The organism is Rhodopseudomonas palustris, from assembly GCF_003031265.1.
Lineage (GTDB): Bacteria > Pseudomonadota > Alphaproteobacteria > Rhizobiales > Xanthobacteraceae > Rhodopseudomonas > Rhodopseudomonas palustris_H.
In genome coordinates this window covers 5,167,843-5,223,386 of sequence record NZ_CP019966.1, presented here as the reverse complement: position 1 = coordinate 5,223,386, position 55,544 = coordinate 5,167,843, and the positions used below count along the sequence as shown (strand labels likewise).

Below are 55,544 nucleotides of genomic sequence, written 5' to 3'. Positions count from 1 at the left end.
CACGAGCGCGGTGGTCAGATAGGCGGCCAGCACCATGTGGGCGAGACGATACGGGAATGACGGATTGAAGATCAGCTTGAACCAGTCGACCGCGACGAACTGCCCGGCCTCGTTGACGCCGTAGCCGGTCGGGGTTTGCATCCAGGAGTTGGCCGACAGAATCCAGAACGCGGAGGTCAGCGTACCGATCGCGACCATCAGCGTGGCGAGGAAGTGCAGCCGCGGCCCTACCAGCTTGAGGCCGAACAGCATGACGCCAAGGAATCCCGCCTCGAGGAAGAAGGCGGTGAGCACCTCATAGGCCATCAGCGGGCCGAGCACCGGGCCGGTCTTGTCGGAGAACACCGCCCAGTTGGTGCCGAACTGGTAGGACATCACGATGCCCGACACCACGCCCATGCCGAACGCAATGGCGAAGATCTTCATCCAGTAATTGAACAGGTTGATGAAGACTTCACGCTTGGTCCACAGCCACAGCGCTTCGAGCACCGCGAGATAGCTCGCAAGGCCGATCGAAAAGGCGGGGAAGATGATGTGAAACGACACCGTGAAGGCGAACTGGAGGCGCGCCAGCACCACCGGATCAAGACTTTCGAACATCCCACCGATCCGTAGACGTGAGCGTAAGATGATGCGCACATCATCGAGCGACTATGTATCGCCGCAGTGTATCGATGCCTAGACGGCAGCGGTTAACAATTCCGCGACGGCGCTGCACTCAATCGAAAATCGTCCGGTTTGTTCCTGATTTGCGTGGCATCGATCGTGCTGCGGCAACACAACGCATCGGCGTACCTTCAACAAGGCAAAACCCGGACGAGGGGGCATCTCGTCCGGGTCCCTTGGAGGCCTACGATGGGGTGTCGGAGGCTTTGAAAATTCGCTGTCGCGCGACCTGCGTTTGGTGGCCGCTGCGTCGATGAAGATCACCCTAGCAGGCTGATCTTTCCGTTCGATGTCGTCGATCGTTTCAATTGTTTCGTTCGACGATCCGGCATCGCTGTGTTGACTATAGTGACCAGCACATCGTGGCACGAGGGCGGCGAACCAGAACCTCTCCAAACTGCCGGCGTGCGACCAAGCGGCGCGGACAGCCTCGCGTGCGACGTCAGGCCGCGAGGCTTTCGACGCCGTGACGCTTCAGCAATTCGGCAAGCTGCTTGCGGGCGTAGAACATCCGGGTCTTCACCGTGCTCTGCGGAATGCCGACGATGCGTCCGACTTCCTCGACCGACTTCTCATGGTAGTAGACGAGATTGATGATCTCGCGATGTGCCGGCGACAGTTTGGCGATGCAGGCGCGCAGGATGTCGCTGGTGCGGCTGCGGTCGAGTGCGGTCTCCGGCGAGTCCGAGCCGTCGGCGATCTCCAGCACGTCGTCCTGGTCGATGTCTTCGTGCTGGCGCTGGCGCAGCGCGGTCAGCGACTTGAACCGAGCGATCGACAGCAGCCAGGTCGAGACCTGAGCGCGGCCTTCGAACTGCCGGGCGGTCCGCCACACGTCGAGGAAGACTTGGCTGACCAGGTCTTCGGCGGTCGCGGCGTCGCGCACTATGCGCAGGATGAAGCGATACACCCGCACATTGTGCCGGGCGTACAGAGTATGCATCGCAGTCCGGTCACCGCCCGCAATGCTGGCGAGCAGCATTTCATCGCTCGTGGCTCTGGCGGCCAGGATGCCCAGGCGGCCGGCGTCGTTGAGCGCAATGACGTTCTGCATGACGAGCTCCCTTCGTGCCGCGCTCCCCCGCGGCGTGTTGGGAGAACTACTAGCCAGCTACCGTTTCAGGAGGTCTGCGCCGGAGGGGAAAATGGTTTCGTGGCGAAATGGAAGTGTTTCGTCGCCGGAGCCGCGACGAAACATTCGGCCGAAAAAGCGAGGGAGATCAGGGGCGGCAGCCAGCGATACCGGCGGTGAGCCGGCTCAGGCGCGGTCGCTGGCGGGCGAGAACAAATAGCCCCCGCCGCGAATTGTCCTGATTACGGCCGGCTTTGTCGGGTCCGGCTCGATCTTGCGGCGGATCCGCATGATGCGGAGATCGACCGCGCGGTCGAACGCTTCGGCGTCGCGCGCATTCGCCAGCTCCAGCAGCCGCTCGCGCGACAGCACCCGTTTCGGATTCGCGGCGAACACTTTCAGCAGGCCGAATTCCGATGCCGTCAGCGGATGCTCGTTGCCGTCATCGTCGCGCAGCGCCTGGGCTTCGAGATCGAGCCATTTGGTGCCGAACCGCACCAGCTGGGCGCTGTCGGCCTTGGCGGCGCTCGCTGGCTCTGCGGCGGCGGGCTTCGGCGGCGCCGCGCGGCGCAGCACCGACCGGATGCGGGCCATCAATTCGCGCAGCTCGCAGGGCTTGGCGATGTAATCGTCGGCGCCGAGTTCGAGGCCGACCACCCGGTCGATCGGGCTTGCGGTCGCGGTCAGCATGATCACCGGAACGTTGGACTTGGCCTTGAGGTCGCGGATGATCGACAGCCCGTCCTCTTCCGGCATGTTGAGGTCCAGCACCACCAGGTCCGGCAGCTTGGTGGCGATCTCGGCACGCAGGCTCTTGCCGCCATCGCACAGCGTGACGGCGAAGCCGTGCATCTTGAGATAGTCGCCGACCATCTCGCGGGCCGGGGCTTCGTCGTCGACGACGATGATGTGCGGGTTCTGGCTCATGACACCGATGCTGCGGGCAGAATGATGGTGAAGGTCGCGCCCTGACCGGGGCCGGGGCTCTCGGCGATGATCTCGCCGCCATGCATGTCGACGATCTTCTTGACGATCGACAGCCCAAGGCCGGTCGAGCTTTCGCCCGCCGTCGGCTTGGCGGACAGCCGCTGGAAACGCCCGAACAGCCGGCTCAGATCTTCCGGCGACAATCCTGCGCCCTCGTCGGTGACGCGGATCATGGTGCTGTCGCCATCACCGTCGACCTGCAGGGCGATGTTGCCGCCGATCGGGCTGTATTTGATGGCGTTGCTGACCAGATTGTCGATCGCCTCGCGCATCCGATCGGAATCGCACATCGTCGCGCAGGCCTCCGGCGTCGACACTGAGATCACCTGCTGCTTGTTCTGCGCCATCGGCCGGTTGGCCTCGGCGACCTCGCCGACCAGTGCGGCGATGTCGACAGCCTCGCGCCGGATCGAGATGTCGAACGCGTCCGCCATCGCGTCGGAGATCAAATGATCGACCATCAGCGTCAGCCGCCGTGTGGCGTCGCGGATATGATCGACCTGGGCGATGACGTGGTCCTTGGAGGATTCGGCGCCGATCAGCTCGGTCAGCATTTCGGTACGGCCGAGGATGACGCCGAGCGGGTTCTTCAGGTCGTGCGCGACGGTGCCGAGGATCTCGTTCTTGAACGCATTGGCGCGCTGCAGCCGCAGCCACTGCGTCGACAGCCGGCGATTGGCCTGGGTCAGCGCCCGGGTGCGCTGGGCCACCCGCTCTTCGAGCTGGGTGTTGGCCTCGTGCAGCTGCCGATACAGGATGACGTTGTCGAACGCGATCGACAGCCGGCTGCCGAAGATCTCGACCAGCGAACGGTCGGTGTCCGACAGTTCGCGCTCGGCCTGCAGCAGCACCACCACTTCGCGGCCGCTGCCGGTGCGGATATAGAGCACGGTGCGATGGTCGGCGAATTCGTGCTTGCGGCGCCGGAACGCCTCCTCGACCATCTGACGCAGGTCGGGGTCGAGCGAATTGCTGTGCCCGGTGGGGCCGATGAAGCGGCTGTAGCAGCCCGAGCCTGCCAGCACCGCCAGTTCGTCGCCGGCGTCGCGTAAGACTAGGATACCGGCGCAATCGACATTGAGCAGCGAGGCGAGCTGGGTCAGCACCCCCTCGGCGAGCCGCTGCATCGACTTGAAGTCGTACAGCGTCGAGGCGGCGTCGATGATGATTTCCAGGCCGCGCCGGGTCTGCACCATCCGCTCGAGCTGCTGATAGCTGCGCAGCGCCGCGGTCAGCGAGGTGAACAGCTTGTCGGCGGTGAGCTCGGTCTTGGCCTTGTAGTCGTTGATGTCGTAGTCGACGATGACGCGGCGCTCCGGCGCCTGACCGGGCTGCCCGGTGCGCAGGATGATGCGGACGGTCTCGTTCTTCAGGTCGTTGCGGATGAACTCCACCAAATCGAGGCCGGCCGCATCGGTCTCCATGATGACGTCGAGCAGCACCGCGGCGATGTCGGGGTTGGCGCGCATCAGCTCGCGGCCTTCGGCGCCCGAATAGGCCGACAGGATCTCGAGCCCCTGGTTGTTGAGGCTGTAGTCGCTCAGCGCAAAGCGGGTGCCGTCGTGAACCGCGGTGTCGTCGTCGATCACCGCGATCTTCCATTTCCGTGCGCCCGATACCTCCGGCGTCGAATCGGCGTCTTCGATCAGCTCGAGGATATCGTCCTGGTCGGCCATTGCAGGTTTCCGTCGATGGGCGGGGCAGCGGATGCCGCTCCGCCAGTGGCGGTTTTCGGCATGATAATGCGAAAAGTCGTGCCTTGTCCTAGTCTTGATTCCAGCATCATCCGGCCGCCGAGCTGCTGGGTCACCAGATTGTAAACGATGTGCAGGCCGAGCCCGGTGCCGCCCTCGTTGCGGCGAGTGGTGAAGAACGGGTCGAAGGCCTGGCGCTGCACGTCCGGTGTCATGCCGGCGCCGTCGTCGGCGAAGATGATCTCGATGTCATCGTTGCCGCGCGGCCGCGCCGTGATGGTGATCGTGCCAGAGCGCCCGTCGGTGAAGGCGTGGTTGGCGGCGTTCAGAAACAGGTTGGTCAGGATCTGCCCGTAGGCACCCGGGTAACCATCGATCACCAGGCTTTCCGGCACGTCGATGTCGAGCCGGATCGGTGCCCGCTTCAGCACCGGCTTCAGACTGGCGACGATCTGATCGGTCGCCTCGTGCAGGTTGAATTGCCGGCGTTCGGCGTGGGACCGGTCGACCGCCACCTGCTTGAACGACTGGATCAGCTCGGCGGCGCGCTGCAGATTGCCGACGAGCTGCTGGGCGGCGTCGCGCGTACTGCGGACGAATTCGTCAAGCTGCGAGCGCCGCAGCGGCGTATCGCCTTTCAGCTCGGCCTCGAAGGTGGTCGCCCGTCGGGTGAAGCTCGACGCCACCGTCAGGCTGATGCCGATCGGATTGTTGACCTCGTGGGCGACGCCGGCCACCAGGCTGCCGAGCGCCGCGAGCCGTTCGGCGTCGATCAAATTCTGCTGCGCGGTTTTCAATTCGAGCAGCGCGCTCTCGGCTTTTTCTTTCGACTCGCGAAGATCGTCCTGAGCCTTGCGTTTGTCGATCGCGTTCTCGCGGAACACCTCGACCGCGCGCGCCATCGCGCCGATCTCGTCCTTGGCCTCGGTGCCGGCAACCCGGCGGTCGTAATTGCCCGAGGTAATGGCGTGCATCGCCGAGAGGATCTGCTGCAGCGGCAGGCGGATGCTGAGTGCGATGATGATGCCGGCTGTCATAATGACACCGAGGAAGATCAGCGCGATCGACAGAACTTTGCGCGAAATGCCGGTGAGGGTGCGGTCGAACGTCTCCTGCGCTTTCTGCTCGCGCTGGCGCATCTTCACCGACAGCGCGTCGATTGCCGCGATGGTGGCGGCCTGACTGGCGTCGATCGAGTTGCGTAAGAGATCGCTGCGCTTGGCGAGCTGGTCGGTCAATTCCTGCAGACCGTCGCGCAGCGCCGCGGTGCGCAGCTTCAGCTTTTCCAGCGCCATCTTCTGCAGATCGTTGTCGGCGAGATTGCTCATCACCGGAATCGTCCGCTCGATGGTCTCGGTGTTCTGCTGGGCCTCTTCGGCAGCCTGCTGCGACAGCGACAGATAGTAGGAGTTGGCCGCCACCAGCATCGCAGTGAAGGCCTCGCGGGCGCGGCCGAGCGGCGGCAGGATCAGCGCGTCGCGCTGACCGGTGGCGCCGCCGATCACCGCAAACAGCGCCGCGATATCGCGGGCCGGCGCCTGCACCTGGTTCTCGTAGGTGGACTTGATGGTGGTCTGCAGCGCCCGCAGGTCGCCGAAGCCGCCGAGGAAGCGTTCGGTGGCGCGCTCCAGCTCTTCGACCGAGCCCGACAGCATCGGATCGGTGGAGGCGCGGTTGGTCAGCGTGCCCAGCACCGCTTCGCGCAGCAGCAGGATCTCGGCGAACAGATCGGGGCTCGGCTGATTGATGTAGCGATGGATCAGGTTCTGCAGCCGCCCGGTCTCGCTTTCCAATAGCGCCAGGATCTTGTCGGACTCCCGCACCTGGCGGACATCGTCCCAGGCGGTGCGCAGCACCCGCGTGCCGCTCCAGATGAGGCTCACCAGCACCAGCACGACGAGCGAGTTCAGCGCGGCGATCGACAGGATGCGCCAGCGGATCGGCACCGCGCGCACCAGGCCGACGAGGCCGGTGCGGCCGCGCCGGTCCGGCCGCGGCTCAGTATCAGCGGGCTGCGGGGCGACCGGATCCAACTCAGTCGACCTCTGCAGCGGCGCGCACAGTGTTGCCGTCAGGGACCTCGGCTCGGCTGGACAGCGGCAAGTTCAATCCCATACAGTTGGTGCCGGTCGCAGGGACCGGAGAAGTCCGACCAAGCTAGCAGATCAGCCTGGGCGATGGCTATCGGGAGTGAGCGCATCAGGCGATGGCCGGAATTTTGGGAAGACTCGCGCAAATCGCCGCCACCTTGCTGGTTTGCGCCACCGCCGGTATCGCCCCCGCCGGCGCCGCTACCGAAATCGCCTGGTGGCATGCAATGTCCGGCGAGCTCGGCCGACAGCTCGAGAAGCTGGCGGCGGATTTCAATGCGTCGCAATCCGATTACCGCGTGGTCCCGACCTACAAGGGCAACTACACCCAGACGGTGACTGCGGCGATCTTCGCGTTCCGCTCCTCCAGCCAGCCGACGATCGTGCAGGTCAACGAGATCGCCACCGCCACCATGATGGCGGCCAAGGGCGCGGTCTATCCGGTGTACGAGCTGATGCGCGACGAGAGCGAAGTGTTCTCGCCGGCCGATTATCTGCCAGCCGTCACCGGGTACTACACCGATCTCGACGGCAACATGCTGTCGTTCCCGTTCAACGCGTCGACGCCGATCCTGTACTACAACAAGACGCTGTTTCGGCGCGCCGGGCTCGACCCCGAGGCGCCGCCGGCCACCTGGCCGGACGTCGGCACGATGGCGAAGCGTCTGATCGACGCCGGCGCGACCTGCGGCTTCACCACCTCGTGGCCGTCCTGGGTGCACATCGAGAATTTCTCCGCCTATCACGACCTGCCGTTGGCGACGCGGTCGAACGGGCTGGGCGGGCTCGATGCCGAATTGGTGTTCAACAATCCGTCGGTGATTCGCCATATCGCGCAGCTTGCCGATTGGCAGAAGACCAAGATCTTCGACTATAGCGGCCGCGCCACCGCGGCCGAACCGCGCTTCCAGCAGGGCGACTGCGGCATCTTCATCGGCTCGTCGGCAACGCGGGCCGACATCCTGGCCAATGCCAAGTTCGACGTCGGTTACGGCCGGCTGCCGTATTGGCCGGACATCGCCGGAGCGCCGCAGAACACCATCATCGGCGGGGCCACGCTATGGGTACTGCGGGGCCGTACGGCGGGCGAATACAAGGGCGCCGCCAAGTTCTTCGCTTACCTGTCGAAGCCGGAAGTTCAGGCGGCCTGGCATCAGCACACCGGCTATTTGCCGATCACCAAGGCGGCCTACGACCTCACCCGTGCGCAGGGCTTCTACGACCGCAATCCCGGCACCGCGATCTCGATCGAGCAGATCACGCTGAAGCCGCCGACCGAGAATTCGCGCGGGTTGCGGCTCGGTTCGTTCGTGCTGGTGCGGGCCGCGATCGAAGACGAGATCGAGCATGCGGTGCGCGGCGAAAAATCTGCGAAGGACGCGATGGATGCGGCGGTCGATCGCGGCAACAAGCTGCTGCGGCAGTTCGAACGCACCAAGCCGTAGCGGCGGTTACGGCGCAGCCTGGCGCAAGCCGAACGCGCCGGCATCGCGGCTCAACACCGGAGACACCATCGCGACCAGCTTCTGCGCTGCGGCTTCGACCGACAGCCCGGCGGTGTCGAGCACGCCGGCGGCGCGGGCGTACAGCGGCTCACGGCTCTGCAGAATGGTGCGCAGCTCCTGCATCGCGGCGCGGTCGTCGGCCATCGGCCGCAGGTCGCCCTGGCCCCGCACCCGCGCCATGTGCTCCTCCGGCTCGGCCTTCAGCCAGATCGTATAGAACGAGGTCAGGATCTGATCGAAGGTGATCGGCTCGGAAACGATGCCGCCGCCGGTCGCCAGCACGATCGGCTCCTGGCGGGCGAGCAGCCGCGACAGCGCGGTCTGCTCCATCCGGCGGAAACCTTCCTGGCCGTACAGGGCGATGATCTCGGATACCGACAGGCCGTTCTGGCGTTCGATCTCGCGGTTCAGTTCGACGAAACTCCAGCCGATGCTGTCGGCCAGCATCTTGCCGAGGGTCGACTTGCCGGCGCCGCGCAGGCCGATCAGCGCGATGCCGTGGAAGGTCGCCTCCCGCTCCAGGCCGCCGAACCGGCCGAGGCCGGACAACACGTCCTTGGCATGCGCGATCTGCACCGGGGTTGCGCGCCGCACCAGATCGCGGATCACCGGCCAGTCTGCCGACGACTCGTTGGACGGCAGCAAATCTTCGAGCGGCGTCGCCAGCGCTTCGGAAATCCGGCGCAGCAGCATGATCGACACGTTGCCTTTGCCGCTTTCGAGCTGGGCGATGTAGCGCTCCGAGATGCCGGAGACCTTGGCCAGCACCTTGCGCGACATGCCGCGCCGCCCGCGCATGGTGCGGACATGGCGGCCGAGGTCGAGCAGAAAGCTCGCGTCGGTATCGTCTGGCTCGGCCATCTCGGTCCGTTCACATCTGTTTGGAGAATGATAATGCCGGCCGAAAACGCCAGCAATCGAACGGATGCCGTTCGATGCATTATAATTCAAGGCAAATTTCGTCAGGTGGGACGCAAAACCGCAGCCCGCGCGCTTTCGGGCGCGGGCGTCGCGGTGGAGTACTTTTGACCGGACAGGTGGGCTCTCGCGCTTCGAGCGGGAGACCGAAGCGCGGTGGCGTTACGCCCAGCCGTCGCCCTTGATGCCCGGGTTGGCGAAGGCGACGCCGCCGTCGACCGTCACGGTCGAGCCGACCACGTAGTCGCCGGCGCGGGAGGCGAGGAACACGGCGGTGCCGGCCATGTCCTCGTCGGTGCCGATCCGGCCCGCCGGGACGCGCTTGGCGACTGCATCGGACTCGTCGCGCGCCGCTTTGTTCATGTCGGAGGCGAACGGACCCGGCGCGATCGCAGTGACAACGATGTGGTCCTTGATCAGCCGCACCGCCAGCCGGCGGGTGAGGTGGATCAGGCCGGCCTTCGACGCCGCGTAGGGATAGGTCTCGAGCGGATTGACGAAGATGCCGTCGATCGAGGCGATGTTGATCACCTTGCCGGGCTGTTCGGCGCTTGCGGCGGCGCGCAGCAGCGGCGCCAGCGCCTTGGTCAGGAAGAACGGCGTCTTGACGTTGAGGTCCATCACCTTGTCCCAGCCGCTCTCCGGGAATTCGTCGAAGTCGGCGGCCCAGGCGGCGCCGGCGTTGTTGACCAGAATGTCGAGCGAGCTCTCGCGGCGCTTGATCTCGGCGGCCAGCATGTCGATGCCCGCCATGGTCGAGATGTCGATCGGCAGAGCAACGCACTCGCCGGGATACATTTCGGTGAGTTCATCGGCGGTGGCCTGACACGCTGCGGCCTTGCGCGCGGTGATGTAAACGCGCGTCGCGCCGTAGGCGAGAAAGCCGGCCGCGATCATCTTGCCGATGCCGCGCGAGCCGCCGGTCACCAGAGCGACGCGGCCTTGCAGCGAAAACAGATCCTTGAACATGACATCTCCCTCGGGGCTTTGGCCGTCTGTTTGAGGCGGCCAGGGAGGTGAGTCAAGAAATCACGCCGCAGCAACGCGGCGGAAGCCGTTCCACACTGCCGTCGCTGCCCCGGAAGTCAGCACCGGCAACAGCCGGTCGTCCTGGTAATGACCGTTGAGCGAGACCCGCGGCAGCGCGGTGAGGTGATCGGCACACTCGGCGAACATCATGCCGGGGCGCGTGGTCACCGCAGTCTTGTAGCCGACCGCCTGCGCGATCGCGAATTCCCGCGGACCGGCAGACGCCCTGTCGCCATACGGATAAGCGAGGTGGTCGACCGCCTGTTGCAGCTCGTCCTGGATGCGGGCGCGGCTGCCGGTGAGTTCGTGCGCGGCGACCAGCTCGGTCTGCCGGCGCAGCATGCAATGGGTGATGCCGTGCGCGCCGATCGTCACCAGCGGGTGCGCGGCGAAGCTGCGCAATTCGTTCCAGGGTAGGCACAGTTGGCGCGCCGCGGCGGTTTCGTCGATCCCGTAACGTAGGCACAGCGCCGTCATCGCGGCATCGAGATCGCCGCCGTTCGGCAGGCTGCGCAACAGATCGTGCAGCCGGTCGAATGCCGCCTGCTTGGCTTCGGGCGTCGCCGTGTCGAGACGCAGCTCCTGGCCGTCGATCGAAACATCGATCCGGCTCTGGGCGGCGATCAGCCGTTCCAGCGTCACCCACCACAGCCGGCCGGAGCCTTCGGCGAAGTCGGAGGTGACGAAAACGGTGAACGGTGCGCCGAATTCTTCGAATACCGGCAAGGCGAAATCGCGGTTGTCGCGATAGCCGTCATCCAGCGTGATGCAGGCGAAGCGACGGCTGAAATCGCGCGCACGCAGCCGTCGGTGCAACTCGTCCATCGGCACCAGATCGATTCCGAGCTCGCGCAGATGGCGCAGCGTGGCGCGGAGGAAGTCCGGCGTGACCTCGAGGTGGCGATTTGGCTGAAACGAATCGTCGCGGGCCGGCCGCACGTTGTGCAGCATGAAAACCGTGCCGATTCCGGAAAAGATCGGGCGCAGCACCCGATGCGCGCCGGTGTAATAAAGGGCTTCGAGCCCGGCGCGGATAATATTGTGGCGAAAGTGCTTCATCGAATAGCGGCCGCTCAATTTCTGCACGATGCTAGGCGCCGACGGTTGAAGAAACGGTTATGGGAAGCGCAACTTTGGTTGCTGGTTCCTTGAATTGCGTTTGACAGCCCTCCAACGGTTTGATTTCTCTCTGCTTCTGATCCACGGGAAGCGGAATGCGCGGACTCTACAGCTCCAGCGGTAAATGGTGGCCCGGCGCCATTCCGTTGGTTATCCTCTGGGCTATCGCCGCTTGGACGACGATGCCGGCCGTGGAAGCCGATCTTGGCGCTCGCGCCACGGCTGCGCTCAAGGACACCGTCCTCGACAAAACGAAGATCACCGCTGCGGGCCGCGACATCACGCTGACCGCCGAGGCGTTCTCCGAAGAAGGGCGCCGCGCCGCGGTGTCCGCGGTTGAGGCAGTGCCGGGCCTCCGTTTGGTGAACGACCGGACCAAGCTGGTACCGGAAGCCTCTCCTTATGTCTGGTCAATTGAGCGCGATGTCGTCCGCGTGACCCTGACCGGCAGCGCGCCGTTGCCGGCGAGCCGTACTCGGCTGGCCGATGGCGCGCGGGCGGCGGTGAACGGCACCGAGGTGGTCGACCGGATGGCTCTGGCGCGCGGCGCCCCGCAACGGTTCGACGCCGCCGCGATGCTGCTGATCGACCAGATCGCCAAGCTGAAGCAGGGCAAGATCACCCTCACCGGCACCCAGGTTGCGCTGAAGGGCATGGCCAAGGATCTCGGCGGCCGTGAATCGATCGCCGCGGCGCTGCGCAGCCTTCCTGACGGCTACACCGTTGGCGAGAACGACATTGAGGCGCCGCCTTACGTGTTCCGGGCCTACAAGGACCCGGTCGCCGGGCAGGTCACGCTGGATGGCTACGTGCCGGACAATAATGTGCATGCGGCGCTGGCCGCCGCCACCGGCCGCAAGTTCTTCAGCGAAAAGGTGGTCGACAACCTCAAGGCGAGCGTCGGCGCCCCGAAGGGCTTCCTCGAAGCCGCAACGCCGGCGCTCGGCGCGCTGTCGCGGCTGTCGACCGGCACCCTGGTACTGTCGGACCGTGAGGTTCATCTGTCCGGCGACGCCCTTTACGAGGTCGCCGCCAATCAGATCCGCGGCGGTCTGAACAAGGAGCTGCCGCAGGGCTGGACCGTGAAGGCCGATCTGTCGGTCAAGCCGGCCGCCGCGCCGGTCGATGCCTCGGTGTGCCAGCAATTGTTCAACGGGCTGCTGGCCAAGGCCACCATCCAGTTCGAATCCGCAAGCGCCAGCATCGACAAGGATTCCGCCGCGCTGCTCGACCGGCTGATCGAAACCGCGATGCGCTGCCCGAATGCCAAGATCGAAATCGCCGGCCACACCGACAGCGACGGCGATCCTGCGTTCAACCAGTCGTTGTCGGAAAAGCGCGCCCGCGAGGTGGTCGACTATATGGTGCGGGCCGGCCTGTCGCCGGAGCGTCTCCAGGCGTTCGGCTACGGCAGCAAGATCCCGGTCGCCGGCAACGACACCGACGCTGGCAAGGCGAAGAATCGCCGGATCGATTTCGTGGTCAGGTGACGCATGGTGGCTTTGGCGGATTTCTTCTGGGGCTGGCTGGTCGGTTCGCTGCTGCTCGGCTTCGCGGTAGGCTGGATCTCGGTGGTGCATCGCGGCCCGAGCTTCTCGCGCAATGCCGGGCTCGGCATCGCCGGCGTCGCAGCGGTGCTGGTCGGGCTGTCGCTCGCCCGTCTGGTTCCCGGCCGGGCCGGCTATTGGCTCGACCTTTTCCTCGCCATGCTGGCCGCCTATCTGATCGGGTGTGCCATCGGTTCATGGCTCCGCTACTGGGTGGTCGCGCGGCAATCGCAGCGGCCCTGACGACAGCTTTCGGCCGTGATCGACCGAGCGCTGCGACGATAGGTCCCGCGCTGCAACGAAGTCCCAAGAATGCGAAGCGCAGCCGGCCGGCTGAAGCGGATTTGAAGCGTCGCGCACCGTCCTGCGGCGTTGACCGAATTCCACTTGGCTGGAAAACACGCTACCAACGATGTGCGGCCGGCCGAAACACGGCGACAGGGCCGGGACACCAGGGGTAGAACGCGGGCGAAGGGGATTCGAGGTCTCGATGCGGATCGCAATACGCAGAACGATCGAAGTTCTGCGCGAGAAGCAAATCCTGCACAAACTCGGTGTTGCGGTCAGCATCGCGGTCATCGCGGCCGCTTGCTACGTTCTGTACCACATCCTGCGCGGCATCGACCACGATCGCGTGCTCGACGCGATGGGCCAGACCGAGCCGACCTTGATCGCGCTCGCTGCATTGTTCGTCGCCGCCGGCTATTTCACCCTGACGTTCTACGATCTGTTCGCCGTTCACGCGATCGGCCGCGACGACGTGCCTTACCGGGTCAACGCGCTCGCCGCCTTCACCAGCTATTCGATCGGCCACAATGTCGGCGCCAGCGCGCTGACCGGCGGCGCGGTGCGCTACCGGATCTACTCGGCCTGGGGGCTCGATGCGATCGACGTCGCCAAGGTGTGTTTCCTTGCCGGCCTGACGTTCTGGCTCGGCAACGCCGCGGTGCTCGGCCTCGGCGTCGCCTATCATCCCGAGGCGGCGTCTGCGGTCGATCTGTTGCCGCCCGCGGTCAACCGCGTGCTGGCGCTGCTGATCCTTGCCGGCTTGATGGTCTATGTCGCGTGGGTGTCATTCAAGCCGCGCTGCGTCGGGCGCGGCAGTTGGACGGTGACCCTGCCGGGCGGCAAGCTGACGCTGCTGCAGATCGCGATCGGCATCGTCGATCTCGGCTTCTGCGCGCTCGCGATGTACGTGCTGACCCCCGATGAGCCCAATGTCGGCTTCGTGGTGGTCGCGGTGATCTTCGTGTCGGCGACGCTGCTCGGTTTCGCCAGCCATTCGCCCGGTGGGCTCGGCGTGTTCGACGCCGCGATGCTGGTCGGGCTGTGGCAGATGGACAAGGAAGAGCTGCTCGCCGGCATGCTGCTGTTCCGCCTGCTGTACTACATCGTGCCGTTCGTGATATCGGTCGTCGTGCTTGCGGTCCGGGAGATCGTGCTCGGTGCGCGGCTGAAGCGGGTTCGTCCGCTGGCCGAAGCGCTGAAGCCGGAACCGGTGCGCGGAGATCCCTCACCAGGTTGAGCCATGACCACCGCACCCGCGCCCGACGAGCAAGCCCGCCCGGTCCGCGAACTCGTACTCGCTCCGCCGACACCGTCTTCCACATCGCTGCTGACGCATTGGTCCGATCGGCTTCGCCACGCCGCGATCATCCTGATCGCCGGCGCGCTCGCGCTCACCGCGCTGGTGCTGTTCGCCCAGCTCGCGATCGGTCCGGCGATCGCGGCGTTCGCCTGCTTGGTCGCCGCCGCGCTGGTGCCATGGCGGTTGCATGACAGTTCCAGCGCGCTCGACGACACGCTCGGCGTCAGCCCGGTGGAAATGCCGGTGGTGCGTGCCATCGTCGCCGGCATGCCCGATCCGGCGGTGCTGCTCGATCGTGCCGGCCGGGTCATCCACCTCAACGCCGCTGCGGCGCAGCTCGCGCCGGCGCTGCGGGTGCGGGAGCTGGCGCAGTTTGCGCTGCGCAGCCCCGAGATCGTCACCGCGCTGCGCGAGGCGATTGCGACCTCGGAGCCGCGCCGCGCCACCTATCTCGATCACGGCTCGATCGAACGCTGGCTCGAACTGATCATCGCGCCGGTGCAGGTGCCGACCGCGTTCGGCGGCACCGATCAATGCATGCTGATGACGTTCCACGACCTGACGCCGCTGCGCCGGGTCGAGGAGATGCGCGCCGATTTCGTCGCCAATGCCAGCCACGAGCTGCGCACGCCGCTCGCGGCCTTGTCCGGCTTCATCGACACGCTGCAGGGGCAGGCGCGCGACGATCCGAAGGCGCGCGAGCGTTTCCTCGGCATCATGCACGCTCAGGCGACCCGGATGGCGCGGCTGATCGACGACCTGCTGTCGCTGTCGCGGGTCGAGCTCAGCGCGCATGTTCGCCCCGATGCGATCATCGACCTGAAGCCGCTGATCAAGCAGGTCACCGACGGCCTTGAGCCGCTGGCCAAAGAACGCCAGGTGGTGATCGAGCTGGAGCTGCCGGAGGACGCCGCGACCATCGCCGGCGATCGCGAAGAGCTGCTGCGGCTGTTCGAAAACCTGATCGAGAACGCGCTGAAGTATGGCGCCTCGGGCGGCCGTGTGGTGGTCTCGGTGGTGGCTGCCGTGTCGGGCGACGGCGTGCCGGAGTATCGCGCGCTGGTGCGCGATTTCGGCCCCGGTATCGCGCCCGAGCATCTGCCGCGGCTGACCGAAAGGTTCTACCGGGTGGACGTTGGCGACAGCCGCTCTCAGGGTGGTACGGGGTTAGGATTATCGCTGGTGAAACATATTGTTAACCGTCACCGCGGCCGTCTGCTGATCGAAAGCGTGCTGAAAAAGGGCGCCACTTTCACCGTCTGTTTCCCTCAGGGAAAGCCCCAGGTCTGAGTCGAATAATCGTTCGATGTCAGGCGCTTAGTGCAGTCACATGACTGTCATCAAACCCTCATAAAAGGTCAACCGACCGCTCGTAGACGGGCGGGGTAAGCGCAGTCGGGCGCGCTGAGCGCTTCGCTTACAGATGGAGACCTTCCCCATGAATTTCATCAAGGCAATCGTCGCGGCCGGTCTGGTTGCGGCGTCGACCTCGGCCTTCGCCGCCGACATCACCGGCGCTGGCGCCACCTTCCCGTACCCCGTCTACTCGAAGTGGGCCGATGCCTATAAGAAGGACACTGGCAACGGTCTGAACTATCAGTCGATCGGTTCGGGCGCCGGCATCAAGCAGATCATCGCCAAGACCGTGACCTTCGGCGCCACCGACGCGCCGCTGAAGCCGGAACAGCTCGACAAGGAAGGCCTGGTGCAATGGCCGATGGTGATGGGCGCCATCGTGCCGGTCGTGAACCTCGAAGGCGTGAAGCCGGGCGAGATGGTGCTCGACGGCGAGACCCTGGCCAACATCTACATCGGCAAGATCACCAAGTGGGACGACCCGGCGATCAAGAAGCTGAACCCGAAGGTCAGCCTGCCGAGCGACGCGATCACCGTGGTTCGCCGCTCCGACGGTTCGGGCACCACCTTCAACTTCACCGACTACCTGTCCAAGGTCAGCGCTGACTGGAAGGCCAAGGTTGGTTCGGGCACCGCGGTCGAGTGGCCGGTCGGCGTCGGCGCCAAGGGCAACGAAGGCGTTGCCGGCAACGTCGGTCAGACCAAGAATTCGATCGGTTACGTCGAATACGCCTACGCCAAGCAGAACAAGCTGACCTACACCGGCCTGGTGAACAGCGCCGGCAAGACCGTGCAGCCGACCATCGCGGCCTTCCAGGCTGCCGCGTCGAACGCCGACTGGGCCAAGGCTCCGGGCTACTACCTGATCCTGACCAACCAGCCGGGCGAAGCCTCGTGGCCGATCACCGCCGCGACCTTCATCCTGATGCACAAGGAGCCGGTCGATAAGGCGGCGTCCGCCGAAGCCGTCAAGTTCTTCAAGTGGGCGTTCGAGAAGGGCGCCAAGGCGGCCGAAGAGCTCGACTACATCCCGATGCCGGAACCGGTCGTCAAGCTTATCGAGAAGACCTGGGCCGCGGACATCAAGAGCTGATAGTCTGAAGTTTAGCTGCGATCCGGATCCGTCCGGGTCGCAGCCCGACGTTCACGCGAACGACGGACCCCGAGGCTCGTACACTCGGGCTCCGGCTTTGCACCGCAGTCGGTGCTGGCGCGACCCTCGATCGCGCATCCGGTTTTCAATTCAGATCTCCAGCCGCGAGGCGCGGTTTCGGCCCTGCAGTAGGCATGAGGAGAGTTAGCGTGGCGGACATGGCGGTTGAGACGACCGGGTTGCAGACGGCTGCCGGACCTTACGATCGGGCCAAGGCCCTGAGTGCCTTCAAGCTCGGCGACAAGACCTTCTATTGGACGACGCGCGCTTGCGCGATCTCGGTGCTGCTGATCCTCGGCGGCATCATCATCTCGCTGATCGTCGGTGCCCTGCCGGCGATCCGCGAATTCGGCTTCTCGTTTCTCACCACCTCGCGCTGGGCGCCGGCCAATGATCCGCCGGTCCTCGGCGCGCTCGGCCCGATCTACGGCACGCTGGTGACGTCGCTGATCGCGATGATGATCGCGATCCCGGTCGGTCTCGGCATCGCGATTTTCCTCACCGAGCTGTGCCCGATGTGGCTGCGCCGCCCGATCGGCCTCGCCATCGAACTGCTCGCCGGCATCCCGTCGATCATCTACGGGATGTGGGGCTTCTTCGTGCTAGGCCCGTTCCTGGCCTATCACTTCCAGCCGGCGATGATCGCGCTGTTCGAGGGCGTGCCGGTGCTCGGCGATATCTTCGCCGGTCCGCCGTCCTATCTCAGCCTGTTCAACGCCTCGCTGATCCTCGCCATTATGGTGCTGCCGTTCATCACCGCGATCTCGGTCGACGTCTTCAAGACCGTGCCGCCGGTGCTGAAAGAGGCCGCCTACGGCGTCGGCTGCACCACCTGGGAAGTCGTCCGCAGCGTCGTGATCCCCTACACCCGGGTCGGCGTGATCGGCGGCGTGATGCTGGCGCTCGGCCGCGCGCTCGGCGAGACCATGGCGGTCACCTTCATCATCGGCAACTCGTTCCGGATCACCGGCTCGATCTTCTCGCCCGGCACCACGATCTCGGCGGCGATCGCCTCCGAATTCGCCGAGAGCGACGGCCTGCATCAGTCCGGCCTAATCCTGCTCGGCCTCCTGCTGTTCATTCTGACCTTCCTGGTGCTGGCGGCCGCCCGGCTGCTGCTGCTGCGGCTCGAACTCAAGGCGGGCAAGTAAGATGTCGCCGATCCATCTCGACAACCCGATCTACAAGCGCCGTCACCGCAACGATCTGGTGATCAAGGTGCTGTGCTCGGCGGCGGCGCTGTTCGGCGTCACCTGGCTGGCGCTGATCCTGTTCACGCTGTTCTGGAACGGCCTCGCCGGTCTCAACTTCGAAATATTCACCCAGAATACCCCGCCGCCGGGCTCGAACGAGGGCGGCCTGCTCAACGCCATCGTCGGCTCGATCATCATGACGATCCTCGGCGTCGGCATCGGCGCGCCGCTCGGATTGTTCGCCGGCACGTACCTCGCCGAGTACGGCAAGTACGACAAGCTGACCTCGGTGATCCGCTTCATCAACGACATCCTGCTCAGCGCGCCCTCGATCATCATCGGTCTGTTCATCTACGGCGCGGTGGTGGTGACGATGGGCCGGTTCTCGGCGCTTGCCGGCGCGCTGGCGCTGGCGGTGATCGTGATCCCGGTGGTGGTGCGCACCACAGAAGACATGCTGCTGCTGGTGCCGAGCTCGCTGCGCGAAGCCGCCTCGGCGCTCGGCCTGCCGCGCTCGCTGGTGATCCGCCGGATCGCCTATCGCGCCGCCCGCGCCGGTCTGATCACCGGCATCCTGCTGGCGACCGCCCGTGTCGCCGGTGAGACCGCGCCGCTGCTGTTCACCGCGCTCAGCAACCAGTTCTTCAGCCTGGATCTGACCAAGACGATGGCCAACCTGCCGGTGACCATCAACAACTTCGTCCAGAGCCCCTACGCTTACTGGAAGCAGCTCGCCTGGACCGGCGCGCTGCTGATCACCCTGACCGTGCTTGCCCTGAACATTGGCGCGCGCATCATCGGCGCCGAGAGGACCACGAAATGACCGAGATCTCGATCGCCACCAGCGTTCCGTCTGCGATGCCGCCGATCGGCGCCCAGCCGGACGGCCCGGCCAAGGTGACCGTGCGTGACCTCAATTTCTACTACGGTCAGAACCACGCGCTGAAGCACATCAACCTGGCGCTCGCCACCAACCGCGTCACCGCGTTCATCGGTCCGTCGGGCTGCGGCAAGTCGACCCTGCTGCGCATCTTCAACCGGATGTACGATCTGTATCCGGGCCAGCGCGCCGAGGGGCAGGTGCTGCTCGACAACACCAACATCCTCGACCCCAAGCTCGACCTCAACCTGCTGCGCGCGCGGGTCGGCATGGTGTTCCAGAAGCCGACGCCGTTCCCGATGACGATCTATGAGAACATCGCGTTCGGCGTCCGCCTGTACGAGAAGATCTCGAAGTCGGAGATGGACGGCCGGGTCGAAAAGGCGCTGCGTGGCGCGGCACTTTGGAATGAAGTGAAGGACAAGCTCGGCGCCTCCGGCCTCAGCCTGTCGGGCGGTCAGCAGCAGCGTCTGTGCATCGCCCGCACCATCGCGGTGCGGCCGGAAGTGATCCTGTTCGACGAGCCGTGCTCGGCGCTCGACCCGATCTCCACCGCCAAGATCGAAGAGCTGATCGACGAGCTGAAGGAACAATACACCATCGCGATCGTGACCCATAACATGCAGCAGGCGGCGCGCGTGTCGGAGTCGACCGCCTTCATGTATCTCGGCGAGCTGATCGAGTTCGGCCCGACCAACAAGATCTTCACCTCGCCGAGCGATCGGCGCACCCAGGATTACATCACCGGCCGGTTCGGCTGACGCGGCGGGCGAGGAGCACGGATATGGGATTCGAACACACCACCAAGGCGTTCGACGGCGATCTGCAGGAGCTGACCCGGCTGGTTGCGGAGATGGGCGGTTTGGCCGAGCGTCAGATCGTCGACTCGGTCGATGCGCTGATCCGGCGCGACGTCGCGCTGGCCTCGCGCGTGGTCGCGGCCGATGCCGAGATCGACCAGATGCAGCGCAATATCGAAGAGCGCGCGGTGCTGACCATCGCGCGGCGCCAGCCGATGGCGATCGATCTGCGTGAAATCGTCGGCGCGATGCGCGTCGCCACCGACCTCGAGCGGATCGGCGATCTGTCGAAGAACATCGCCAAGCGCGTCAATGCGATCGACAGCGACTTCCATCCGCTGAAGCTGATCCGCGGCCTCGAACACATGACCGACCTGGTGCAGTCGCAGGTCAAGGCGGTGCTCGATGCTTATACGGCGCACGATCTGCCGGCCGCGATGGTGGTGTGGAACGGCGACGAGGAAGTCGACGCGATCTGCACCTCGCTGTTCCGCGAGCTGCTCACTTACATGATGGAAGATCCGCGCAACATCTCGTTCTGCATCCACCTGATGTTCTGCGCCAAGAACATCGAGCGGATCGGCGATCACGCGACCAATATCGCCGAGACGGTGTTCTACATGATCGAAGGCCAGCAGATCATGGACAAGCGCCCGAAGGGCGACATGACCACCTTCGCCAACGCGACGCCCGGTAACTGACGCTGCTCTGGCGCCGGCCCGCCGGGCCGGCCGCCATGGGACGGATCGAGACGACACTGAGACGAGGACGACAATGGCTGCGCGCATTCTGGTAGTTGAAGACGAGGAAGCGCTGACGACGCTGCTGCGATACAATCTGGAATCCGAAGGTTACGAGGTCGAGACGGTGGCGCGCGGCGACGACGCCGACACCCGGATGAAGGAGCGGATTCCCGACCTGGTAGTTCTGGACTGGATGCTGCCGGGCCTCTCCGGCATCGAGCTGTGCCGCCGGCTGCGGGCGCGGCCGGAAACCAAGCAACTGCCGATCATCATGCTGACGGCGCGTGGCGAAGAAAGCGAGCGGGTCCGTGGGCTCGCGACCGGCGCCGACGATTACATCGTCAAGCCGTTCTCGGTGCCGGAGCTGCTGGCCCGGGTGAAGGGCCTGCTGCGCCGCGCGGCGCCGGAGCGTCTCGCCACCGTGCTGGCGTACGGTGATCTCGAACTCGACCGCGACAAGCGCCGGGTGGCGCGCTCCGGCCGGCCGATCGATCTCGGTCCGACCGAGTATCGCCTGCTCGAATTCTTCCTGGAGCATCCGGGCCGGGTGTTCAGCCGCGAGCAACTGCTCGACGGCGTCTGGGGCCGTGACATCTATATCGATGAGCGCACCGTCGACGTGCATATCGGCCGCCTGCGCAAGCTGCTCAATATCGGTCGCGAGCAGGACCCGATCCGCACCGTCCGCGGCGCCGGCTACGCCCTCGACGATCGCTTCGCCAAGGTCGAAGGCAGCCCGTCGTAGTTGTTAGAGCATCTCTGCTTTTAACAATCAGGAGGCGCACTTCCTGGCGGTCGCAGCTTGCAGAACCTCATGGTGAGGAGGCGCGAAGCGCCGTCTCGAACCATGCGCCGCAGGCGATGTGGCTCCTCATCCTTCGAGACACCCGGCGAAGCCGGGCTCCTCGGGATGAGGACTGCGGACGCTTGGCAAGGGCCGATCCGCTTCAATCAATCGATGAAGCGCTCTAGCCGCTCTCGCCTGCTAACAAGACTGATGAGTTCACAGCCCGCTCAGCCTTGCTGAGCGGGCTGCTGATTTATGGGCTGCGCAACGCCAGCCATCCTCCGCGACCGCGGAGGATCCAGTCTTGCAGTTTGTTTGGTGGGAGAAAGGTCGGCTCTGGATGCGGTCGCCCGGCGGTCCCGGGCGATCATGCGTTGAGCCAAGCGCAGCGGCTGTGCTGCGCGGGCGGTGATTACCGCGTGGTCTTGGGAGCTGCGCGGCGGCGATCGCCGACCGGCTGATAGGCGATGCGCGAGTGATGCGCGCAGTAGGGCAGGCCCGGCAGCGACTTGCCGCCGCAGAAGAAGAATTCCGGGCTCGACGGATCGCCGACCGGCCAGTGGCAGGTGGCTTCGTTGAGTTCCAGCAGAGACAGCCGCTGGTTCATCGGAACCACGTTGTCGAAGGCGATCGGATCGGGCTCGGCTTCCACTTCGAAAGCGTGCGCCAGCGCGGTGTTGCCGCGCGCCACCGGGCGGGTCACCCTCATCATCTGCTGCACCGGGCGCGCCTTGCGCGGCCGCGGCGCTGCCGACGTGGGGCTCTTGGCCCGGCCCGACAGGCCGAGGCGGTGGACCTTGCCGATCACGGCATTGCGGGTGACGTTGCCAAGCTCGGCGGCAATTTGACTCGCCGACAGCCCGCCCTCCCACAATTTCTTCAACTGCTCGACGCGCTCGTCGGTCCAGGTCAATGCCGTCATAGTTCTATCCCTTCCTGCCGCGGGCGCCGAAGGGCGGCGCGGAACCGCGGCTGTGAGGTCGTCAAAATCTCAGCTGTCAGAATCCCTTAGCGCTCGCCGGACGACCCTTGCCGCCCCGGCGTTACGCCTCATCCGAGAACTCGAAATGGATTACAAACCGCGCACGAGATGTCGTACCCGACAGTCAAAAGGCTACAATATGCCGTGACTCACGCGCAAGAGTCCGACCCGGTGCGTCCACACCTTCTCCTGTGAGTGAGTCCGCGAAGCCACAACAAACAGCGCGAGTGCTGCTTTCTGGCAGCACTTCGTCGAAGCTCCGTGTTGACAGTGAGTTCGACGCTTCTAGAATAATCCCACGTGCCGCCTGGAAAGGCGGCACGTTTCGTTTCCGGGGTACGTTGTCCCAGACTGCGTTCGTGTCATGCGCGTGACGCGGCCGGCCGGCGGCCCGCTATTTTCCGATCGGATCGGCCATGTCTCAGAGCGCTTCAACGTCCCATCTCCTCCCGGTTTTCGCCAGAGCGGATGTCGCGTTCGAGCGCGGCGAAGGTGTCTGGCTGCACGGAACTGATGGCGAGCGCTACCTCGATTTCACCAGCGGCGTCGCCGTCAACGCGCTCGGCCATTGCCATCCGCATCTGGTCGAAGCCTTGCAGCAGCAGGCGACCAAACTGTGGCACATGTCCAACCTGTTCAAGAGCCCGGACGGCGAGAAGCTGGCGGCGCGGCTGTGTGAACAGAGCTTTGCCGACAAGGTGTTCTTCTGCAATTCGGGCGCTGAAGCGGTCGAGTGCGCGCTGAAGATGGCGCGGCACTATCACTTCTCCAAAGGCGAGCCCGAGCGCACCCGGGTGATTACTTTCGAAGGCGCGTTCCACGGCCGCACGCTCGGCACGCTCGCCGCTACCGGCTCGGCAAAGTACCTGGAAGGTTACGGCAAGCCGCTCGACGGTTTCGATCAGTTGCCGCTCGGTGACCTCGATGCGGTCAAGGCCGCGATCGGTCCGAATACCGCCGCGATCCTGATCGAGCCGCTGCAGGGCGAGGGCGGCGTGCGCTCGCCGGAGCTGGCGTTCTTCCGCGGCCTGCGCGAGCTGTGCGACGCGCACGGCCTGCTGCTGATCTTCGACGAAGTCCAGACCGGCATGGGCCGCACCGGCGAACTGTTCGCCTATAAGCGGGTCGGCGTCGCGCCGGATTTGATGTCGCTGGCCAAGGCGCTCGGCGGCGGCTTTCCGATCGGCGCCTGCCTGTCGACCGCCGAGGCGGCGAAGGGCATGGCGCCGGGCGCGCACGGTTCGACCTTCGGCGGTAATCCGCTGGCCGTCGCGGCCGCCAACGCGGTGCTCGACATCATGCTGCAGCCGGGCTTCTTCGACCACGTCAAGAAGATGTCGCTGCTGCTGAAGCAGAAGCTCGCCGGCGTCGTCGATCGGCATCCGCGCGTCGTCAGCGAAATCCGCGGCGAAGGCTTGCTGCTCGGCCTCAAGGCGGTGGTGCCGTCGCCCGAGCTGATCGCGGCGCTGCGGGCCGAGAAGCTGCTCACCGTCGGCGCCGGCGACAACGTCGTGCGTCTGCTGCCGCCGCTGATCGTCAGCGAGGCCGAACTTGACGAGGCGATCGGGCGACTGGAGCGCGCCTGCGTCACGCTTGCCGGGCAGGCGGCGCAGAAGGAGGCGGTGTGATGAGCAGCTCCAGCAACACGCCGCGGCACTTCCTCGATCTGACCGAACTGCCGACCTCCGAGCTCCGCAACATGCTGGCCGCTGCGGTCGCCATGAAGGCGAAGCGCAAGGCGAACGCCGATGCCGACAAGCCGCTCTCCGGCAAGACGCTGGCGATGATCTTCGACAAGCCGTCGACCCGGACGCGGGTGTCGTTCGACGTCGGCATGCGCCAGCTCGGCGGCGAGTCGATCATGCTGACCGGTGCCGAGATGCAGCTCGGCCGCGGCGAGACCATCGCCGACACCGCGCGGGTGCTGTCGCGCTTCGTCGACATCATCATGATCCGCATCCTCAATCACGAGGCGCTGCTGGAGCTCGCCGCCAACGCCACCGTGCCGGTGATCAACGGCCTGACTCGCAAGTCGCATCCGTGCCAGGTGATGGCCGACGTGATGACGTTCGAGGAGCATCGCGGCCCGATCAAGGGGCGCACCATCGCCTGGACCGGCGACGACAACAACGTGTTGGCGTCGTTCGCTCACGCCGCCCAGCGCTTCGACTTCAAGCTCAACATCGCCACCCCGCCGCAGCTGTCGCCCAGCAAGGCGCTGCGCGACTGGATCAAACAGAGCGGCGCGGCGATCACCATCGGCACCGATCCGGAGGAAGCCGTGCGCGGCGCCGACTGCGTCGTCACCGACACCTGGGTGTCGATGGGCGACAAGGACGGCGAGCACCGCCACAATTTGCTCAAGCCCTATCAGGTCAACGCCAAGCTGATGTCGCTCGCCCACAAGGACGCGATCTTCATGCACTGCCTGCCGGCGCATCGCGGCGAAGAGGTCACCGACGAGGTGATCGACGGCCCGCAGTCGGTGGTGTTCGACGAAGCCGAAAACCGCCTGCACGCCCAAAAGGGCATTCTGGCCTGGTGCCTCGGCGCGGTGGCGTAAGGCCCCCACTTGCGGCCCCCTCCCTCTCTCCCCTCGCGGGGGAAGATGGCTTCGCGTAGATGCCGGGTGAGGGGGGTGCGGGCACAGCGCTCCAGTCGCTCCTCATCGGACGCTAACCGCGTCCGCGCTAGCTTCTTCCGCAAGGAAGAAAGGCATAAGCCGCGTCGCAAGGCTGCGGTACAACAGGGCTGCCATTCATCGCTTATGCCCATCGGCCCTTTCGAACTTCGTCCTCTGCCCCCAGATAAGCGCCCATGACCTCACAAGCCCCCGATCCGACCACCCCCGAGATGCCCTCCGTGCGCGCGCCGTCTGCGGTGCCGATCGACGACAGCGTGCTGCCGTTCGAAGTCGGCCCGCTCGATCTGCGCGGCCGGCTGACCAAGCTCGGCCCGGCGCTCGATGAGCTGCTCGCCAAGCACGCCTATCCGGTACCGGTCGCCAAGCTGCTCGGCGAAGCGATCGTGCTCGCGACGCTGCTCGGCTCGTCGCTGAAGTTCGACGGCCGCTTCATCTTGCAGACCCAGACCGACGGCCCGGTGTCGTTCCTGATCGTCGACTTCCAGGCGCCCGACCGGCTGCGGGCCTATGCGCGCTACGATGAGGCCAAGCTTGAGCCCGGCCTCAGCTCCGGTGCACTGCTCGGCAACGGCCATCTGGCGATGACCATCGACCAGGGCCCCGACATGCGGCGCTATCAGGGTCTCGTCGCCTTGAACGGCGGCGGCCTGGAGGAAGCGGCGCACGAGTACTTCCTGCGCTCCGAACAGATCCCGACCAAGGTGCGGCTCGCAGTCGGCGAAGAGTGGCGCGGCGGCGAAGGCGGCCGGCATCACTGGCGCGCCGGCGGCATGCTGCTGCAATTCCTGCCGAAGTCGCCGGAGCGCGCGCGCCAGGCCGATCTGCATCCCGGCGACGCGCCGGAAGGCACGCAGGTTCACACCGTCGATGAGGACGACGCCTGGGTCGAAGGCCAGTCGCTGATCGCGACCGTCGAGGATGTCGAACTGATCGATCCGGATCTGTCCGGCGAACGGCTGCTGTATCGGCTGTTTCACGAACGCGGCGTGCGCGTGTTCTCGTCGCTGCCGATCAAGGCGGAATGCTCGTGCTCGCGCGACGCCGTCTCCCGCATGCTCGCCCGCTTCGCCCCGCAGGACCGCGCCGACATGGTCAAGGACGGCAAGGTCGTGGTGACCTGCGAGTTCTGCTCATCGGTGTATGAGTTTACGCCTGAAGAGGCTGGGGTGGAGTAACCCATTGGAAGAAGGAATTTATTAGGGCCGGCATTCTCCGTCTTCTCTCACCTTTCCGGCCAACGTCACCTTGCTTTGCAACCCGAGCGTTAGCTACGCTCGGCGTGCACGGAATCGCGGGGAGGACGATGGCTGATTTAAGCGGGGTAACGCGTGGTGCAGGTGGCGGACCGCCTGACCCACGCGACGACGCTGCGTTCAAGGAATGGCTCACTCCTCATCCGCACGGGTGGTCAGTGGTGTTAGCTGTGCGCGCCGCGGCACGCGTGCTTCCGCTAGTGCGGTCGAGGAAGCTTTTACCTGTCATTCAGCCGGTATTCCGGGCTGTGGCGATTGCCCACTTTGCCGCGAAATCCTTGCGTCAAGCATCGACGATGGCCGTCGCCGCCTCCTCTGCCGCCTCAGTTGCGGCTTCCGCCGCTGCTTTTGTCGAGGGACCTGCGTCCCGTTCAACTAGGAACGCCGGCCATGCCCGTCTCGCCTCAGTTGCCGTACAAGCTGCCCGCTACGCCTCTGCCGCGCGGGCGGTAAGTGCGGCTTCTGCCGCTGCTTCGGCGATCTCCCCCAATGCCGCTCAAACTTATGCTTCTGTCGCTGCTTCCTGCGCTGCAGACGCGTCCGCTTATGCCGCTGCCTCCGCAGCTGTCGCCATCCAGCGCGATGCGATTGCGTTGTCTTTGGGAAGTCTCACTCCAGAAGAACTTGCCACACGGATGTTGTGGCCAGAACACTCTATTCCGCCTTTCGCTAATCAATGGGCAGAGCTTCGCTCAGAGCTTCTCAAGAAAGGCAAGCATTGGTCGATCTGGATCGATTGGTATGACCGCGTTCTTTTGGGAGGCGAGTCATCAGAAGATGCAGATGCTGCCTTCACCGATATATTTGAAGCTCTGCCGTGGCAGAATTACGCAGCGACTAATCTTGAGATAGCAAGACGTTTGCGGGTGATCGGAGGCCGGGAAGCGGCCGGTTATGTACTTAACTCGCCGGCGAGTGACCCTGACCCTATCGAGGATGCTCCTTGTCCGATTTCCATTGTTCGCCGATTGGATGGTCGGGTTGGAGCCGACGCTGGCGTGTTTTCCGAGCCGGCGCTTCCTCCGTCCATAAAGCCGGCCGACCACGCGAGATTAGTGGAGGCTTGCAGCGCGCGAGCTGGACGATTGTTGAATCAAGCCGCTTCGCCCAGTTTTCAAGGGCGAGCGGACTATGCCGATGCACTATCACAGTATCTCGAGTGGCTGCCTTCCAACTCTGGGGCGGGGAATGTTTTACTCGCTGATGGAGAAGCAAGGGTTCTGAGCAAGCTGTTTGTTGCCGAGCAGGGCATTTTGCCGACCGCTTTTGCTAGTAGTCTGTCGACGTTGCTTGAAGACCATTACGGACTTCGCGCCTACTATCCAGAGCTTGAGCGGCACTATCACTCAATACGTACTGGACATCTTGCTACGCCGCTTCCGCATGACGCTGTTGAGGGCGTTCGCAGGATAATTCATGCGCATTCGCCAGCAGTGTTTGACGAGACTGTTGCGCCCGTCATGGATGAGACGGCAAGGCCTGTGCCTGCGGTGAGGCCACCGCTCGCAGAGGACGCGCCACCGCCGGATCCCAATCGTCCCAAGCCGCCGAGAGACCCGATTGCCGACATCGATCCGGCCGCGTCACGCAACTACATATTCGCGAGTGCTGCGAATCTCATCTACAAAGTCTTGAAGGCTGGGAAAGATGTCGGCTCTGTCGCTAAGGGTTGGAACGACGCCTATGAGGCGCTTAGGCCATATGTCGGGCCGCTGCTGGATTGGCTAAGAAGTTGGCTAGGCGGTGGGGGAGATGGTGGGGCGCCTACTATTTCGGCTTAGGCGCCTCTATCAATTCAGCGTCCGCTTGCCCTCCGGGCTGTCCAGCGAAAACGGCGGGACGTCGATCTCGAACTTCTCGCCCGCTTCGGTTTCCATCTGATAGCGGCCGGCCATGAAGCCGGAGGCGGTCGGGAGGGGGACGCCGCTGGTATATTCGAACCGCTCACCCGGCGCGAGCACCGGCTGTTCGCCGACCACGCCTTCGCCGCGTACTTCCTGGGTTCGGCCGGAGGCGTCGGTGATCACCCAATGCCGGGTGCGCAGCTTGACGGTTTCCTCGCCCGAATTGGTGATCACCACGGTGTAGGACCAAAAATACTGCCGGTTCTCCGCCGAGGAACGCTCCGGCAGATAATTGGGCTCAACGGTCACTTCGATCCGGCGGGTGACGGCGCGGTACATGGCTCAATTTCCAGCTCTTGGCCCAAATATAGCGAAAATCAGCGTTGAAACCAGTCGTTCGGAACGACTTTCAGGTTGTGGTCGCGCGCCTCCGCGGTTTCAACATAGTTCCGCGCTAGCCAGCGGCCGCGCCGGAGCAGCGCCCTTCATGGCTGCGTCAGGGTGTCCGCCGAATGCCGTCAGACCTTCGCCGCCGGCAGCTCGGCTGCTATAGCAACGACAGGCGCATTGCGCGCCGCAATGGAGCCGCATGACTCCTCCCGTCACCACCGTTGCCGAGCCGATCACCGGCGCGCCGCCCGCAGGCGGTCCGCCGACCGAGCCGGCTGCGCCGCCATCGCGGCCGGCGACCCCGCCGCCGCGCAAGCCGGCGCCGAAACGGGAATTGCGGCTGGATCTGTTTCGTGGCTTGGCGCTGTGGCTGATCTTCATCGATCACCTGCCGGCCAACGTGCTGACCTGGTTCACGCTGCGGAATTACGGCTTCTCCGACGCCACCGAGATCTTCATCTTCATCTCCGGCTACACCGCCGCCTTCGTGTACGGCAAGGCGATGACCGAGCTCGGCTTCGTGGTCGCGGCGGCGCGCATCCTGAAGCGGGTCTGGCAGATCTACGTCGCGCACGTCTTCCTGTTCACGATCTTCCTGGCCGAGATCTCCTACGTCGCCACCAGCTTCCAGAACCCGCTGTATTCCGAGGAAATGGGCATCCTCGACTTCCTCAAGCAGCCCGACGTCACCATCGTGCAGGCGCTGCTGCTGCGGTTTCGCCCCGTCAATATGGACGTGCTGCCGCTGTACATCGTGCTGATGTTCTTCCTGCCGCCGATCCTTTGGCTGATGCGGCGATGGCCCGACATCACGCTGGGGCTGGCGACGCTGCTTTATGCCGCGACCTGGCAGTTCGACCTGCATCTGACCGCATATCCGAGCGGTGCCTGGGTGTTCAATCCGTACGCCTGGCAGCTGCTGTTCGTGTTCGGCGCCTGGTGCGCGATGGGCGGCGCCAAGCGGCTGTCGCGGGTGCTGGCGTCGAAAGTGACGCTGTGGCTGGCGGCCGCCTATCTGGTGGCGGCGTTCTACGTTACGCTGACCTGGTACACGCCGCAACTGTTCCACACCCTGCCGAAATGGCTCGAGCAGTGGATGTACCCGATCGACAAGCCGAACCTCGACGTGTTGCGTTTCGCGCACTTCCTGGCGCTGGCGGCCCTGACGGTGCGGTTCATTCCGCGCGACTGGCCGGCCTTAAGCTCGCCCTGGTTGCGGCCCTTGATCCTGTGTGGCCAGCACTCGCTCGAGATCTTCTGCATTGGCATCTTTCTCGCTTTCGCCGGCTATTTCATCCTGGCGGAAGTCTCCGGCGGCGCGGTGCTGCATTTCTTCGTCAGTGTGACAGGGATTTGCATCATGTCTGCCGCTGCGTGGCTGTTCTCGTGGTACAAGAATGTGGCGAGCAAGGCCGGGTCGCGGACCCCACCGGACGCCGACCTCGCGGGAGGCGATGCAGCATGAAGGCCGTGGCGATGGCCGGCTTGAAGTGGATGGTGGCCGTGGCGCTGCTCACGGCGGTCGGCTTGTCGCCCCGCGCAGCCGTCGCCGAGGATGCCCCCACCTGTGTTCCGCCAGCCTATCTGCTGGCCAGCGAAGCCAAGCTGAAGGGCGTCGCCGCGGCGCTGAAGACCACTCACAAGCTCGACATCCTGGTGGTCGGCAGCCGCTCCTCCACCATCCTGTCGGCCGAAAACAGCTCCTATCCCGGCCGGTTGCAGACCCTGCTGCGCGACCGTTTCCCGGGCGTGACCATCAACGTGATGGTCGAGATGCGGCCGAAGCGCACCGCCGCCGACATCGCCACCGGGCTGGCGGCGCTGGTCGCCGAACGTAAGCCTGTGCTGGTGATCTGGCAGACCGGCACGTTCGACGCGATCCGCTCGATCGACCCGGACGATTTCCGCACCGCGTTGGGGCAGGGCATCGATGCGGTGAAGCAGGCCGGCTCTGACATCATCTTGATGAATTTGCAGTATAGTCCCCGCACCGAGACCATGATCAATCCGGCGCCGTATCTCGACGCGATGCGGGTGGTGGCGCAGGAACACGACGTTCCGCTGTTCGACCGCTTCTCTCTGATGCGCCACTGGAACGAGACGGGCGAATTCGATCTGTTCAGCCCGGCGCCGGGGATTGATCTGGCGCTGCGCGTGCACAACTGCCTGGCGCGCGCGCTGATGGCATTCGTCATCGAGGCTGCGCAGACCGATCCGGCGGAGGCAAGGACCCAGCGTTAATGAGAGTTTCCGGCCCTTTGAGATCGGCCGCCGTCGCGGCGTTTTTGGCGACGGCGTCCCTCCTGATCGCTCCTCCGCAAAGCTTCGCGCAGACCCCATCGGAGCCAGCCCCGCCAGCCGCCGAGGCGGCGCCGATCGTGGCGCCCGGCGAGGGCGAGGTCGATGTTTCTACGCTCGAGCGCAAGAAAACCGTCGCGGGCGCCGCGCTCGACAAGATTAAAGATGTCGCCAAGCAGGCCGGCGACATCCTCGGTCGCGTGCCCTGCCTGCCGCCGAAGGGCGGCGCCAAGTCGATCGGCGCCTTGCCGCGGGTGGCACGCAAGCTGGCCGATCACCGCCCGGTGGTGATCGTGGCATTCGGCTCGTCCTCCACCCAGGGCTACGGTTCGACGTCGCCGGCCTTCAATTATCCGAACCGGCTGGCCGCGCAGCTCCGCCGCCATTACCCGGCCTCCGACATCACCGTGGTCAACAGCGGCAAGGGCGGCGAAGACGCGCCCGAAATGATGCGGCGGCTGAAGTCGACGGTGCTGGATGCGAAGCCGGATCTGGTGATCTGGCAGGTCGGCACCAACGCGATCCTGCGCAATCTCGATCCGGCCGACACCGGCAAGCTGGTCGACGACGGCATCAAGGCGATCCAGTCCGCCGGCGCCGATATCGTGCTGGTCGATCCGCAATACGTGCCGCGCGTCAACGAGCGCGGCGAGAACGCCGGCAAGATGATCAAGGCGCTCGGCCGGCTCGCCGAGCTGCGCCGTGTCGGCATCTTTCCGCGGTTCGAAGTGATGAAGGAATGGCACGAGCAGCAGGCCATCCCGTTCGACAAGTTCGTGATCGCCGACGGGCTGCACATGAACGACTGGGGCTACGCCTGCTTCGCGCAGCTGCTCGGCGACGGCATCATTCGCTCGGTCGATCAGGTCCGTCTCGGCACCGCCGGTCCGAGTGACGTCACGGCATTTCGGCCGATGTAACGAATGCGGCGATGACTGCGGTCATCGCGCGCGCAATCACCTGATCGGTCTCACGTAACCGCTGGTCACGACGTTACCGAAACAGTCCCGGACGACGCTGTGCGTCGCCCGATACTTTGCGTCACTGCCGATACAGCGGCTCGCTCACACCTTGTCGAGCGCGGCGAGCAGATCCTCGATCAGATCGTCTTTGTGTTCGAGGCCGGCCGACAACCGGATGAAGCCTTCGCTGATGCCGAGTTCGGCGCGCGCTTCAGGCTTGAGGCGCTGATGCGTCGTCGTGGCCGGGTGGGTGACGAGGCTCTTGGCGTCGCCGAGATTGTTGCTGATCTTCACCAGCTTCAGCGCGTTGAGGAAGCGGAAGGCTTCGGCCTTGCCGCCCTTTACTTCGAAGCCGACCAGGGTCGAGCCGGCGCCCATCTGCTTCTTAACCGTGGCGGCCTGGGGGTGATCATCGCGGCCCGGATACACCAGGCGCGGCACCTTCGGGTGGCCGGCCAGCGCATCGGCGATCGCGGCCGCATTGGAGGTCTGCTTCTCGACCCGGACCGCCAGCGTTTCCAGGCCCTTCAGCAGCACCCAGGCGTTGAACGGCGACAGCGACGGGCCGGTCTGGCGCAGATACATTTGGATGTGTTCTTCGATGAACGCCTGCGACGACAGCACCACGCCGCCGAGACAGCGGCCCTGGCCGTCGATGTGCTTGGTGGCGGAGTAAACCACGACGTCGGCACCGAGCTGCAGCGGGCTCTGCCAGATCGGCGTCGCGAACACGTTGTCGACCACGAGCCGTGCCCCGGCCGCATGCGCGATCTCGGCGATCGCGCCGATGTCGAGCACGTCGAGGGTCGGGTTGGTCGGGCTCTCCAGGAAGAACGTCTTGGTGTTCGGCCGAACCGCGCGCTGCCACTGGTCGAGATCGAGGCCGTCGACCAGCGTCGACTCGATGCCGTAGCGCGGCAGCAGGTCTTCGACGACATAGCGGCACGAGCCGAACATCGCCTTGGAAGCGACGACGTGATCGCCCGCGCGCAGCGGCGCCAGCATCGCGGCGGTCACCGCAGCCATACCGGTGGCGGTCGAGCGCGCCGCTTCGGCGCCCTCGAACTCCGCCATCCGCTGCTCGAAGCTGAACACGGTCGGGTTCGAGAACCGCGAATATTGGAAGCCGGCGTCATCGCCGGTGAAGCGCGCTTCGCACTGCTCGGCGCTGTCGTAGACGAAGCCCTGGGTCAGGAACAACGCCTCGGACGTCTCCCCGAATTGCGAGCGCAAGCTGCCGGAATGCACCAGGCGGGTCTCGCGGCGGAAATGGGCCGTGGCGGGAACGGGAATGGTCGGTTTGGACTCGGACATGTGGTCTCCAGCGTGCCCACATCGGACGATGCGGGCACAAAAAAACCGGCCTGGGGCTCAACCCTCGGGCCGGGACCACAACGTCCCCGGCCTGTTTAGCGACTTGTTTAACGTGGCTGCAAGCCGGCCGGCTCAAATCACCACGGGATAAGTCGGGCTCTTAATCCTCCGTACTCTTCCCGTCAAGCCGGGCTTCGGCTAGCGGTTGAGGCTCGTATCTGAGTTTCCCGGAGGGCATGGCTTGCGCTCCGAAGGACCGACACCGTGCCGTTCACCCTGCCGCCCGACGCCAACGGAATTCTGCCCGACCGCATGATCGCGGCGATGACGGAGTCGGGCCTGATCCTGCCGGACTATCCGTTCGTCGAGAGCCAGATCCAGCCGGCCAGCCTCGACCTGCGACTCGGGCCGATTGCCTACCGGGTCCGCGCCAGCTTCCTGCCGGGGCCGGACTGCACCGTGGCGGAGCGGATCGACGAGCTGAAGCTGCACGAGATCGACCTGTCGGACGGCGCCGTGCTGGAAACCAACTGCGTCTATATCGTGCCGCTGCTCGAAAGTCTGGCGATGCCGCGCCACATCGTGGCGGCCGCCAATCCGAAAAGCTCGACCGGCCGGCTCGACGTGTTCACCCGGGTGATCGCCGACGGCACCCGCCGCTTCGACATGATCGGCGCCGGCTATCACGGTCCCCTCTACGCCGAGATCAGCCCGAAGACTTTCCCGGTGCTGCTGCGCGAAGGCTCGCGGCTGTCGCAGGTCCGCTTCCGCGTCGGCCAGGCCACGCTGGAGCAGGACGAACTCGACGCGCTGCATGATGCCGAGCGGCTGGTCGATGCCGACGATGCGGATCTCACCGGCGGCGTCGCGCTCAGCGTCGACCTCTCGGGCGAAAATTCCGACGGTTTCGTCGGCTATCGCGCCAAGCGCCACACCGGCGTCGTCGATATCGACCGCCGCGGCGGCTATGCGGTCGGCGAATTCTGGGAGCCGATCGCGGCTCGCCCCGACGGCACGCTGATCCTCGATCCCGGCGAATTCTACATCCTGGCTTCGAAGGAAGCCGTGCAGGTGCCGCCGGACTACGCGGCCGAGATGGTGCCGTTCGATCCCTTGGTCGGCGAATTCCGCGTGCACTATGCGGGCTTCTTCGATCCCGGCTTCGGTTACGAAGGCGCCGGCGGCTCGGGTGCCCGCGCGGTGCTGGAAGTTCGCTCGCGCGAAGTGCCGTTCATTCTCGAGCACGGCCAGATCGTCGGTCGCCTGATCTACGAAAAGATGCTGTCGCGCCCCGACGCGATGTACGGCCAGCGCATCGGCTCCAACTACCAAGCCCAGGGCCTGAAGCTGAGCAAGCACTTCAAGGCGTGAGTTCGATCACGGCTGCTGACGGCCGAGGTCTCCACGCACGAGGGCGATAGCCGTTTCGGTCTGCTCCAGCTTTGCCGCTATTTCTTCTGCCGTCAGGTGCGCTTCCGTGGCGGGGTCGTCGGAAGGATAGCGAAACGCGGTCGCCCAGGGTGTGATCGACGAGAGCTCTTCGAACAGCGGTCGGGCCGTGTCTCCGGCCGGTACCAGATTGGTCAACGCAACTAGATCGTGCCCTCGGCCGCCGTGCCGCGGAAAAGCGATGCGAAGAGCAATCAGCCGTGCCTTGATCGCCTTCTCGGCGGCTTGTTGAGCCAGATAGGCGGCTTGCGGCAATGAAGCTGGAGGAGTGAGCAAGCGGCGTGCCGCAGTTGCGTCGCTCGTAGCCAGATCAAGCCAGAGCCCGGGATCGCTCGAGCTCATGGCGCCAATGAAAGCGCGGTCTTGTCGAAGACGACGCGGCCGTCTCGCTCGATCTGATGACTGATGCTGCTGGAGTCGGTCCGCGCCGCTTCGAAGCGGCTTCGACGCATAGGTACGATTTGGATCGGAATGCCCAGATCCGAAACCTGCTGCCACAGAGAGACCGGCGTGAACGCTCCCGGCGCGACGTCGTCGCTCAAGATCACGCACAGGTCGTAATCACTATCGGGCGTGTGGTCTCCGCGTGCTCGGCTTCCGAACAGGATGATCGTCTCGACCGGCCCGACCGTGGCTAACCGGTTGACGGCCTCGCGCAAACGAAGCGGTTCGTCGATGTCGAAAGCGACGCTCATGCGCAACTTATAGCATGAACGGCCCCAAAAATCAGCACCACCGATCCAGTTGTCGGAATGCTGCGTGGGTGAGGTGCGCTCAATTGGATGCCGACTGATTACCCGCCGGGGTCACCCGCCAGATCGCGTTGCCGACGTCGTCGGCGACCAGCAGCGCGCCGCGCTGGTCCAGCGCGACACCGACCGGGCGGCCCTGCGCCTGTTCGTCGGCGTTGAGGAAGCCGGCCAGAACGTCGCGCGGCGGCCCGGACGGTTTGCCGCCTTTAAATGGGATGAAGATCACCTTGTAGCCGGAGTGCGGCTTGCGATTCCACGAGCCGTGCTGGCCGACGAAGGCACCGCCCTTCATCGCGTCGGGAAACAGATCGCTGGTGTTGAAGGCGAGCCCGAGCGAGGCCGTGTGGTTGCCCAGCGCGTAGTCCGGCACGATCGCTTTTTCGACCAGATCCGGCCGCGGCGGCTTGACGCGGTCATCGACGTGCTGGCCGAAGTAGCTGTACGGCCAGCCGTAGAATCCGCCGTCCTTCACCGAAGTCATGTAATCGGGCACGAGGTCGCTGCCGATCTCGTCGCGCTCGTTGACGACGACCCACAATTCGCCGGTCTCGGGATGGAAAGCCGGACCGTTCGGGTTGCGCAGGCCGGACGCGAACAGCCGCGTCGCGCCGCTCTCCCGGTCGACCTCGATCACGGCGGCGCGGTTTTCCTCGACCGCCATGCCGTGTTCGGCGGCGTTGCTGTTGGAGCCGGAGGTCGCGTACAGCTTGCGGCCGTCCGGGCTGGCGACGAGATCCTTGGTCCAGTGATGATTGAGCGGGCCGGCCGGCAGATCGGCCAGCTTTTCGCCCGCTGCGGTGATCCGGGTGTCGCCCGGATTGTAGGGGAAACGCACGATCGCATCGGTGTTGGCGACGTAGAAGTCGTTACCGACCAGCGCCATGCCGAACGGCGAATTGAGGCCCTGGAGGAACGTCTCGCGGATCTCGGCGACGCCGTCGCCGTCGGCATCGCGCAGCAGGGTGATGCGGTTGGCGCTTGGCGTCCGGGCGCCGGCCTGCCCCATGACGTACTCGGCGACCCGGCGCTTGAGGCCCTTGCCCTCTTCGGGGCGTTCCGGCGCGTTGGTTTCGGCCACCAGCACGTCGCCGTTCGGCAGCACGTGGATCGTGCGCGGGTGATCGAGCCCCCTCGCGAACGCCGTCACCGCAAATCCCTCGGCCGGTTTCGGCGTGGCGCCCTCTGACCAGCCCACCGCCTTTGCGATATTGACCGTCGGCAACAGCGTGTTCGCCGGCTCCGGCAGCGTCGGCGAGGGGCCGAAATCCTCGCCCTGTGCCAGATTGGACTGATCGCCGCAGGCCGCGAGCGGCAGCACCAGGGCGAGGCACAGGGCGAGCCGGCTGGTCGGAAGCGATCGGCGCATCGACAAATCTCCACGGGAGGAACTGAACAATGGCAATGTCGGAAGCGGGGTTGTGTTCAATTCCCACCCGTGAAAATCAGTGAGACGGCTGGTCGCAGGGCGGCCGCGGCAGAAACCACGAACAAGAACGACAACGGGAAGAGAGCCGATGGGAGAAACGTCCGAGACCGCGCAAGCGGCGCGGTCGCGCGGATGGCGCGGCGTCGCCGATCTGTATCATGCGGTGTTCACCGGCTTGGTCCTGTCTCTGGTCAGCCGCCGCGGCACGGCGGATGCCGCCGAATTCGTATTCCGGGTGTTTCGCCGTCAGCAGCAGGAGCGGTTCGTCTCCGGCCTCGCCAAGCTCGGGCTCAGCGATCTGCCGCCGGCGGTCGCGGCGGCGCAGTATCACTATCTGTCGAACTGGATCGGCGGCGTGCATGTCGAGTACATGTACGAAACCGATCGCAAGGCGTGGATCCGCTATCCGCCGCCGCGCTGGATCTGGCGCGGCACCGCGATCTGCGGCGTGCCGGGCGAGGTGTCGAAGGCGATGTTGCGCGGCTGGCACGCCAACAATGGCGTCGCGCTCGGCAATCTCAAGCTCGGCTTCGTCTGCACCAAGCAGAGCGTCGACGGCCAGGACGGCTTGGAAGGCTATTACTATGAAGCCGACCATGCCCTCGAGCCGGATCAGCGGCTGCAATTCGCCCGCCATCTCGAAGCGCCGCTGTTCGATCCGGCCGCGGCGCCGGCGCTTCCGGTCGAGAGCTGGCCGAAGCCGCGGCTGGAGAAGGCCTATCGCAACTACGCGATGGAATATGTTCGCACGGCGGCGCCGACGCTGGTGCAGCTGTTCGGCCCGCTCGACGGCGGCTATCTGCTGCATCTCACCGGCAAGCTGATCGGGATGCAGAGTTACGACGAACTGGCGCCGGCGCTCGGGGGCACCGGCCGCGATGCGGCGGGCTTCGCCGCCATGCTGCGGGCGCTGCTCGACGCGCAGGGCGATGAGGTCGAGTTGCGCGAAGTCGGTGGCGGCTTCGAATTGCGGCAGGGCGGCTGGAAATTGATGGACGGCGTTGCCGACGCCGATCCGGCCTGCCTGCGGGTGCTTGAAGGGCTGGCCGAGGGGCTGGCTGCGGCGTGCGGCCGGGGCATCGCTGTCAGCCTCGCCAGTGATCACCGCACCGCCTCGCTGGTTTGGACGGTGCGCTGAGCCGTTCCGACCTATCTGCGGGTGGCCATGCGCGGCGCGACCATCGCGCCGGCCCGGAACGGTGATAGGAAGACTGACGCCCGGCTGAAGATCGGGCTCGGGGGAAACGCATGTCCGATATTGCCGTGGCGGAGCTGCCACCGGTCGCGCAAGCCGCGCCGGCTCCGCCTGCGCCGTCGCCTCCGCCCCCCAAGAATCCGCTGCTCGACGACGGCATCCTGCGCACGCTGCTGCGGCTGTCGTGGCCGAACGTCGTGGCACTGACCGCCGGCACCTGCGTGGCGATCGCCGAGACTTCGTATATCGGCCGGCTCGGCACCGAGGCACTGGCCGCGATGGCGCTGGTGTTTCCGTTCGTGATCCTGACCATGACGATGTCCGGCGGCGCGATGGGCGGCGGCGTCGCGTCGGCGATCGCGCGGGCGCTCGGCTCCGGCGACGACGACCGCGCCGCGGCGCTGGCGATGCACGCACTGCTGATCGGGCTGTGCTTCGGTCTGGTGTTCACGGTCGGGATGCTGACGTTCGGCGAGCGGGCGCTGGCGCTTCTCGGCGGCCGCGGCGCGGTACTGAGCCAGGCGGCCGGCTACGTGCACATCTTCTTCGCCGGCGCGGTGGTGCCGTGGCTGATGAACACCTTCGCGGCGATCCTGCGCGGCACCGGCAACATGAAGCTGCCGTCGCTGATGATCCTGAGTTCGGCGATGCTGCAGATCGTGCTCGGCGGCGCGCTCGGCCTCGGTTTCGGCCCGATCCCGCGGTTCGGCATGCCCGGCGTTGCGGCCGGCACGCTGACGGCGTTCTCGATCGGCGCTGCGGTGATGGCCTGGGTGATCTTCTCCGGCCGCGCCGGGGTGAAGCCGCGGCTCGCCGGCCTGCGGATCGAGCGCGGCATGTTCTTCGACATCCTGAAGGTCGGGGCGGTGTCGTGCTTCTCGCCGCTGCAGTCGGTGCTGACGATCACGATCTTCACCCACATGCTGGCGCATTTCGGCACGGCCGTGCTGGCCGGCTACGGCATCGGCGGCCGGCTCGAATTCATGCTGACGTCGATCGCGTTCGCGGTCGGCATCGCGTCGGTGCCGATGATCGGCATGGCAATCGGGGCCGGCCGGGTGAAACGGGCGCGGCAGATCGCCTGGACGGCGGGGCTGGTGTCGTTCCTGTTCGTCGGTGTGGTCGGCACCGGGATCGCGATCTTCCCGCACCTCTGGATCGACCTGTTCACCGAAGACGCAGCGGTGCGGCTCGCCGGCGAGCAGTATCTGCGCGCGGCCGCGCCGATGTACGCATTCATCGGGCTGGCGATCTCGATGTATTTTTCCGCGCAGGGCGCCGCCAGGGTGCTGGGACCAGTGCTGGCGCAGACCGGGCGGCTGCTGTTCGTCGTGGTCGGCGGCTGGCTGCTGATCAAACACCACGGCAGCACCGGCAGCTTCTATCTGCTTGCCGCCGGATCGATGGTGCTGCTCGGGCTGACGTCGGCGCTGAGCGTGCTGGTGACGCGCTGGGGCCCAAAGCCGGCGGCCGTGCCGATCGTCCGCTAGCGGTCGGCCTGCCGCGGGGCAAACGGCAGCAGCACGTCGAACAGGCTTGGGCCGCTGGTGGCGAGCGCGCCTTCGAGCGACAGCAGGCGCCGCCGGATGATGGCGCCGCCATTGGCGCAGATGCCGCTGGTGTCCCCTGCGGCTGCGAGAGCGCGGTGGCACGGCACGATCAGGGCGAACGGGTTGCGCCGGATCGCCTGGCCGACCGCATGCACGGCGCCGGAGGCGCGGAGCTGCTTGGCGATCTCCGCAAAGGTCAACGTCTCGCCGCGCGGGATTGCGCGGACCGCCGCATAGACGCGGCAATCGAACGCCGGAATCCCGCCGAGATCGAGCGCAACGTCGGAAAAGTCCCACGGCTCGCCGCGCAACGCCGCCGCAATGCCCTCGATCACCGGTTCGATCCAGGCCTCGGCACGGCTCTCGCGGGCATCCGGGCAGAGCCGCAGCAGCCGGCGGCGGGTGTCGATCTCACGGCTTTCGGCCAGCTGCACAGCGAGCACGCCGCCGCGATCCCATGCGATCGCGCATCGGCCCATCATGGTGTCGAAGATCGTGTAGGCAGCCCCCGCCATAGTCAGAACCGTACCAGCGAAAAGCGGGGACGCATCTAGAAAGTGAACAAATTATTAACAACTTTAACGAGTCGGCATTGCGGTGCGGGAGGGGCTGCGGCGTCGCGGCGCCGGCCCCGCTCAATGATCGCCCCTTGGCGGCGCGCCCGGTCTCGGCTAGATCAGAGTCCGTCGCCGCGTCAGCGCGGCGCCCGGCGCGGGCGTAGTTCAATGGTAGAACGGCAGCTTCCCAAGCTGCATACGAGGGTTCGATTCCCTTCGCCCGCTCCAACCACCCCAACCCTTCCCCTGATCTCGATCGGCTGTTGTTGCGGGTTACCGCGAAGGGGTTGCGGCTTCCGTCAAACCTGCGCTGCTCGGTACGCTATCGCGCGCCAATCCCGGAGTTGGAGCCGTTGTGGCCGCTTGCTCTGCGCTGCGCGCACGGCAGCCTGCATCCGGAGTGTGCTCCGGTTGATCGGCGTCAACGCCGCCGCCGCCGATCAGCAGGAAGCTTAGTTACTGCTTCATTGCAGGGGGTACGGCGATGACGACCACCATGATGACTTTCGACATCTTGCTGTTGGCTGCGGCCGCGGTGTCGACGGTGCTGATTTTGTTCGGCGTAGTAATCGCGAGCGGTCATGAAGGCGAGCATCAGCACGCCAACGCGCGCGTGATGTCCCGGCACGACTGATCGTCACACGGCCTTTCGCGGTGGGTGTCAGGGCTTGCCGACCGCGTTGTTCAGGTCGTGCTTGATCGTCTCCAGCAGCGAATTCAGCACATCATTGTGCGCAGGTGCTTCGCTGCGCGCAGGTGCCGGGATCGGCCTGCTGGGCGAGCGATGCTGAGCAGAAGGTGTGACCGGCGGAAGTGGTGCCGGTAACAGCGGCTGCGCCATGGTAACTCGATTTCCGGCAGGCTGAGACGGGATGGTTGGGGCCGGTGGTGCCGGGCGCTGCGGCACAGCGGATGTCCGAGACGGTGGACGAACGCCAGTTTGAACCGGTGGGACTGCGGCACGCGCCGCCGCTGGCCGATGAGGCGTAGCTTCCCGGGCATGATTGGTCGCAGGCAAGGTCGGTTGCTGCCGCAGAGGAGTCGGTTCTGCTGACGTAAGTGTCGCAGCACCTTCCGGGCTGACGAAATCGCCGTACAGCACGTCGTCGTGACGACCCATCCACCACAGCGCGGTGCCATATGCCGCCGCTAGCCCTATAATCCCCAGAAGGCTGAGCTCCAGCATCAGCGGCCCCTCGCTGCCGCGACACGAGCTGAGCTCTCCGTGGTTGCCGCCACGCGGAAAAAATGCATCCCGTCAGGCGTGATCGCCGACGTTGTTACTTGGATGCTCCATCTCGTGCGCGGCGACCGCATGCGTACTCCCGAAACTAATCAATTCATTTCGGAACCCGTCTGGCCGTGCAAGTTATTTTTAATCTAATTCAAGATTGTTCCGGGGCAAAAAAGAAGCGCCGGGCAAAGCCGGCGCTTCCGCTAACTCAATAAGTGATCGGCGACGGCCGATTAGCGACCGGCCAGCACCGGCAGGCCGAGCATCGACGAGAACGGCGCCGGGTTGTTGATCAGCTGAGCCGAAGCCTTCTGATTGCTGGCGAGCGACGACCAGGCGTCCTGATTCTTGGTCAGCGACGACCACGGCTTTTGGCTCGAAGCCAGCGACGACCACGGCTTCTGCGAGGCCGACAGCAGCGGACCGAACATCGAGGACAGGAAGAAGTTCGGGCTGGTCAGCTCGGGGAAGATGCCGCCGAGGGTGGTGCGGGAGTCGGTCAGCCGCGGCGCGCCGGTCAAGCGGGCGGACGAATCCACCAGCGAAGCGCTGCTGCCGTGGCGGGAGGAGACGTCGCGGATCGCGCCGTGGCGGTTGAGGATCGCGTCGGCCTGGCCACCCTTGCCGAACGGCGGGTCGACCGTGACCACGGTACCGTCCTTGTCGCTGGAGACGATCGCGGCGTTGCTGAACGAAGCGGCCTTGAGCTCCGCAACAGCGGCCTGCGCCTTGGCTGCGTCCTGATACACCTTGAAGATCTGCGTCATTACTACCTTCCTCTAGAGTGATGCGTTGGTTGGAATTTCAGTCTTTGACCGACAATTCGTTGGCAACCCACCCAGTTCCCAACTTGGCATAGTTTCGCGACGCGGCAAGCCCTGCAAACACCAGGTTACCGGCGGCATCGCGCCGCAGCAGAACCTGCTTGCTTGCAGTAAATAATCACTTGCGATCAAGACGGTTCGATCAACTCCAGCCGGATCGTCAGTTCACGAATGCGTTGACCGGTAGCCCGGTATAGTCTTCCCCCGGCATCGACGCTCGGCCGTCGAGCTGACCGTGCCTCCGATTCTTGCCGGGCCGATCCTGCCGCTCATCTCCGACAGTCGGATGACTCTGGCGTGGCCCAGCGCTGCGGACCCTCCCTGGGACGTCAGATGCAAGACATCCGTTCACGGCCCTGACGCACGACTGTGCAACCACAGCGATCCGGATTCGGCCGCGCTCGGAACAAAGCCGCGCCCTGTCGCGTCTGAGACCGACAGGGGAGAGAGTTGAATGGAAACGGTTGCGAGCGCGTCGTGGTGGACGGCGGGTGTGCTGTATCAGATCTATCCGCGCTCGTTTCAGGACAGCAACAGCGACGGCATCGGTGATCTGCGCGGCATCATCGATCGGCTGGGCTATCTGTCCGACCTCGGCGTCGACGCGATCTGGCTGTCGCCGATCTTCCCGTCACCGATGGCGGATTTCGGCTACGACGTCGCCGACTATGCCGGCATCGATCCGATCTTCGGCACCATGGACGATTTCGACGCGCTGGTGCTCACCGCGCATGCCCGCGGTCTGAAGGTCATTCTCGATCTGGTGCCGAACCATTCGTCCGACCAGCACCCGTGGTTTGTCGAGAGCCGGTCGTCGCGCCACAATCCCAAGCGCGATTGGTACATCTGGCGCGACCCGGCGCCGGATGGCGGGCCGCCGACCAATTGGCTGTCGGAATTCGGCGGCAGCGGTTGGGAATATGACGACGCCACCGACCAGTATTACTATCACGCCTTCCTGAAGCAGCAGCCCGATCTCAACTGGCGCAATCCGGAGGTGCGGGCGGCGATCTTCGACGCGATGCGGTTCTGGCTGCGCAAGGGCGTCGACGGCTTTCGGGTCGACGTGATCTGGCATCTGATCAAGGACGATCAATTCCGCAACAACCCGCCCAACCCGGATTTCCGCCCCGGCATGCCGCCGCACGCCGCGCTGCTCCCGGTGTATTCGGCCGACCGGCCGGAGACGCTTGCGGTGGTGGCCGAGCTGCGCAGCGTGATCGAGGAGTTCGATCATCGCCTGCTGATCGGCGAGATCTATCTGCCGGTCGAGCGGCTGGTTGCGTATTACGGCGCCGGGCTGAAGGGCGCGCAGTTGCCGTTCAACTTCGCGCTGCTGTCGACGCCATGGCGTGCCCGCGAGATCGCGGGGCTGATCGAGCGGTACGAGCTGGCACTGCCCTCGGGCGCGTGGCCCAACTGGGTGCTGGGCAATCACGACCGGCCGCGGGTGGCGAGCCGGGTCGGTCCGGCGCAGGCGCGCGTCGCCGCGATGCTGTTGCTGACGCTGCGCGGCACCCCCACGATGTATTATGGCGACGAGCTCGGCATGGAGCAGGTCGAGATCGCGCCCGAGGACGTGCAGGACCCGTTCGAGAAGAACGTGCCGGGCATCGGTGTCGGCCGCGACGGCTGCCGCACGCCGATGCAGTGGGACGCCTCAGCGAATGCCGGCTTCTCCGATGCCCGGCCGTGGTTGCCGCTGGCGCCCGACGCCACGCAGGATAACGTTGCCAATCTGCGGGCGGACGCGCAGTCGATCCTTAATCTGTATCGCGCGCTGCTGCGGCTGCGGCGGCAACTGCCGCAGCTCGCGCTCGGCGATTATCAGCCGCTGGCCGCGGAGGGCGATCTGTTGCTGTATCGCCGGCATCATCAGGGACAGTCGGTGCTGGTGGCGCTCAATCTCGGACCGGATCCGATTTCGGCTGCGTCGGACGCCATCGGGCTCGATGGCGAGGTGCTGTTGTCGACGATGCTCGACCGTGCCGGCGAACGCATCGGCGCCACGCTCGATCTCCGCGGCAACGAAGGCATCATCGTCGGCCGCGCGCCGGAGGAGGTCGTGTAAGCGGCGAAGCAGCGCCCGAGCTCGTCCAACAGCTTCTCCGTCATTGCGAGCGAAGCGAAGCAATCCAGCTCAGTTGGATTGCTTCGTCGGCATCGCTCGCAATGGCGGATTGGAAAGGCCGTCGATGGTTCAGGCCCGTGCGCGTCCGCCGCCGTCGACTTCAGTGCGGCGCAGCAGATAATCCAGACCGCCGACCCTGAACCAGCGATAGCCGTAGCCTTCGATCAGCAGCTTGTGCCGTCCGCGGACGGCGTGGCTGTGGTTGGGGCCGAGCAGGTCGATCAAGGTGGCGCCGGCATCATCGGGCAGCCCGACCGCGAACGACACCTCGCGCGGCTGCTCGTCGAGATTGTGCACGAACAGCACGGAGTTGTTGCGCCAGTCGTAGCGCAGAATCAGCACCGCGGGATCGCGCGCGGCGATCACCTTGAAGTCGCCCCAGCCGATCTCCGGCACTTCCTTGCGCATTCGGATGATGCGTTCGGTCCAGTTCAGCATCGAATCCGGATCGCGGCGCTGCTGGGCGACATTGACGTGCTCGAAGCTGTAGGCGCCGTGGTCGATCACCGGGATCTCCGGCTTGTCGCTCTTGGTAAAACCGCCGTGCGGCTCGGTCGACCATTGCATCGGCGTGCGGGCGCAGCGCCGCTCAGGCAGCGCCAGATTGTCCCCCATCGCGATCTCATCGCCATAGCGGATCACTGGCGTGCCCGGCAGCGTCATCATCAGGCTGTAGGCGAGCTCGAGCCGGCGCTGATCGCCGCCAAGCATCGGCGCCAGCCGCCGCCGGATGCCGCGATCGTAGAGCTGCATGGTTTTGTCCGGACCGAACTTCTCGAACACGATCCGCTGCTGCGCCTTGGTCAGGCGGCCGAGATCGAGCTCGTCGTGGTTACGCAGAAATAGCCCCCATTGCGCGGTGGCCGGGCGCGGCTTGGTCGCGGCGAGCGCTTTGGCCAGCGGTCCGGTGTCGGCGGCGGCGAGCGCGTAGAACAGATGCTGGTTCACATGAAAATTGAACATCATCTGCATGCGTTCGCCGTCGTCGCCGAAATAGTGCAGATCGTCCTCGGGGCGGACGTTGGCTTCGGCCAGGATGATCGAGTCGCCTTTGCGCCATTGCAGGAATTCACGGAAGGTCCGCAGCATGTCGAACTGTTCGACCGGCTTCTTGACCTTCGGACCTTTGGTGGCGATCACGAACGGCACCGCGTCCATCCGGAAGCCGGACACGCCGAGCTGAATCCAGAACCCCATGATCTTCAGGATCTCTTCCTGCACATAGGGATTGGCGGTGTTGAGGTCGGGCTGGAATTCGTAGAAGCGGTGGAAGTACCAAGCCTTCGCCTGCTTGTCGTGAGTCCAGGTCGATTTCTGCACGCCCGGAAACACCATGCCCTGATCGGCGTGGGCGGGCTTCTTATCCGACCACACATACCAGTCGCGATACGGCGAGTTGGGATCGGCGCGAGCCTGTTTGAACCAGGGATGCTGGTCGGAGGTGTGATTGACCACGAGGTCGATGATCACCCGCATGCCTCGCTGCTTGCAGCCGTGGGTGAATTCGACGAAGTCGCCGAGCGTGCCGTAGCGCGGGTCGACGCCGTAATAGTCGGAGATATCGTAGCCATCGTCGCGATAGGGCGAGGGCTGAAACGGCATCAGCCAGATCGCCGTGACGCCGAGCCCGTGCAGATAATCGAGCCGCCTTGTCAGGCCCTTGAAGTCGCCGATGCCGTCGCCATTGGCGTCCATATAGGTCGCGACCGACAGACAGTAGATCACGCCGTTCTTGTACCAAAGGTCGTCGATCATCGGCGCTCGGCGGCTTGGGAGGAAGGAATTTTGGCCTGTCATTGCGAGGAGCGAAGCGAGGAAGCAATCCAGTGCCCCCCGCTCGGCGCTCCCGGATTGCTTCGCTTCGCTCGCAATAACGGACAGTCTGACGGCAGAGCCGTCAGGTCAGCGCCACGCCATAGTAATCGTCGACCTGGCGCGCACCGCGCCAATCCCATTCCGAGCCGCGACCGTATTTCGGCGCGCGTTCGAGTTGGTCGACGGTGACCATCACCTGATAGCCGCCGAGTTCGACGTTGTATTTCAGCGCCGGCCAGGGCAGTGGGTAGTGATCGTCGCCGATGCCGAGGAAGCCGCCGAACGACAGCACCGCGTAAGACACCCGGCCGCTGACCTTTTCGATCATCAACCGCTCGATCGAGCCGATCTTCTCGCCGTCCGGCCCGTACACCGCGGTTCCCTGCACCTTGTCGCTGCCGATCAGCTTGAGGGTTTCGTTGGCTTCTGGGTTCATGTTGGTCTCCCTGTGGAGCGAAACCAACGAGCGGATCGAAAACCTGTTCCGCGCCCGAGCCTGCGTCATCGCCTCTTCACAAACCGGAGAATCGTACTTATCCTCTCTGCATCGGAAACAACGGAAGGAGGTGGTCCAGTGTCTCTCTCGAAACGCTGTCACCTCGCTGGGGACGCCCGCTGAGGTTGGCTGACTGAGCATCGTTGCGGCGGGCACGAGACCCGCTCGCCGGAAGTGATGCACGAGCAGTGAGCCGCTCGGCCGAGGCGTCTCGCAGCGCCTGGGAACCAGCGAGTTACGAGGCGCGCGTCGGCGTTCACACGCCGGCGCGCGTTTGTCGTTTTGGGGCACTTTGTCACTTAGGTGACTGTCGCTTCAGCCACCGTAGTCCGGATCCAGCGAAGCGAAGTCCGGGTCTTTGTCTGCGGCTTCCCGCATTCCGCTGCGCTGCATGCAGGTTACGGCGCATGCGGGCGACGGCGTCAGAACGAGCCTGCGAGCGTCAACCGCACCGCGGTTGGTTCGGCCGGATGAACATGGCGGTCGTTGATGCCGCCCAGCGGCTCACCGGGCAGTCGTGACAGATAGTAATATTCGATCTGGTTGGTCTTGGCGTTGAACAGGTTCAGCACGTCGAGCTGCAGCCGAATGCCGTTGTCGAAGCGATAGCCGGCGCGGGCGTTGAAGATCAGCGACGACAGCGAGTGCACGCTGTCGTCTTCGATCAGCGGCCGCGGTCCGAAATAGCGTCCCTTCAGCGCGCCGAACCAGCCGCGTTGTTCGCCGAGCGTGATGCCGGCGCTCGCCACCCAGGCCGGCGCGCCGGGGATGAAGTCGCCAGCCGGGTCGAAATCCGTGAACCGCGCTTTGGTATAGGCAACGTCGAGATCGACGCCGAGCCAGGATAGCGGCCGATATTGGCTGGTCCACTCGACGCCGACGCGGCGGCTCGGGCGGCTCGGCTCTGTGGTGCCGGCATCGCCGACGAACAACAGCTCGGAGTCGAAATCGAGCACGAACACCGCGAGCGAGGTTGTCAGCCCCGGGATCGATCTGTTGCGGATGCCGAGTTCGGCGCCCTTGGAGCGCACCAGCAGCGGCACGCGGTTCACCGGATCGCCCGAGTTGGGATCGACCGTGATGGTGGCGCCGCGGATGTCGTTGCTGTGCAGTCCGGTGCCGGCGTTGCCGTAGAACTCGGTGCTGGCCCAGGGGCCTAGCACGATGCCGGCTTTCGGGCTGGTCATCGCCGCAGAAGCATTGCCGGAGTTGGCCGGATTGTCGCTGATCACCCGGCCGGTGAAGAAGTCCTGCCGCATGCCGGCGGTGGTGCGCAGCCAATCGGTCCAGCGCACGGTGGTGTCGGTCCACAGCCCGAGCGACTGCTCGGAGACGTCGTCGGCGCGCACCGTCGACAGCCAGTCGCGCTGATAGGTCTTGTTGAGGCCGACATTGATGGTGTCGGAGCGCGTCTGCAGCCCGACCCGGGTTTCGACCGGCAGGCCGGCAAACCGGTAGTCGAAGTGCTGCGTGCCGTTCAGCCCCAGCACGGTGCGGCGGTCGTGCTGGTTGAACTGGTCGCCGTTCACCGGATCGTCGAGGAAGTAGGTGAAGTCGTTATAGAGCTGCAGCGACGAGCGGATCACATAGGCGTTGATGTCGGTCTGGCCGATGTCGCTGGATTTCGCGAACCGGCCCGACAGGCTGTAGCGGCTGGCGATGCCGCCGTCGGTCGGATCGAGCGAGCCGTAGCGGCCGATCAGGCCCTGGTCGATCGCGCGCTGCGCCACCTGATCGGTCGAGGTCCAGCGGTTGGAATAGGCCATGCCGGTCAGCGAGAAGCCGTCGGTCGCGGTGCCCTGGCTGTAGCGCAGCACACCGTTCAGCTTGCGGACGTTGTCCGGCACGTCCCACGGGCCGTTGTAGGTGTTGGCTTCGAACGCGGCGAGCCAGGTGCCGTCGCCGACACGGGTCGAGCCGGCGCCGAGCAGCCGGCGATAGCCGAAGCTGCCGACCGTCACCTCGGCGAGAGTCTTGGGCATCGCCCGCAGATATTCGATGCCGAGCGCGCCGGCCGAGCCGAAGTCGCCAACGTCGGCGAAATACGGCCCCTTGCGCACCGTCATGGTGCTGATCAGCTCGGGAATCAGGAAATTGACGTCGGCATAGCCCTGGCCGTGGCCATGGGTCGGCATGTTCACCGGCATGCCGTCGAGGGTGATGGCGAGATCGGTGCCGTGGTCGAGGTTGAAGCCGCGCAGGAAGTACTGGTTGGCTTTGCCTTCGCCCGAATGCTGGGTGACCACCAGGCCGGGCGCGGCTTCCAGCGCTTCGCCGGGCCGCATGAACGGCAGCGCGTTGATCTCCGCGCCGGTGATGACGCGGCTGCTCGCGGTCTGGTTCTGCGGCGCGCTCATGGCGCCAGATACAGCGCTTGTGCTCGGCGCGGACGATGACGAAGAGGCGGACGATGATGGCGCCGGGACTGCGCGGCCCTCGCGCGCAGCGGTCTCGGGAGCATGTCGTCGCGGCGGCTTTGGCTTGGTGTCAGCTGGGGCGTCGATGGTGACCTGCGGCAGCGCCTGCTCGGCCCGCGCCGTGCCGGCCGTGAGCGCGACACTCGTCACGATGCAGCCGACCGCGCAGCCGCGCCTCATTGTTCGCCGGACACTCGCCACGCGCACCCCCTCGTGTCCTGCATCGTTGCAAGACGCGCCCGCCCCAAATCTGTTATCGCAGGCAGTCCCGGCAGAGCGCCCACGGTCGCAGCGTGCCCGGCGAGTATGACGAAGTCAATAAAACTTCATACTGACAACCTGGTAACCAGCAAGAGGCACTCGATGCATCGCGTCACCATCACGCTCGACGACGACCTGATGGAGAAGCTCGACGCCATCATCGCGGCGCGCGGCTACCAGAACCGCTCCGAGGCGATCCGCGATCTGGCGCGGATCGGCATCCAGCAGACCGCGGCGGAGACCACCGGCGGGCATTGCGTCGGCGCGATGGTCTATACCTACGATCACTCCAAGCGCGACCTGCCACGCAAGCTGACGCAGAGCTTCCACCATCACCACGATCTGTCACGCGCCACGATGCACGTGCATCTCGATCATGATCAGTGCCTGGAAGTGACGATCCTCGACGGCAACGCCAGCGAGCTGCAGCATTTCGCCGACCACATCTTCGCCGAACGCGGCGTCCGCTACGGCCGGCTGGTGACGATCCCGGCGGAGCCGCCGGCAGAGGATCACGACCATCATCACGAGCACGACTCGTGATCCTGGGAGGCACGCCAAAAGTCCGCTCCTGACCGGAAGACTCTCAACGTCATTGCGAGCCGAAGGCGAAGCAATCCAGGGGCTCCGTGCACCTACCCGCTGGATTGCTTCGTCGCTTCGCGCCTCGCAATGACGGAACGCTTTCAGCGTAACGGGGACTTCCGAGCGCGAGGCGTCTTTGCCGGGGCTTTCTTCGTCACCACCTTCGCCGCCTTGTCGTCGCCGATCACGCCCTCGCGCCGCTTCACCGCGTGGTAATAGGCCCACCACAGATGCGCGGCGGCGCCGCGCAGCGGGCGCCAGGGTTCGGCGAGCGGCGCCATCTGTTTAACGGTCGGGCGCGCTTTCAGGCCGAGGCCGATCCGCATCGCCTCCTGCACCGCAAGATCGCCGGCCGGCCAGGCGTCGCCGTGGCCGAGGCAGAACAACAGATAGATGTCGGCGGTCCACGGCCCGATGCCGTGCAGCGCCGTCAGCGTGGCGTGGGCGGCGTCGGCGTCTTCTTCGGCCAGCACATCGAGGTTGAGCCGTTCGGCGGCGAGCTCCTTGGCCAGCGCCTTCAGCGTCTTGATCTTCGCGGTTGAAAGACCGAGCCGGGCCAGCCGGTCGGCCCGCGCCCGCTTGATCGCGCCATGCTCGAACGGATCGAACGCCGCCGAGACCCGGCCCCAGATCGCTGCGGCCGACGCGGTCGAGAGCTGCTGGCCGCAGACGATCGCGGCGAGGCCGGCAAAGCCCGGCTCGCGCCGGCGCAGCGCCGGCATGCCGGCGACCTGAAGCACGGGCTTGAGCCGCGGGTCCCGCTTCACCAGCGTGGTGATGGCGTCCTCGAGGTCGGCCTGGCTGTCGAGATGGATGGTCATCAGGTGGTTCGGCTTTCCGGCGTCATGCGCGGGCTTGACCCGCGCATCCATCCGCTATCGTAAAAGAGTGTCATCCGATGGATTGCCGGATCAAGTCCGGCAATGACGTCAGGGGTTCAATGCCGCCACCCGTTTTCCGATTTGCCCCGAGCCCGAACGGCTACCTGCATCTCGGCCACGCTTTTTCGGCGCTGCTGAATGCCGATCTGGCGCGGGCGAGCGGTGGCAAGCTGCTGCTGCGGATCGAGGACATCGACCGCACCCGATGCCGGCCGGAGTTCGAACAGGCGATCTATCAGGACCTGTCCTGGCTCGGCATCGGCTGGGACGGCGAGGTGCGGCGGCAATCTGATCATCTCGACCTGTACCGCGACGCGGTGACGCAACTCGCGTCCCTGGGGCTGATCTATCCGGCGTTCGAAACCCGCGCCGAGATCGCCCGGCTGGTCGCCGATCAGGAAGCGGCCGCGCCATGGCCGCGCGATCCTGACGGCGCGCCGCTGTATCCGGGAGTCGGCAAGCAGCTTTCGCCAGCGCAGCGCGACGAGCTGATCGCCGCCGGTGTGCCGTACGCGCTGCGGCTCGATATGGCGGCCGCGATCGCGTTGACCGGCGAACTGAGCTGGCAGGAACTCGGCAAAGGACCGGACGGCGAAACCGGCACCATCGCGGCGCGGCCGGAGGCGTGGGGCGACGTCATCATCGCGCGCAAGGAAACGCCGACCAGCTATCACCTGTCGGTGGTGATCGACGACGCGCTGCAAGGCATCACCGAGGTGGTGCGCGGCGCCGATTTGTTCTGGTCGACCTCGGTGCACCGGCTGCTGCAGCATCTGCTCGGCCTGCCGGCACCGGTGTATCGGCACCATGCGCTGCTGCGCGATGCCGAGGGCCGCAAGCTGTCGAAATCCACCGGCTCGACCGGCCTGCGCGAGCTGCGCGCTGCCGGCGTCACGCCCGCCGAGATCCGAACCTTGGTCGGGCTTGCGGCGCCCATCTGAACGCCGCCTGATGCCGCCTGCATCGATCCCGGCGCCTACGCGCGGCGTGACTCCACCGCGGCGAGCGTGGCATTGTAGCCGGGACGGCTCGGGGGACTCATGGCGGTGAAATCGCGCGCGTTGCGCAGCGGGCGGACGCAGGTCAAGCGGACGCCGCCGAAACGCGTCCGTCGCAAGAAGCCCGCCTCGTCCGGCATGATCGAGACCGTGCTGGCGACCTTCGCGCACGAGGTCCGCACCCCGCTCACCGGTATTCTGGCAGTCAGCGAGTTGCTGGCGACCTCCGATCTCAACGAGCGCGAGCGGCGCTGGGTCGACACCATCAAGGCCGGCGCCGAGCATCTGTCCGGCCTCGCCACGCTGTTCGTCGACGCCGCCAGGCTCGGCACCACCGGGCTCGGGCTGCGGTCGGAGTTCTTCGATCTGCGGGCGCTCGCCCGCCATGCCGGCGACTCGCTGTCGGGCCGCGCCGCCGCCAAGGGGCTGCGCGCCACGGTGACGATTTCGCAGCGGCTGCCCGGCTTTGCGATCGGCGACGCGGTCCGGCTGCGCGCCGCGCTGGAAAACCTGATCGACAACGCGGTGAAATTCACCGAGCAGGGCGACGTGGCGCTGAAGGTCACCGCCGCAGCCGCCGGCCGCGGCAAGGCGCAGGTGTCGTTCGCGGTGTCCGACAGCGGCATCGGGCTGTCGCTCACCGAGATCAAGCGGCTGTTTCGGCCGTTCTCGCAGGCCAATGTCAGCATCGCGTCACGGTTCGGTGGCGCCGGCCTCGGTCTGTCGTCGGTGCGGCAAATTGCCCGGGCCCTCGGCGGCGACGTCACGGTGGCGCAGCGGCCGCGCGGCGGCACGGTCTTCACCCTGACGGTGACGCTGGAGCGGGCCAAGCCGCCGCAGATGGCGACGCCGGACGGCGCGATCCGCGCCACCGGCGGCGGGCGGCTGCGCATCCTCAGCGTTGAGGACAATCCGTTCGGGCGTGTGGTGCTGAACGCCATCCTCACCGAGCTCGGTCATTGCTGCGAATTCGTCGGCAGCGGCGAGGCGGTTCCGGAGCGGCTGGCGAAGGCCGAGTTCGACGCGGTGCTGATGGATATGGTGCTGCCGGGCATCAGCGGCGTCGAGGCGATCCGGCTGATCCGGGCGCTGCCGCCGCCGCTGCGCGCGGTGCCGATCATCGGCGTGTCGGGACGCGACCAGGACGAAGCGGCGGCCCGTCAGGCCGGCGCCGATGCGTTCCTGCTCAAGCCGGCTTCGCCCCGGGCGCTCGCAACTGCGCTTCTTGCAGCGTCATCCCCTCGGGCAGCCGCGACTTGATGATCGCGGCATTGAGTTCGCCGCCGTAAACGAAAATCGCGGCGATGAAATACAAAAACACCAGCGCGATGATCACCGACGCTAGCCCCGCATACATCGACACGTAGTTGTTGGCGAACCGCGCCAGATACATGCCGAAGGTGATGCCCGAGATCAGCGACGCCGCGATGGTGAAGACGATGCCGGGCAGGATCTGCCGGAACGACCGTCGTCCTGCCGGCAGATAGGCGTGCAGCAGGAACAGCGCCACAGTCAGCGCCGTGATCGCAATGCCATAGCGGCCGATCGTCAGCAGCGGCTCGTTATTGTGCACCAGCAGCGGCACGTAGTGCCGGGCGGTGGCGAGGATCAGCGGGCCGAGCACGATCAGAAACCCCATCGCCAGCGCGGTAAAAGCCGCCACCAGGGTGTAGCCGATCGACTCCAGCCGCAGCAGATACCACGGCCGCGGCTCGATCACTGCGTAGGCGCGGTTGAGCCCGACCCGCAGGCTCTCGACGCCGTTGGAGGCGAAGTACAGCGCCAGCAGCAGGCCGATGGTCAGCACCCCGCCGCGGGTGGTGGTCAGCACGTCGTGGATCTCGCCCGACAGCGTGCTGGCGACCTGCGCAGGCCAGACGTCGAGCAGCAGCTCGGCGGCGCGGTCGGCGAGTTCGCGCGAGCCGACGAAGCCGGCCAGCGAGGTGAGCACGATCAGGAAGGGAAACAGCGCCATCAGGGTCGACAGCGCGATGTGGCTGGCGATCGCCCATCCGTCGTCGGCCAGGAACGTATAGAGCGCATCGACTGCGACCGCATAGGCGTAGCGGATCTGCCTCACGGGTCACCTTGTCACGAGTTGCGGCCGGCAGGATGGCAGAACCTTAGCATTCGATACTAACCGCCTCCACCCGCGATCGTTGCGCCGGACCATGCGGCAGGGATAGCGCGGGATCAGTAGCGGTGTTATGAAACCTAGATGGCATCCTTCCTGAGTTCAATCGCCCTGCCGGTCGCGCTCTGCGCCGTGGCCTTGGTGCTCATGCTCGGTCTGATCAACATGATGCGGGGCGGTTCGCCGAACCGATCGCAGACCCTCATGCGCTGGCGGGTCTTGCTGCAATTCGTCGCCATCGTCATCACCATGCTTGCGATCTGGGTGATGGGCCGTTAGCTGCCCACCAACTCCCGGCTCACTTGATTTCCCGCAGCAGGATCCCCGCGAGATGGTCGTTCTCAATCGAATCTACACCCGCACCGGTGACGACGGCACCACCGCCCTCGGCTCCGGTGAACGGCGGCCGAAGTCCGATCCGCGGATCGCGGCATACGGCATGGTGGATGAGACCAATGCGGCGCTCGGCGTGGTGCGGCTGCATTTGTCGGAGCTGCCGGAACTCGACGCCATGATCGGGCGTATTCAGAACGATCTGTTCGATCTCGGCGCCGACTTGGCGGTTCCGGAACGCGAAGGTAAGGCCGAACGGCTGCGGGTGTTGTCGAGCCAGGTCGAGCGCCTGGAGCGCGATATCGATCAGCTCAACGAAGGCCTGGCGCCGCTCACATCGTTCGTGCTGCCCGGCGGCAAGCCGGCAGCCGCTTACCTGCATGTGGCGCGGACAATATGCCGCCGTGCGGAACGGGCCATGGTGGAACTCTCGGCCCGGCCGAACGAGAAAATCACCCCGGCGGCCGTCCAGTACGTCAACCGGTTGTCCGACTTCCTGTTTGTCGCCGCCCGCACGGTGAACGACGGCGGCGCCCGCGACGTGCTCTGGGTGCCGGGCCAGAACCGCTAGGGAACAAGGCGGTTTTTGGCTTTGCCGCGTTGACCGCGGTTAGGAGGGGCTTTAGGTTCCGCCGCCACAACAAACAATTACCCACCGCAACACGAAAGAGGATCGATGAAGGTTCTGGTGCCGGTCAAGCGCGTGGTCGACTACAACGTCAAGATCCGCGTCAAGAGCGACGGGTCGGGCGTTGAACTCGCCAACGTCAAGATGTCGATGAATCCGTTCGACGAGATCGCCGTCGAAGAAGCGCTGCGCCTCAAAGAGGCCGGCAAGGCGACCGAAGTCGTCGTGGTCTCGATCGGACCGGCGCAGGCGTCGGAAACCCTTCGCACCGGCCTCGCCATGGGCGCGGACCGCGGCATCCTGGTCAAGGCCGACGGCGTCGTCGAACCTCTGGCGGTCGCCAAGATCCTCAAGGGCGTTGCCGACGAAGAGAAGCCGGGACTGATCATTCTCGGCAAGCAGGCGATCGACGACGACAGCAACCAGACCGGCCAGATGCTGGCCGCGCTGCTCGGCTGGGCGCAGGCGACCTTCGCCTCCAAGCTCGACGTCGACGGCTCCGACTTCACCGTCGCGCGTGAAGTCGACGGTGGCTCGCAGACCGTCAAGCTCAAGGGCCCGGCGATCGTCACCACCGATCTGCGGCTGAACGAGCCGCGCTACGCCTCGCTGCCGAACATCATGAAGGCCAAGAAGAAGCCGATCGCGGAGAAGACCGCGGCCGACTACGGCGTCGACGTTTCGCCGCGCCTGGAAGTTCTGAAGACCGTCGAGCCGGGTGGCCGCAAGGCCGGCGTCAAGGTCAAGGACGTCGCCGAACTGGTTTCGAAGCTCAAGAACGAAGCGGGTGTACTCTGATGGCCACGCTGCTGATTGCCGAACACGACAACGCACACCTCAAGGACGCCACCAACAAGGCGATGACCGCCGCGGCCGCGCTCGGCGGCGAGGTCCACATCCTCGTTGCCGGCCAGGGCTGCAAGGCCGTGGCCGATGCGGCTGCCAAGCTGCAGGGCGCCGCCAAGGTGCTGCTCGCCGAAGCGCCCGCCTATGAGCACGATCTCGCCGAGCCGCTGGCCGCGCTGATCGTCTCGCTCGCCGGCAGCTACGACGCGATCGTCGCC

General features: G+C 65.5%; 52 protein-coding genes, 1 tRNA gene and 1 riboswitch (2 of these 54 only partly in view). Of the genes, 31 read left to right on the top strand and 22 right to left on the bottom strand.

What is annotated here, in order from left to right; genetic code table 11:
• The 5 genes from RPPS3_RS24200 to RPPS3_RS24180 form a co-directional block, all read right to left on the bottom strand.
• Positions 1–600 carry the 5' end (the start) of a cytochrome ubiquinol oxidase subunit I gene (locus RPPS3_RS24200; RefSeq protein WP_107346322.1) on the bottom strand. It extends 807 nt beyond the left edge of the window, so the window shows 600 of its 1,407 coding nt (coding positions 1–600); it begins with the start codon at positions 598–600; the stop codon falls past the left edge of the window.
• Between the two features lie 508 nt (positions 601–1,108).
• The gene (locus RPPS3_RS24195) at positions 1,109–1,720 is read right to left on the bottom strand and encodes a sigma-70 family RNA polymerase sigma factor (RefSeq protein ID WP_107346321.1); all 612 of its coding nucleotides are present in this window, start codon (positions 1,718–1,720) and stop codon (positions 1,109–1,111) included.
• Between the two features lie 204 nt (positions 1,721–1,924).
• A complete protein-coding gene (locus tag RPPS3_RS24190; protein WP_107346320.1) occupies positions 1,925–2,665 on the bottom strand; it encodes a response regulator in 741 nt (246 codons plus the stop codon).
• Positions 2,662–4,401, bottom strand: a complete 1,740-nt coding sequence (locus RPPS3_RS24185; RefSeq protein ID WP_107346319.1) for an ATP-binding response regulator — start codon at positions 4,399–4,401, stop codon at positions 2,662–2,664. Before RPPS3_RS24185 ends, RPPS3_RS24190 begins: the two co-directional genes overlap by 4 nt.
• Positions 4,371–6,452 (bottom strand): sensor histidine kinase, encoded by a 2,082-nt coding sequence (locus RPPS3_RS24180; protein ID WP_107346318.1) that lies wholly within the window; start codon positions 6,450–6,452, stop codon positions 4,371–4,373. The genes RPPS3_RS24185 and RPPS3_RS24180 overlap by 31 nt, the downstream gene beginning before the upstream one ends.
• 173 nt (positions 6,453–6,625) lie before the next feature.
• On the opposite strand from RPPS3_RS24180, the gene ugpB reads away from it, so the two are divergent.
• Positions 6,626–7,954 carry a sn-glycerol-3-phosphate ABC transporter substrate-binding protein UgpB gene (ugpB, locus tag RPPS3_RS24175; protein ID WP_107346317.1) on the top strand — a complete coding sequence of 443 codons (1,329 nt, stop codon included), beginning with the start codon at positions 6,626–6,628 and terminating at the stop codon, positions 7,952–7,954.
• Between the two features lie 6 nt (positions 7,955–7,960).
• On the opposite strand, the gene RPPS3_RS24170 is transcribed toward ugpB, so the two are convergent.
• The 3 genes from RPPS3_RS24170 to RPPS3_RS24160 form a co-directional block, all read right to left on the bottom strand.
• Positions 7,961–8,932, bottom strand: a complete 972-nt coding sequence (locus RPPS3_RS24170) for a helix-turn-helix transcriptional regulator (protein ID WP_283812320.1) — start codon at positions 8,930–8,932, stop codon at positions 7,961–7,963.
• Between the two features lie 162 nt (positions 8,933–9,094).
• Positions 9,095–9,901 (bottom strand): SDR family oxidoreductase, encoded by an 807-nt coding sequence (locus RPPS3_RS24165; protein WP_011160318.1) that lies wholly within the window; start codon positions 9,899–9,901, stop codon positions 9,095–9,097.
• Positions 9,902–9,961: 60 nt separating this feature from the next.
• Positions 9,962–11,020: a polysaccharide deacetylase family protein gene (locus RPPS3_RS24160; protein WP_107346757.1), complete on the bottom strand. Its 1,059-nt coding sequence runs from the start codon at positions 11,018–11,020 to the stop codon at positions 9,962–9,964.
• 155 nt (positions 11,021–11,175) lie between these two features.
• Between RPPS3_RS24160 and RPPS3_RS24155 the strand changes: the two genes are divergently transcribed.
• The 10 genes from RPPS3_RS24155 (at position 11,176) to phoB (ending at position 21,085) form a co-directional block, all read left to right on the top strand.
• Positions 11,176–12,570, top strand: a complete 1,395-nt coding sequence (locus tag RPPS3_RS24155; protein ID WP_107346315.1) for an OmpA family protein — start codon at positions 11,176–11,178, stop codon at positions 12,568–12,570.
• Between the two features lie 3 nt (positions 12,571–12,573).
• A complete protein-coding gene (locus RPPS3_RS24150; protein WP_107346314.1) occupies positions 12,574–12,870 on the top strand; it encodes a hypothetical protein in 297 nt (98 codons plus the stop codon).
• 247 nt (positions 12,871–13,117) lie between these two features.
• A complete protein-coding gene (locus RPPS3_RS24145; RefSeq protein WP_107346313.1) occupies positions 13,118–14,152 on the top strand; it encodes a lysylphosphatidylglycerol synthase domain-containing protein in 1,035 nt (344 codons plus the stop codon).
• 3 nt (positions 14,153–14,155) lie between these two features.
• Positions 14,156–15,505, top strand: a complete 1,350-nt coding sequence (locus tag RPPS3_RS24140; RefSeq protein ID WP_199852176.1) for an ATP-binding protein — start codon at positions 14,156–14,158, stop codon at positions 15,503–15,505.
• 148 nt (positions 15,506–15,653) lie between these two features.
• Positions 15,654–16,664, top strand: a complete 1,011-nt coding sequence (gene pstS / locus RPPS3_RS24135; RefSeq protein ID WP_107346312.1) for a phosphate ABC transporter substrate-binding protein PstS — start codon at positions 15,654–15,656, stop codon at positions 16,662–16,664.
• A 209-nt stretch (positions 16,665–16,873) separates the two neighbouring features.
• Complete coding sequence (gene pstC, locus RPPS3_RS24130) at positions 16,874–17,875, top strand: phosphate ABC transporter permease subunit PstC (RefSeq protein WP_107346311.1); 1,002 nt, start codon at positions 16,874–16,876, stop codon at positions 17,873–17,875.
• 1 nt (position 17,876) lies between these two features.
• Complete coding sequence (pstA, locus tag RPPS3_RS24125; protein ID WP_107346310.1) at positions 17,877–18,740, top strand: phosphate ABC transporter permease PstA; 864 nt, start codon at positions 17,877–17,879, stop codon at positions 18,738–18,740.
• Entirely contained in the window at positions 18,737–19,558 is an 822-nt protein-coding gene (gene pstB, locus RPPS3_RS24120) for a phosphate ABC transporter ATP-binding protein PstB (RefSeq protein WP_107346309.1), read from the top strand. The genes pstA and pstB overlap by 4 nt, the downstream gene beginning before the upstream one ends.
• Before the next feature lie 23 nt (positions 19,559–19,581).
• On the top strand, positions 19,582–20,298 hold the full coding sequence (gene phoU, locus RPPS3_RS24115) for a phosphate signaling complex protein PhoU (RefSeq protein WP_107346308.1): 717 nt from the start codon (positions 19,582–19,584) through the stop codon (positions 20,296–20,298).
• Positions 20,299–20,371: 73 nt separating this feature from the next.
• The gene (gene phoB / locus RPPS3_RS24110) at positions 20,372–21,085 is read left to right on the top strand and encodes a phosphate regulon transcriptional regulator PhoB (RefSeq protein WP_011160307.1); all 714 of its coding nucleotides are present in this window, start codon (positions 20,372–20,374) and stop codon (positions 21,083–21,085) included.
• A 454-nt stretch (positions 21,086–21,539) separates the two neighbouring features.
• Here the strand turns inward: phoB and RPPS3_RS24105 are convergent, their stop codons facing one another.
• Positions 21,540–22,049, bottom strand: coding sequence for a GcrA family cell cycle regulator (locus RPPS3_RS24105; RefSeq protein ID WP_012497883.1), 510 nt, complete (start codon positions 22,047–22,049; stop codon positions 21,540–21,542).
• A 476-nt stretch (positions 22,050–22,525) separates the two neighbouring features.
• On the opposite strand from RPPS3_RS24105, the gene RPPS3_RS24100 reads away from it, so the two are divergent.
• From RPPS3_RS24100 to RPPS3_RS24565, 4 genes are all read left to right on the top strand, one after another.
• Entirely contained in the window at positions 22,526–23,737 is a 1,212-nt protein-coding gene (locus RPPS3_RS24100) for an aspartate aminotransferase family protein (RefSeq protein ID WP_107346307.1), read from the top strand.
• Complete coding sequence (argF, locus tag RPPS3_RS24095) at positions 23,737–24,672, top strand: ornithine carbamoyltransferase (RefSeq protein ID WP_107346306.1); 936 nt, start codon at positions 23,737–23,739, stop codon at positions 24,670–24,672. The genes RPPS3_RS24100 and argF overlap by 1 nt, the downstream gene beginning before the upstream one ends.
• Before the next feature lie 254 nt (positions 24,673–24,926).
• Positions 24,927–25,928 (top strand): Hsp33 family molecular chaperone, encoded by a 1,002-nt coding sequence (locus RPPS3_RS24090; protein WP_107346305.1) that lies wholly within the window; start codon positions 24,927–24,929, stop codon positions 25,926–25,928.
• 374 nt (positions 25,929–26,302) lie between these two features.
• A complete protein-coding gene (locus tag RPPS3_RS24565; protein ID WP_159060709.1) occupies positions 26,303–27,787 on the top strand; it encodes a hypothetical protein in 1,485 nt (494 codons plus the stop codon).
• Between the two features lie 9 nt (positions 27,788–27,796).
• Here the strand turns inward: RPPS3_RS24565 and apaG are convergent, their stop codons facing one another.
• Positions 27,797–28,189, bottom strand: a complete 393-nt coding sequence (gene apaG, locus RPPS3_RS24085) for a Co2+/Mg2+ efflux protein ApaG (protein ID WP_011160302.1) — start codon at positions 28,187–28,189, stop codon at positions 27,797–27,799.
• Positions 28,190–28,439: 250 nt separating this feature from the next.
• On the opposite strand from apaG, the gene RPPS3_RS24080 reads away from it, so the two are divergent.
• Genes RPPS3_RS24080 through RPPS3_RS24070 form a run of 3 tightly spaced genes read left to right on the top strand, consistent with a single transcriptional unit; the run spans position 28,440 to position 31,458 of the window.
• Complete coding sequence (locus tag RPPS3_RS24080; protein ID WP_107346304.1) at positions 28,440–29,705, top strand: OpgC domain-containing protein; 1,266 nt, start codon at positions 28,440–28,442, stop codon at positions 29,703–29,705.
• Positions 29,702–30,481, top strand: coding sequence for an SGNH/GDSL hydrolase family protein (locus tag RPPS3_RS24075; RefSeq protein ID WP_107346303.1), 780 nt, complete (start codon positions 29,702–29,704; stop codon positions 30,479–30,481). Before RPPS3_RS24080 ends, RPPS3_RS24075 begins: the two co-directional genes overlap by 4 nt.
• Positions 30,481–31,458: an SGNH/GDSL hydrolase family protein gene (locus tag RPPS3_RS24070; protein WP_107346302.1), complete on the top strand. Its 978-nt coding sequence runs from the start codon at positions 30,481–30,483 to the stop codon at positions 31,456–31,458. Before RPPS3_RS24075 ends, RPPS3_RS24070 begins: the two co-directional genes overlap by 1 nt.
• A gap of 144 nt (positions 31,459–31,602) precedes the next feature.
• On the opposite strand, the gene RPPS3_RS24065 is transcribed toward RPPS3_RS24070, so the two are convergent.
• Positions 31,603–32,814, bottom strand: coding sequence for an O-succinylhomoserine sulfhydrylase (locus tag RPPS3_RS24065; RefSeq protein ID WP_107346301.1), 1,212 nt, complete (start codon positions 32,812–32,814; stop codon positions 31,603–31,605).
• 74 nt (positions 32,815–32,888) lie between these two features.
• A riboswitch (SAM riboswitch) is annotated at positions 32,889–32,968 on the bottom strand.
• A gap of 110 nt (positions 32,969–33,078) precedes the next feature.
• On the opposite strand from RPPS3_RS24065, the gene RPPS3_RS24060 reads away from it, so the two are divergent.
• The gene (locus RPPS3_RS24060; protein WP_107346300.1) at positions 33,079–34,185 is read left to right on the top strand and encodes a 2'-deoxycytidine 5'-triphosphate deaminase; all 1,107 of its coding nucleotides are present in this window, start codon (positions 33,079–33,081) and stop codon (positions 34,183–34,185) included.
• 6 nt (positions 34,186–34,191) lie between these two features.
• Here RPPS3_RS24060 and RPPS3_RS24055 read toward each other — a convergent pair whose 3' ends face one another.
• From RPPS3_RS24055 to RPPS3_RS24045, 3 genes are all read right to left on the bottom strand, one after another.
• On the bottom strand, positions 34,192–34,605 hold the full coding sequence (locus tag RPPS3_RS24055) for a HEPN domain-containing protein (protein WP_107346299.1): 414 nt from the start codon (positions 34,603–34,605) through the stop codon (positions 34,192–34,194).
• Complete coding sequence (locus RPPS3_RS24050) at positions 34,602–34,958, bottom strand: nucleotidyltransferase domain-containing protein (RefSeq protein WP_107346298.1); 357 nt, start codon at positions 34,956–34,958, stop codon at positions 34,602–34,604. Before RPPS3_RS24050 ends, RPPS3_RS24055 begins: the two co-directional genes overlap by 4 nt.
• A 79-nt stretch (positions 34,959–35,037) precedes the next feature.
• Positions 35,038–36,381, bottom strand: a complete 1,344-nt coding sequence (locus tag RPPS3_RS24045; RefSeq protein WP_107346297.1) for a PQQ-dependent sugar dehydrogenase — start codon at positions 36,379–36,381, stop codon at positions 35,038–35,040.
• Positions 36,382–36,529: 148 nt separating this feature from the next.
• Here RPPS3_RS24045 and RPPS3_RS24040 point away from each other — a divergent pair, with 148 nt between their 5' ends.
• Positions 36,530–37,579: a hypothetical protein gene (locus tag RPPS3_RS24040; RefSeq protein WP_107346296.1), complete on the top strand. Its 1,050-nt coding sequence runs from the start codon at positions 36,530–36,532 to the stop codon at positions 37,577–37,579.
• A 110-nt stretch (positions 37,580–37,689) separates the two neighbouring features.
• Positions 37,690–39,126 carry an MATE family efflux transporter gene (locus RPPS3_RS24035; protein WP_107346295.1) on the top strand — a complete coding sequence of 479 codons (1,437 nt, stop codon included), beginning with the start codon at positions 37,690–37,692 and terminating at the stop codon, positions 39,124–39,126.
• Here the strand turns inward: RPPS3_RS24035 and RPPS3_RS24030 are convergent.
• The gene (locus tag RPPS3_RS24030) at positions 39,123–39,701 is read right to left on the bottom strand and encodes a methylated-DNA--[protein]-cysteine S-methyltransferase (RefSeq protein WP_107346294.1); all 579 of its coding nucleotides are present in this window, start codon (positions 39,699–39,701) and stop codon (positions 39,123–39,125) included. The two genes, RPPS3_RS24035 and RPPS3_RS24030, sit on opposite strands and share 4 nt — an antisense overlap.
• 196 nt (positions 39,702–39,897) lie before the next feature.
• Here RPPS3_RS24030 and RPPS3_RS24025 point away from each other — a divergent pair.
• Positions 39,898–39,971: transfer RNA gene (locus RPPS3_RS24025), tRNA-Gly, on the top strand.
• A gap of 256 nt (positions 39,972–40,227) precedes the next feature.
• Positions 40,228–40,377, top strand: coding sequence for a hypothetical protein (locus tag RPPS3_RS24560; RefSeq protein WP_159059388.1), 150 nt, complete (start codon positions 40,228–40,230; stop codon positions 40,375–40,377).
• A 27-nt stretch (positions 40,378–40,404) separates the two neighbouring features.
• Here the strand turns inward: RPPS3_RS24560 and RPPS3_RS24800 are convergent, their stop codons facing one another.
• Positions 40,405–40,584 (bottom strand): hypothetical protein, encoded by a 180-nt coding sequence (locus RPPS3_RS24800; protein ID WP_234820051.1) that lies wholly within the window; start codon positions 40,582–40,584, stop codon positions 40,405–40,407.
• A gap of 626 nt (positions 40,585–41,210) precedes the next feature.
• Positions 41,211–41,744: a hypothetical protein gene (locus RPPS3_RS24015; RefSeq protein WP_107346292.1), complete on the bottom strand. Its 534-nt coding sequence runs from the start codon at positions 41,742–41,744 to the stop codon at positions 41,211–41,213.
• A gap of 511 nt (positions 41,745–42,255) precedes the next feature.
• Between RPPS3_RS24015 and RPPS3_RS24010 the strand changes: the two genes are divergently transcribed.
• A complete protein-coding gene (locus RPPS3_RS24010; RefSeq protein ID WP_107346291.1) occupies positions 42,256–43,872 on the top strand; it encodes an alpha-amylase family glycosyl hydrolase in 1,617 nt (538 codons plus the stop codon).
• A gap of 129 nt (positions 43,873–44,001) precedes the next feature.
• Here the strand turns inward: RPPS3_RS24010 and RPPS3_RS24005 are convergent, their stop codons facing one another.
• From RPPS3_RS24005 to RPPS3_RS23995, 3 genes are all read right to left on the bottom strand, one after another.
• Positions 44,002–45,687, bottom strand: a complete 1,686-nt coding sequence (locus tag RPPS3_RS24005) for an alpha-amylase family protein (protein ID WP_107346290.1) — start codon at positions 45,685–45,687, stop codon at positions 44,002–44,004.
• 142 nt (positions 45,688–45,829) lie between these two features.
• Positions 45,830–46,183 carry a PRC-barrel domain-containing protein gene (locus RPPS3_RS24000; RefSeq protein ID WP_107346289.1) on the bottom strand — a complete coding sequence of 118 codons (354 nt, stop codon included), beginning with the start codon at positions 46,181–46,183 and terminating at the stop codon, positions 45,830–45,832.
• 482 nt (positions 46,184–46,665) lie between these two features.
• Complete coding sequence (locus tag RPPS3_RS23995; protein ID WP_107346288.1) at positions 46,666–48,840, bottom strand: TonB-dependent receptor; 2,175 nt, start codon at positions 48,838–48,840, stop codon at positions 46,666–46,668.
• A gap of 183 nt (positions 48,841–49,023) precedes the next feature.
• Here RPPS3_RS23995 and nikR point away from each other — a divergent pair, with 183 nt between their 5' ends.
• Positions 49,024–49,464 carry a nickel-responsive transcriptional regulator NikR gene (nikR, locus tag RPPS3_RS23990; RefSeq protein WP_107346287.1) on the top strand — a complete coding sequence of 147 codons (441 nt, stop codon included), beginning with the start codon at positions 49,024–49,026 and terminating at the stop codon, positions 49,462–49,464.
• 143 nt (positions 49,465–49,607) lie between these two features.
• Here nikR and RPPS3_RS23985 read toward each other — a convergent pair whose 3' ends face one another.
• Complete coding sequence (locus RPPS3_RS23985; RefSeq protein ID WP_234820049.1) at positions 49,608–50,378, bottom strand: DNA-3-methyladenine glycosylase family protein; 771 nt, start codon at positions 50,376–50,378, stop codon at positions 49,608–49,610.
• Positions 50,379–50,446: 68 nt separating this feature from the next.
• Here RPPS3_RS23985 and gluQRS point away from each other — a divergent pair, with 68 nt between their 5' ends.
• Both gluQRS and RPPS3_RS23975 read left to right on the top strand, forming a co-directional pair.
• Entirely contained in the window at positions 50,447–51,328 is an 882-nt protein-coding gene (gene gluQRS / locus RPPS3_RS23980; protein WP_107346286.1) for a tRNA glutamyl-Q(34) synthetase GluQRS, read from the top strand.
• A gap of 99 nt (positions 51,329–51,427) precedes the next feature.
• Positions 51,428–52,645: an ATP-binding protein gene (locus RPPS3_RS23975; protein ID WP_107346285.1), complete on the top strand. Its 1,218-nt coding sequence runs from the start codon at positions 51,428–51,430 to the stop codon at positions 52,643–52,645.
• On the opposite strand, the gene RPPS3_RS23970 is transcribed toward RPPS3_RS23975, so the two are convergent.
• A complete protein-coding gene (locus tag RPPS3_RS23970) occupies positions 52,572–53,465 on the bottom strand; it encodes a YihY/virulence factor BrkB family protein (protein ID WP_107346284.1) in 894 nt (297 codons plus the stop codon). The two genes, RPPS3_RS23975 and RPPS3_RS23970, sit on opposite strands and share 74 nt — an antisense overlap.
• Positions 53,466–53,603: 138 nt before the next feature.
• Here RPPS3_RS23970 and RPPS3_RS23965 point away from each other — a divergent pair, with 138 nt between their 5' ends.
• The 4 genes from RPPS3_RS23965 to RPPS3_RS23950 form a co-directional block, all read left to right on the top strand.
• A complete protein-coding gene (locus RPPS3_RS23965; RefSeq protein WP_107346283.1) occupies positions 53,604–53,798 on the top strand; it encodes a twin transmembrane helix small protein in 195 nt (64 codons plus the stop codon).
• 52 nt (positions 53,799–53,850) lie between these two features.
• Positions 53,851–54,423: a cob(I)yrinic acid a,c-diamide adenosyltransferase gene (locus RPPS3_RS23960; protein ID WP_107346282.1), complete on the top strand. Its 573-nt coding sequence runs from the start codon at positions 53,851–53,853 to the stop codon at positions 54,421–54,423.
• 105 nt (positions 54,424–54,528) lie between these two features.
• Positions 54,529–55,278 carry an electron transfer flavoprotein subunit beta/FixA family protein gene (locus RPPS3_RS23955; RefSeq protein WP_107346281.1) on the top strand — a complete coding sequence of 250 codons (750 nt, stop codon included), beginning with the start codon at positions 54,529–54,531 and terminating at the stop codon, positions 55,276–55,278.
• Positions 55,278–55,544: the 5' end (the start) of an electron transfer flavoprotein subunit alpha/FixB family protein gene (locus RPPS3_RS23950; RefSeq protein ID WP_107346280.1), read on the top strand. Its footprint extends 678 nt past the window's final position; 267 of the gene's 945 nt are visible here — the first part of the coding sequence; its start codon is at positions 55,278–55,280; its stop codon lies off the right edge, out of view. The genes RPPS3_RS23955 and RPPS3_RS23950 overlap by 1 nt, the downstream gene beginning before the upstream one ends.

What these genes read in the sequence shown, in the direction of transcription:
- RPPS3_RS24190 (WP_107346320.1), bottom strand. Translation starts at nt 2,665, where the DNA reads ATGAGCCAGAACCCGCACATCATCGTCGTCGACGACGAAGCCCCGGCC.
- RPPS3_RS24155 (WP_107346315.1), top strand. Translation starts at nt 11,176, where the DNA reads ATGCGCGGACTCTACAGCTCCAGCGGTAAATGGTGGCCCGGCGCCATT.
- RPPS3_RS24080 (WP_107346304.1), top strand. Translation starts at nt 28,440, where the DNA reads ATGACTCCTCCCGTCACCACCGTTGCCGAGCCGATCACCGGCGCGCCG.
- pstS (WP_107346312.1), top strand. Translation starts at nt 15,654, where the DNA reads ATGAATTTCATCAAGGCAATCGTCGCGGCCGGTCTGGTTGCGGCGTCG.
- RPPS3_RS24160 (WP_107346757.1), bottom strand. Translation starts at nt 11,020, where the DNA reads ATGAAGCACTTTCGCCACAATATTATCCGCGCCGGGCTCGAAGCCCTT.
- phoB (WP_011160307.1), top strand. Translation starts at nt 20,372, where the DNA reads ATGGCTGCGCGCATTCTGGTAGTTGAAGACGAGGAAGCGCTGACGACG.
- RPPS3_RS24165 (WP_011160318.1), bottom strand. Translation starts at nt 9,901, where the DNA reads ATGTTCAAGGATCTGTTTTCGCTGCAAGGCCGCGTCGCTCTGGTGACC.
- RPPS3_RS24100 (WP_107346307.1), top strand. Translation starts at nt 22,526, where the DNA reads ATGTCTCAGAGCGCTTCAACGTCCCATCTCCTCCCGGTTTTCGCCAGA.
- RPPS3_RS24075 (WP_107346303.1), top strand. Translation starts at nt 29,702, where the DNA reads ATGAAGGCCGTGGCGATGGCCGGCTTGAAGTGGATGGTGGCCGTGGCG.
- RPPS3_RS24145 (WP_107346313.1), top strand. Translation starts at nt 13,118, where the DNA reads ATGCGGATCGCAATACGCAGAACGATCGAAGTTCTGCGCGAGAAGCAA.
- RPPS3_RS24040 (WP_107346296.1), top strand. Translation starts at nt 36,530, where the DNA reads ATGGGAGAAACGTCCGAGACCGCGCAAGCGGCGCGGTCGCGCGGATGG.
- RPPS3_RS24035 (WP_107346295.1), top strand. Translation starts at nt 37,690, where the DNA reads ATGTCCGATATTGCCGTGGCGGAGCTGCCACCGGTCGCGCAAGCCGCG.
- RPPS3_RS24050 (WP_107346298.1), bottom strand. Translation starts at nt 34,958, where the DNA reads ATGAGCGTCGCTTTCGACATCGACGAACCGCTTCGTTTGCGCGAGGCC.
- RPPS3_RS24150 (WP_107346314.1), top strand. Translation starts at nt 12,574, where the DNA reads ATGGTGGCTTTGGCGGATTTCTTCTGGGGCTGGCTGGTCGGTTCGCTG.
- apaG (WP_011160302.1), bottom strand. Translation starts at nt 28,189, where the DNA reads ATGTACCGCGCCGTCACCCGCCGGATCGAAGTGACCGTTGAGCCCAAT.
- RPPS3_RS23985 (WP_234820049.1), bottom strand. Translation starts at nt 50,378, where the DNA reads ATGGATGCGCGGGTCAAGCCCGCGCATGACGCCGGAAAGCCGAACCAC.
- argF (WP_107346306.1), top strand. Translation starts at nt 23,737, where the DNA reads ATGAGCAGCTCCAGCAACACGCCGCGGCACTTCCTCGATCTGACCGAA.
- RPPS3_RS24010 (WP_107346291.1), top strand. Translation starts at nt 42,256, where the DNA reads ATGGAAACGGTTGCGAGCGCGTCGTGGTGGACGGCGGGTGTGCTGTAT.
- RPPS3_RS24030 (WP_107346294.1), bottom strand. Translation starts at nt 39,701, where the DNA reads ATGGCGGGGGCTGCCTACACGATCTTCGACACCATGATGGGCCGATGC.
- gluQRS (WP_107346286.1), top strand. Translation starts at nt 50,447, where the DNA reads ATGCCGCCACCCGTTTTCCGATTTGCCCCGAGCCCGAACGGCTACCTG.
- RPPS3_RS23960 (WP_107346282.1), top strand. Translation starts at nt 53,851, where the DNA reads ATGGTCGTTCTCAATCGAATCTACACCCGCACCGGTGACGACGGCACC.
- RPPS3_RS24045 (WP_107346297.1), bottom strand. Translation starts at nt 36,381, where the DNA reads ATGCGCCGATCGCTTCCGACCAGCCGGCTCGCCCTGTGCCTCGCCCTG.
- pstA (WP_107346310.1), top strand. Translation starts at nt 17,877, where the DNA reads ATGTCGCCGATCCATCTCGACAACCCGATCTACAAGCGCCGTCACCGC.
- RPPS3_RS24055 (WP_107346299.1), bottom strand. Translation starts at nt 34,605, where the DNA reads ATGAGCTCGAGCGATCCCGGGCTCTGGCTTGATCTGGCTACGAGCGAC.
- RPPS3_RS24005 (WP_107346290.1), bottom strand. Translation starts at nt 45,687, where the DNA reads ATGATCGACGACCTTTGGTACAAGAACGGCGTGATCTACTGTCTGTCG.
- RPPS3_RS24070 (WP_107346302.1), top strand. Translation starts at nt 30,481, where the DNA reads ATGAGAGTTTCCGGCCCTTTGAGATCGGCCGCCGTCGCGGCGTTTTTG.
- RPPS3_RS24800 (WP_234820051.1), bottom strand. Translation starts at nt 40,584, where the DNA reads ATGGCGCAGCCGCTGTTACCGGCACCACTTCCGCCGGTCACACCTTCT.
- RPPS3_RS23955 (WP_107346281.1), top strand. Translation starts at nt 54,529, where the DNA reads ATGAAGGTTCTGGTGCCGGTCAAGCGCGTGGTCGACTACAACGTCAAG.
- ugpB (WP_107346317.1), top strand. Translation starts at nt 6,626, where the DNA reads ATGGCCGGAATTTTGGGAAGACTCGCGCAAATCGCCGCCACCTTGCTG.
- RPPS3_RS24090 (WP_107346305.1), top strand. Translation starts at nt 24,927, where the DNA reads ATGACCTCACAAGCCCCCGATCCGACCACCCCCGAGATGCCCTCCGTG.
- nikR (WP_107346287.1), top strand. Translation starts at nt 49,024, where the DNA reads ATGCATCGCGTCACCATCACGCTCGACGACGACCTGATGGAGAAGCTC.
- RPPS3_RS24185 (WP_107346319.1), bottom strand. Translation starts at nt 4,401, where the DNA reads ATGGCCGACCAGGACGATATCCTCGAGCTGATCGAAGACGCCGATTCG.
- RPPS3_RS24105 (WP_012497883.1), bottom strand. Translation starts at nt 22,049, where the DNA reads ATGACGGCATTGACCTGGACCGACGAGCGCGTCGAGCAGTTGAAGAAA.
- RPPS3_RS24565 (WP_159060709.1), top strand. Translation starts at nt 26,303, where the DNA reads ATGGCCGTCGCCGCCTCCTCTGCCGCCTCAGTTGCGGCTTCCGCCGCT.
- RPPS3_RS24015 (WP_107346292.1), bottom strand. Translation starts at nt 41,744, where the DNA reads ATGACGCAGATCTTCAAGGTGTATCAGGACGCAGCCAAGGCGCAGGCC.
- RPPS3_RS24195 (WP_107346321.1), bottom strand. Translation starts at nt 1,720, where the DNA reads ATGCAGAACGTCATTGCGCTCAACGACGCCGGCCGCCTGGGCATCCTG.
- phoU (WP_107346308.1), top strand. Translation starts at nt 19,582, where the DNA reads ATGGGATTCGAACACACCACCAAGGCGTTCGACGGCGATCTGCAGGAG.
- RPPS3_RS24560 (WP_159059388.1), top strand. Translation starts at nt 40,228, where the DNA reads ATGACGACCACCATGATGACTTTCGACATCTTGCTGTTGGCTGCGGCC.
- RPPS3_RS23995 (WP_107346288.1), bottom strand. Translation starts at nt 48,840, where the DNA reads ATGAGGCGCGGCTGCGCGGTCGGCTGCATCGTGACGAGTGTCGCGCTC.
- pstB (WP_107346309.1), top strand. Translation starts at nt 18,737, where the DNA reads ATGACCGAGATCTCGATCGCCACCAGCGTTCCGTCTGCGATGCCGCCG.
- RPPS3_RS24065 (WP_107346301.1), bottom strand. Translation starts at nt 32,814, where the DNA reads ATGTCCGAGTCCAAACCGACCATTCCCGTTCCCGCCACGGCCCATTTC.
- RPPS3_RS23975 (WP_107346285.1), top strand. Translation starts at nt 51,428, where the DNA reads ATGGCGGTGAAATCGCGCGCGTTGCGCAGCGGGCGGACGCAGGTCAAG.
- RPPS3_RS24000 (WP_107346289.1), bottom strand. Translation starts at nt 46,183, where the DNA reads ATGAACCCAGAAGCCAACGAAACCCTCAAGCTGATCGGCAGCGACAAG.
- RPPS3_RS23965 (WP_107346283.1), top strand. Translation starts at nt 53,604, where the DNA reads ATGGCATCCTTCCTGAGTTCAATCGCCCTGCCGGTCGCGCTCTGCGCC.
- RPPS3_RS24140 (WP_199852176.1), top strand. Translation starts at nt 14,156, where the DNA reads ATGACCACCGCACCCGCGCCCGACGAGCAAGCCCGCCCGGTCCGCGAA.